Source organism: Mangrovibacterium sp. (assembly GCF_041596335.1).
Classification (GTDB): Bacteria; Bacteroidota; Bacteroidia; order Bacteroidales; family Prolixibacteraceae; genus Mangrovibacterium.
Genome location: NZ_JBFHIT010000034.1, coordinates 1 through 53,694, shown reverse-complemented (window position 1 = coordinate 53,694; position 53,694 = coordinate 1). Strand labels below are relative to the sequence as shown.

At 42.8% G+C, this 53,694-nt stretch carries 42 protein-coding genes and 1 tRNA gene; 17 read left to right on the top strand and 26 right to left on the bottom strand.

Going from position 1 to position 53,694, the window contains the following annotated elements; all coding sequences use genetic code 11:
- Positions 1–78 precede the first annotated feature (78 nt).
- The 12 genes from ABZD21_RS12740 to ABZD21_RS12685 form a co-directional block, all read right to left on the bottom strand.
- Positions 79–972, bottom strand: a complete 894-nt coding sequence (locus ABZD21_RS12740; protein WP_372775401.1) for an OadG family transporter subunit — start codon at positions 970–972, stop codon at positions 79–81.
- 9 nt (positions 973–981) lie between these two features.
- On the bottom strand, positions 982–2,541 hold the full coding sequence (locus ABZD21_RS12735; RefSeq protein WP_372775400.1) for an acyl-CoA carboxylase subunit beta: 1,560 nt from the start codon (positions 2,539–2,541) through the stop codon (positions 982–984).
- A gap of 33 nt (positions 2,542–2,574) precedes the next feature.
- A complete protein-coding gene (gene mce / locus ABZD21_RS12730) occupies positions 2,575–2,976 on the bottom strand; it encodes a methylmalonyl-CoA epimerase (protein WP_372775399.1) in 402 nt (133 codons plus the stop codon).
- 193 nt (positions 2,977–3,169) lie between these two features.
- Complete coding sequence (locus ABZD21_RS12725; RefSeq protein WP_372775398.1) at positions 3,170–4,480, bottom strand: acetyl-CoA hydrolase/transferase family protein; 1,311 nt, start codon at positions 4,478–4,480, stop codon at positions 3,170–3,172.
- Between the two features lie 283 nt (positions 4,481–4,763).
- Positions 4,764–5,420, bottom strand: a complete 657-nt coding sequence (elbB, locus tag ABZD21_RS12720; RefSeq protein WP_372775397.1) for an isoprenoid biosynthesis glyoxalase ElbB — start codon at positions 5,418–5,420, stop codon at positions 4,764–4,766.
- 118 nt (positions 5,421–5,538) lie between these two features.
- Positions 5,539–6,456: a homoserine O-succinyltransferase gene (metA, locus tag ABZD21_RS12715; RefSeq protein WP_372775396.1), complete on the bottom strand. Its 918-nt coding sequence runs from the start codon at positions 6,454–6,456 to the stop codon at positions 5,539–5,541.
- A gap of 59 nt (positions 6,457–6,515) precedes the next feature.
- The gene (locus tag ABZD21_RS12710; RefSeq protein ID WP_372775395.1) at positions 6,516–7,817 is read right to left on the bottom strand and encodes an O-acetylhomoserine aminocarboxypropyltransferase/cysteine synthase family protein; all 1,302 of its coding nucleotides are present in this window, start codon (positions 7,815–7,817) and stop codon (positions 6,516–6,518) included.
- A gap of 82 nt (positions 7,818–7,899) precedes the next feature.
- Positions 7,900–9,243, bottom strand: a complete 1,344-nt coding sequence (locus ABZD21_RS12705; protein ID WP_372775394.1) for an ACT domain-containing protein — start codon at positions 9,241–9,243, stop codon at positions 7,900–7,902.
- 373 nt (positions 9,244–9,616) lie between these two features.
- A complete protein-coding gene (locus ABZD21_RS12700; RefSeq protein WP_372775393.1) occupies positions 9,617–10,357 on the bottom strand; it encodes a hypothetical protein in 741 nt (246 codons plus the stop codon).
- 33 nt (positions 10,358–10,390) lie between these two features.
- Complete coding sequence (locus ABZD21_RS12695) at positions 10,391–11,122, bottom strand: ThiF family adenylyltransferase (protein ID WP_372775392.1); 732 nt, start codon at positions 11,120–11,122, stop codon at positions 10,391–10,393.
- Positions 11,119–11,793: a TatD family hydrolase gene (locus ABZD21_RS12690; RefSeq protein ID WP_372775391.1), complete on the bottom strand. Its 675-nt coding sequence runs from the start codon at positions 11,791–11,793 to the stop codon at positions 11,119–11,121. Before ABZD21_RS12690 ends, ABZD21_RS12695 begins: the two co-directional genes overlap by 4 nt.
- Positions 11,794–11,803: 10 nt before the next feature.
- A complete protein-coding gene (locus ABZD21_RS12685; protein WP_372775389.1) occupies positions 11,804–12,217 on the bottom strand; it encodes a threonyl-tRNA synthetase editing domain-containing protein in 414 nt (137 codons plus the stop codon).
- Positions 12,218–12,364: 147 nt separating this feature from the next.
- Between ABZD21_RS12685 and ABZD21_RS12680 the strand changes: the two genes are divergently transcribed.
- Positions 12,365–14,548: a T9SS type A sorting domain-containing protein gene (locus ABZD21_RS12680; RefSeq protein ID WP_372775388.1), complete on the top strand. Its 2,184-nt coding sequence runs from the start codon at positions 12,365–12,367 to the stop codon at positions 14,546–14,548.
- A gap of 92 nt (positions 14,549–14,640) precedes the next feature.
- Here ABZD21_RS12680 and ABZD21_RS12675 read toward each other — a convergent pair whose 3' ends face one another.
- The 5 genes from ABZD21_RS12675 to ABZD21_RS12655 form a co-directional block, all read right to left on the bottom strand.
- Positions 14,641–15,435, bottom strand: coding sequence for an SDR family NAD(P)-dependent oxidoreductase (locus ABZD21_RS12675; RefSeq protein ID WP_372775387.1), 795 nt, complete (start codon positions 15,433–15,435; stop codon positions 14,641–14,643).
- A 16-nt stretch (positions 15,436–15,451) separates the two neighbouring features.
- The gene (locus tag ABZD21_RS12670; protein WP_372775386.1) at positions 15,452–16,003 is read right to left on the bottom strand and encodes a nitroreductase family protein; all 552 of its coding nucleotides are present in this window, start codon (positions 16,001–16,003) and stop codon (positions 15,452–15,454) included.
- Positions 16,004–16,045: 42 nt separating this feature from the next.
- Positions 16,046–16,342 carry a putative quinol monooxygenase gene (locus tag ABZD21_RS12665; protein WP_372775385.1) on the bottom strand — a complete coding sequence of 99 codons (297 nt, stop codon included), beginning with the start codon at positions 16,340–16,342 and terminating at the stop codon, positions 16,046–16,048.
- Between the two features lie 77 nt (positions 16,343–16,419).
- Positions 16,420–17,436: a zinc-binding alcohol dehydrogenase family protein gene (locus ABZD21_RS12660; RefSeq protein ID WP_372775384.1), complete on the bottom strand. Its 1,017-nt coding sequence runs from the start codon at positions 17,434–17,436 to the stop codon at positions 16,420–16,422.
- A gap of 356 nt (positions 17,437–17,792) precedes the next feature.
- Positions 17,793–18,986: a M24 family metallopeptidase gene (locus ABZD21_RS12655; RefSeq protein ID WP_372775383.1), complete on the bottom strand. Its 1,194-nt coding sequence runs from the start codon at positions 18,984–18,986 to the stop codon at positions 17,793–17,795.
- A 691-nt stretch (positions 18,987–19,677) separates the two neighbouring features.
- Between ABZD21_RS12655 and ABZD21_RS12650 the strand changes: the two genes are divergently transcribed.
- The 6 genes from ABZD21_RS12650 to ABZD21_RS12625 all read left to right on the top strand — a co-directional run bounded on the left by ABZD21_RS12650 (position 19,678) and on the right by ABZD21_RS12625 (position 25,136).
- On the top strand, positions 19,678–19,743 hold the full coding sequence (locus ABZD21_RS12650; protein ID WP_372775402.1) for a zinc-ribbon domain-containing protein: 66 nt from the start codon (positions 19,678–19,680) through the stop codon (positions 19,741–19,743).
- Positions 19,744–19,784: 41 nt separating this feature from the next.
- A complete protein-coding gene (locus ABZD21_RS12645; protein WP_372775382.1) occupies positions 19,785–21,176 on the top strand; it encodes a hypothetical protein in 1,392 nt (463 codons plus the stop codon).
- 61 nt (positions 21,177–21,237) lie between these two features.
- Complete coding sequence (locus tag ABZD21_RS12640; protein ID WP_372775381.1) at positions 21,238–22,287, top strand: hypothetical protein; 1,050 nt, start codon at positions 21,238–21,240, stop codon at positions 22,285–22,287.
- A gap of 28 nt (positions 22,288–22,315) precedes the next feature.
- Positions 22,316–23,770 (top strand): hypothetical protein, encoded by a 1,455-nt coding sequence (locus ABZD21_RS12635; protein WP_372775380.1) that lies wholly within the window; start codon positions 22,316–22,318, stop codon positions 23,768–23,770.
- A 39-nt stretch (positions 23,771–23,809) separates the two neighbouring features.
- On the top strand, positions 23,810–24,370 hold the full coding sequence (locus tag ABZD21_RS12630; RefSeq protein WP_372775379.1) for a hypothetical protein: 561 nt from the start codon (positions 23,810–23,812) through the stop codon (positions 24,368–24,370).
- 22 nt (positions 24,371–24,392) lie between these two features.
- On the top strand, positions 24,393–25,136 hold the full coding sequence (locus ABZD21_RS12625) for a hypothetical protein (protein WP_372775378.1): 744 nt from the start codon (positions 24,393–24,395) through the stop codon (positions 25,134–25,136).
- Positions 25,137–25,169: 33 nt separating this feature from the next.
- Here the strand turns inward: ABZD21_RS12625 and ABZD21_RS12620 are convergent, their stop codons facing one another.
- Positions 25,170–25,589 (bottom strand): hypothetical protein, encoded by a 420-nt coding sequence (locus ABZD21_RS12620; RefSeq protein WP_372775377.1) that lies wholly within the window; start codon positions 25,587–25,589, stop codon positions 25,170–25,172.
- Between the two features lie 401 nt (positions 25,590–25,990).
- On the opposite strand from ABZD21_RS12620, the gene ABZD21_RS12615 reads away from it, so the two are divergent.
- From ABZD21_RS12615 to ABZD21_RS12605, 3 genes are all read left to right on the top strand, one after another.
- Positions 25,991–29,110 carry a DUF5060 domain-containing protein gene (locus ABZD21_RS12615; RefSeq protein ID WP_372775376.1) on the top strand — a complete coding sequence of 1,040 codons (3,120 nt, stop codon included), beginning with the start codon at positions 25,991–25,993 and terminating at the stop codon, positions 29,108–29,110.
- A gap of 20 nt (positions 29,111–29,130) precedes the next feature.
- Positions 29,131–30,714 carry a sulfatase gene (locus ABZD21_RS12610; protein ID WP_372775375.1) on the top strand — a complete coding sequence of 528 codons (1,584 nt, stop codon included), beginning with the start codon at positions 29,131–29,133 and terminating at the stop codon, positions 30,712–30,714.
- A 76-nt stretch (positions 30,715–30,790) separates the two neighbouring features.
- Positions 30,791–31,720, top strand: a complete 930-nt coding sequence (locus ABZD21_RS12605; protein ID WP_372775374.1) for a formylglycine-generating enzyme family protein — start codon at positions 30,791–30,793, stop codon at positions 31,718–31,720.
- Positions 31,721–31,855: 135 nt separating this feature from the next.
- On the opposite strand, the gene ABZD21_RS12600 is transcribed toward ABZD21_RS12605, so the two are convergent.
- From ABZD21_RS12600 to tpiA, 3 genes are all read right to left on the bottom strand, one after another.
- Positions 31,856–31,928 (bottom strand) — tRNA-Thr (locus ABZD21_RS12600).
- Positions 31,929–32,029: 101 nt separating this feature from the next.
- Positions 32,030–34,396 carry an endopeptidase La gene (lon, locus tag ABZD21_RS12595; RefSeq protein ID WP_372775373.1) on the bottom strand — a complete coding sequence of 789 codons (2,367 nt, stop codon included), beginning with the start codon at positions 34,394–34,396 and terminating at the stop codon, positions 32,030–32,032.
- Positions 34,397–34,726: 330 nt separating this feature from the next.
- Positions 34,727–35,485 (bottom strand): triose-phosphate isomerase, encoded by a 759-nt coding sequence (gene tpiA / locus ABZD21_RS12590; RefSeq protein WP_372775372.1) that lies wholly within the window; start codon positions 35,483–35,485, stop codon positions 34,727–34,729.
- Between the two features lie 409 nt (positions 35,486–35,894).
- Here tpiA and ABZD21_RS12585 point away from each other — a divergent pair, with 409 nt between their 5' ends.
- A complete protein-coding gene (locus tag ABZD21_RS12585; protein ID WP_372775371.1) occupies positions 35,895–38,972 on the top strand; it encodes a PAS domain-containing protein in 3,078 nt (1,025 codons plus the stop codon).
- Between the two features lie 36 nt (positions 38,973–39,008).
- Here the strand turns inward: ABZD21_RS12585 and ABZD21_RS12580 are convergent, their stop codons facing one another.
- Both ABZD21_RS12580 and ABZD21_RS12575 read right to left on the bottom strand, forming a co-directional pair.
- Positions 39,009–39,428 carry a DsrE family protein gene (locus ABZD21_RS12580; protein ID WP_372775370.1) on the bottom strand — a complete coding sequence of 140 codons (420 nt, stop codon included), beginning with the start codon at positions 39,426–39,428 and terminating at the stop codon, positions 39,009–39,011.
- A 99-nt stretch (positions 39,429–39,527) separates the two neighbouring features.
- A complete protein-coding gene (locus tag ABZD21_RS12575; protein ID WP_372775369.1) occupies positions 39,528–40,028 on the bottom strand; it encodes a YkgJ family cysteine cluster protein in 501 nt (166 codons plus the stop codon).
- A 298-nt stretch (positions 40,029–40,326) separates the two neighbouring features.
- Between ABZD21_RS12575 and purL the strand changes: the two genes are divergently transcribed.
- Together purL and ABZD21_RS12565 are read left to right on the top strand one after the other, a co-directional pair.
- Positions 40,327–44,016, top strand: coding sequence for a phosphoribosylformylglycinamidine synthase (gene purL / locus ABZD21_RS12570; RefSeq protein ID WP_372775368.1), 3,690 nt, complete (start codon positions 40,327–40,329; stop codon positions 44,014–44,016).
- A 151-nt stretch (positions 44,017–44,167) separates the two neighbouring features.
- Positions 44,168–46,195 carry a tetratricopeptide repeat protein gene (locus ABZD21_RS12565; RefSeq protein ID WP_372775367.1) on the top strand — a complete coding sequence of 676 codons (2,028 nt, stop codon included), beginning with the start codon at positions 44,168–44,170 and terminating at the stop codon, positions 46,193–46,195.
- Here the strand turns inward: ABZD21_RS12565 and ABZD21_RS12560 are convergent.
- Together ABZD21_RS12560 and ABZD21_RS12555 are read right to left on the bottom strand one after the other, a co-directional pair.
- Entirely contained in the window at positions 46,192–46,749 is a 558-nt protein-coding gene (locus ABZD21_RS12560) for a DJ-1 family glyoxalase III (RefSeq protein ID WP_372775366.1), read from the bottom strand. The genes ABZD21_RS12565 and ABZD21_RS12560 overlap by 4 nt on opposite strands.
- Before the next feature lie 108 nt (positions 46,750–46,857).
- Complete coding sequence (locus tag ABZD21_RS12555) at positions 46,858–47,364, bottom strand: RNA polymerase sigma factor (protein ID WP_372775365.1); 507 nt, start codon at positions 47,362–47,364, stop codon at positions 46,858–46,860.
- Positions 47,365–47,683: 319 nt separating this feature from the next.
- On the opposite strand from ABZD21_RS12555, the gene ABZD21_RS12550 reads away from it, so the two are divergent.
- Both ABZD21_RS12550 and ABZD21_RS12545 read left to right on the top strand, forming a co-directional pair.
- Complete coding sequence (locus ABZD21_RS12550) at positions 47,684–49,741, top strand: TonB-dependent receptor (RefSeq protein ID WP_372775364.1); 2,058 nt, start codon at positions 47,684–47,686, stop codon at positions 49,739–49,741.
- Between the two features lie 107 nt (positions 49,742–49,848).
- A complete protein-coding gene (locus ABZD21_RS12545) occupies positions 49,849–50,265 on the top strand; it encodes a DUF5606 domain-containing protein (RefSeq protein ID WP_372775363.1) in 417 nt (138 codons plus the stop codon).
- Between the two features lie 31 nt (positions 50,266–50,296).
- Here ABZD21_RS12545 and ABZD21_RS12540 read toward each other — a convergent pair whose 3' ends face one another.
- Positions 50,297–50,836, bottom strand: a complete 540-nt coding sequence (locus tag ABZD21_RS12540; protein ID WP_372775362.1) for a PolC-type DNA polymerase III — start codon at positions 50,834–50,836, stop codon at positions 50,297–50,299.
- A 428-nt stretch (positions 50,837–51,264) separates the two neighbouring features.
- Between ABZD21_RS12540 and argS the strand changes: the two genes are divergently transcribed.
- A complete protein-coding gene (gene argS / locus ABZD21_RS12535) occupies positions 51,265–53,058 on the top strand; it encodes an arginine--tRNA ligase (protein WP_372775361.1) in 1,794 nt (597 codons plus the stop codon).
- Positions 53,059–53,460: 402 nt separating this feature from the next.
- Positions 53,461–53,694, top strand: a 234-nt coding sequence (locus tag ABZD21_RS12530; protein WP_372775360.1) for a signal recognition particle receptor subunit alpha, incomplete at its 3' end; no start/stop codon positions are given.

Sequence of the window (53,694 nt, the reverse complement as noted above, 5' to 3'; positions counted from 1 at the left end):
TTGTCTTCGATATTGATAATCTCAGTCGAATATTCGTTGCCGTTTATGGTAAATTTAAATTTTTTCATTGCTGTAAATTTATATGCGGGGATTTTTTCTTAACGTATAGATTTTCGAATTCCACGGAGAATAGGTTCTGGCTACTTTTTTAATTGTCAGCACGGTATTTTCTTCATCGTGTAATTCTGCTTGGTAGAGGTATAGAGACATTGCGATAGCTGCGTTGATCTCACCTGAGAGTTGGCCTTCTTCTTTGGCTGGTTTTGCTCCGGCTTCGGCTGTCTGGGGTTTAGATTTAGCACGGGTGGTAAAACGTTTTCCAACAAATAAGTAGAAAAGAAAAAGAATCGCTAATGCAGAAAATACAACTGACATAGCGACGATTACCATTCCAATTCCTGACGGATCGTGTTCAACAAATTGGTCACCAGCTGATTTTTTTCGACTGTGATCATTTTCAGAACGCGGGGTGGTGTGAGTCATTTTTGTCCATTCTTCCTCGTCGATATGCGTTCGGGCATAGGAAATATCTACCTCCTGACTCATTGGAATGTTCAATTCATCGATCAAACTACGCCCGTTTGTATCGAACAGGTATAAAGTTTGCCCCTGGTCGATCACAAAGTTTAAGTGAAAGATTCCACGAGTTGGTTTATTGTCTGCGAAAAACAACACAAAGCCGCGCGGAGGGATCATTGTTTCAGGTGAATCATTCGGAATCCAGTATTTCGTTGGATTTGCCTTATCGTCGGTCAAGTAGCAGCCACCAATGTTTACAGTGCTGTAGGAAGAGTTGACAATTTCAATCCAGGAATTGTGCTGACCGTATTCGTCGACAAAGTTGGATTCATTGAGTACCAAGATCTCATTAAACTTTAAATCGCTGGCTCCCTGCGCTATAAGCGACTGGGAGCTAGCGATTAGCAATAAAATAATGAGCCCGGAAAATAGTTGATTAAATTTTCTGTGCATGATCATATTTTATAATGGGATATTGGTGTGTTTTTTCGGTGGCATGACGTCTTTTTTAGTCGCCAATGACTGCAATGCGCGAATAATCCGGAATCGGGTATTGCGTGGTTCAATTACATCATCAATGTAGCCGTATCTAGCCGCATTATATGGGTTTGCAAATTTATCCTTGTATTCAGCTTCAGCTTCAGCAATGAAGTTTGCACGTTCCTGATCGTCTTCAATCGTTCTGATTTTTTTGTTTTGAAGAACTTCGATCGCACCTTTTGGTCCCATAACTGCAATTTCACCGGTTGGCCATGAGTAGTTGATATCGCCGCGAAGGTGTTTTGAACTCATTACGCAATATGCACCACCGTATGATTTACGCAGGATAATTGTAACTTTTGGCACAGTCGCTTCACCATAAGCAAACAGCAGTTTTGCACCATGTGAAATGATACCACCGTATTCCTGAGCAGTACCAGGCAAGAATCCTGGAACGTCAACCAAGGTGACCAAAGGAATATTGAAGGCATCGCAGAAACGAACAAAACGCGCTGCTTTGCGGGAAGCGTTGATGTCGAGTACACCAGCCAGGTAGTTTGGTTGGTTCGCTACAACACCAACAGAAATTCCGTTGAAACGGGCAAATCCAACAACAATGTTTTGTGCATAGTTCCGGTGAACTTCCAAAAATTCGCTATTGTCAACAATTGAATGGATGACGTCTTTTACATCGTAAGGTTTATTCGGATTGTCCGGAATAACGTCGTTCAACGAATCTTCCAGACGATCGATTGGGTCGTCGCATGGCATCAATGGTGCATCTTCAAGATTATTTTGAGGTAAGAAGCTCAGCAACTTACGAACGATAGAAATTCCTTCCTGCTCATCCTCTGCAATAAAGTGCGATACACCTGATTTAGAGCCGTGAACAGTTGCACCACCCAGTTGTTCGTCGGTAACAACTTCACCAGTTACTGTTTTAACCACTTTAGGGCCGGTAACGAACATGTAGCTGGTGTCTTTACTCATTAAAATAAAGTCAGTAAGAGCAGGAGAGTATACAGCACCACCGGCGCAAGGACCGAAAATAGCTGAAATCTGAGGGATAACACCAGATGCCATGATGTTGCGTTGGAAAATCTCCGTGTATCCGGCCAAAGCTGTTACACCTTCCTGAATACGTGCGCCACCCGAGTCGTTGATACCGATCAATGGGGCACCCATTTTCATGGCCATATCCATTACTTTGCAAATTTTCAGTGCGAAAGTTTCTGATAATGAACCGCCAAATACAGTAAAGTCTTGAGAGAATACATAAACCAGGCGACCATCAATTGTTCCCTGTCCGGTTACAACTCCGTCACCTAAAAATTTGGTTTTTTCCAACCCAAAGTTTGTACAACGGTGAGTGACAAACATGTCAAATTCTTCGAAACTGCCTTCGTCCAATAGCAAATCAACCCGTTCGCGGGCAGTCAATTTGCCTTTTCCGTGTTGCGCTTCAATTCTTTTCTCACCACCACCCAATTTGGCTTGGTTTCTAAGGTCTATAAGATGTTTAATTTTATCGTGATTGTTCATTTTAATACATTGAAAAGTTGGTACTCAAATAAATTATTCGGCACAAAGTTCGGTTAGTACGCCCAAGGTTGATTTTGGATGAAGGAAGCCAATGTTAAGTCCTTCAGCTCCTTTGCGTGCCGACTTGTCAATCAGGGCAACACCTTTCGACTCTACATCGGTCAAGGCTTCATTTACGTTATCAACCGCGAAAGCCAAATGGTGTACTCCGGGGCCTTTCTTTTCAATGAATTTTCCGATTGGTCCTGCTGGATCAGTTGATTCTAAAAGTTCAATTTTAGTGTCTCCAACTTTAAAGAAAGCTGTTTTAACTTTTTGATCTGCAACTTCTTCAACTGCATAGCATTTCAATCCTAATACGCCTTCATAGTAAGGGATAGCTTCTTCCAAACTTTTTACAGCGATTCCAATGTGTTCAATGTGAGATATTTTCATTTTTAATGAATGATTTATGTGATGATTAAAAGAATGTTTCTGGTTGTAGCTCGTCGAACTTCCAAATTGCTCTGGAAAATGTGAAAATGAATGAATCGAACCTTTGTACTGAGTTTATTTGCATTACTATAAAGGTTCGAACGAAAGCTAATACAAGCAAGCATGATTGTTAGATCATGCTTGCTGAATTATATTAGTAGGTTTTTTTTACGAAATGGAAATGAGATCCAAACCGTTCAAAAGCTGCCTGGTCGAGTGAATCGCGATGATCTGGGTGAGAAACAGAGATCAGCAATTTAGCACGTTCCTGTAATGTTTTACCATAAAGGTTTACAGCGCCATATTCTGTTACAACCCAGTGCATGTTCGAGCGGGTACTTACAACTCCTGATCCTGGAATTAAGATCGGGCTGATTTTCGAAACTCCTTTGGCTGTTACCGAAGGAAGAGCGATAATAGGCTTTCCACCATTTGAGTATCCGGCACCACGAATGAAATCGATTTGACCACCGACACCTGAATAGTGTTTGATACCGATGGAGTCGGCACAAACCTGACCTGTCAGGTCGATGGCTAAGGCTGAGTTAATTGCGGTAAGTTTGTCCAACTGGCGAATTACACTTACACTATTTGTGTAACCTACATCCATCATGGCAACGCGGGGGTTATCGTCGATGAAATCGTAAAGTGCCTTGGTTCCCATTAAGAATGAGGCAACCATTTTACCTTTGTCTAGTTTTTTGTGTTTTCCGGTCACAACTCCTTTTTCAACCAACGGAAGAATACCGTCTGCGAACATCTCGGTATGCACACCTAAATCTTTGTGGTTACCCAGTTGAGCCAACACAGCGTTTGGAATACCACCGATACCCATTTGCAAACATGCACCGTCTTCAACCAATTCAGCTACGTTTTTACCGATTTGAATTTCAGTATCGGTAAGTTCGGCCATATCGTGGGCATACAACGGAATGTTACATTCCACAAAAATATCGATTTCGTCAATATTGACCATCGCATCACCGAATGCACGAGGTACATTTGGGTTAACAGCTGCAATTACAACATCAGCGGTTTCTATAGCCGCCAAAGTTGAATCAACCGACGTACCGAGTGAAACATAGCCATGCTTGTCCGGAACCGAACACATGATTAGGGCAACATTAACTTTTAAGTAGCCGTCGCGAATCAGCTTTTGTGTTTCGCTCAGGAAAACAGGGATATAGTCGGCATAACCAGCCTGTGTTTGTTTTCGCAGGTTTCCGCCAACAAAAAATTGTTCTGCAACGAAAACACCTTCAAACTCAGGATCAGCATAGTCGAGCTTTCCCTCCACGTGAATGTGTTGGATTTTTACATCGTATAGTTCTCCGTTCCGACCACGTTCAACCATTGGCTTAATTAAAGTATGTGGTGTGACAGCCACGCTACTTAGGTGAACACGATCTCCGGATTTTATAACTTTTACAGCCTCTTCGGGCGTAACGTATTTGATTTGTTTCATAATAGGGAAATAGTATAATTTGCTCTGAAAATTGTGGTGGTAAAGATAAAAATTTACGATGGTGAGGGCACAATTAGTGCCTTATTTAAAGCCGTTTTAAGGAAAGCCATCGTATTTCTAAATTTAATGTTAAGAAAGCCCGTTAATATTTGCATTATTGTGATATAGGGAATATAAAGATATATAAATCTTATTTCTAGTGGCCTAGAATAGAAACATTAAGTTTCTTTCTACATTAAACGTAAATGTTTTGTTTAATCGAGCAAATGTTTATAATGAAAGGTCAGATCATCGACAAAATTGTCTCAATTACTTTGTTGGCTCCGGCTTCAATTTGGTCGATCGTTGCATCCAGCATATAGCAGGGAGTGGTTACGACTTTGTGATTACGATCAATTACAATTTCGCCATGTGTTGTCTGAGTATGCTTGCCTCCCATGTTTTCAATAGCGCCGGCAGTACCCGAATCATTTCCAATCGTAACTTCAACATTGCCTAGTACCCGTGTGATGACGGCCGGAGAGATGCACAGCGCGCCAATAGGTTTACGGGCGGATGCGGTTGATTGAATTGCGGTGGCAACATCTTGGTTGACAGAGCATTTGTGTCCGTCGAACGCGAACGTGCTCAGGTTTTTAGCAGCTCCAAATCCACCCGGAAAAACAAGCGCGTCGAAATCTGCTGCATTGTATTCTTTAAGGTCACTTACGTTTCCCCGAGCAATGCGGGCTGACTCAACCAGTACGTTGCGGCTTTCATTCATTACCTCGCCCGTGAGATGGTTAATTACATGAAACTGGTCGACATTTGGGGCAAATAGGGTATAGGACGCACCTGATTTTGCTATGGCCAGCATTGTAAGGGTAGCTTCGTGAATTTCGGCTCCGTCATAAACACCACAACCAGAAAGGACAACTGCGATTTTTTTTTGTTCACTCATGACTTGTCAAATTTTAGTTCTTAAAATTAGCGAATTTCTGAAAGAACAAAAAAGCCAATGAAGGGCGATATCCGTTCAGTGGCTTTTTTTGAGTTGATCATCGGAAATCCCGACAAGTTTATTTTATTTCGTCTAAGTCGTAGGGGGTTTCCTGATAGACGTAGTAGTTCAGCCAGTTTGTAAAAAGTAAGTCAGCTGCCGAACGCCAACGGAGGATTGGTTTTTCGTTCGGATCATCATTTGGGTAATAATTTGCGGGGATCTCGATCGGCAGATCTTTTGATACATCTCGCTTGTATTCACCATCAAGCGTCATGCGTGAGTATTCTGCATGGCCGGTGATAAATATCTGACGTCCATTGCGGGCCATCACCATATTTACGCCCGAATGGTCGGAATAGGAGATGATATCTAATCCGTCAACTTTTTTGATGTCCTCCGCACGAATTTCAGTGTGGCGAGAATGAGGTACAAAATATTCATCGTCAAACCCTCTGAAAATCGGGATTTTTCGATCTGAAATCCGATGCTTGAAAACACCGAACATTTTCTTTTCAAGCGGATATTTGGGGATGCCGTAGAAATGAAACAAAGCAGCTTGAGAGGCCCAGCAGATAAAAAGCGACGAGGTGACATTTGTGAGTGACCAGTCCATGATTTTCCTCATTTCGTCCCAGTATGTGACTTCTTCGAAAGCCAGAAGTTCAACTGGTGCTCCGGTAATAATCATACCATCAAACTTCTTGTTCTTTACCTGATCGAAAGTTTTATAAAAAGCAGCCATGTGTTCGGCAGAGGTATGTTTGTGCTCATGGTCTTTGATTTTCAGAAAATCAATTTCGATCTGCAGGGGCGAATTGGATAGCACCCGCAGTAAATCAGTCTCGGTTGTGATTTTTAGCGGCATCAGGTTGAGTATGATGATCTTTAAGGGGCGAATATCCTGGTGAGAGGCGCGCGTTTGATCGATCACGAAAATATTTTCCTGAAGCAGCAATTCAATTGCTGGCAGTTTATCCGGAATATTTAATGGCATAATTGACTCCTTTTTTTTACAGTGCCCGGAACCAACGGTTCCGGGCTATTGAATTCGGTTTAAATCTTATTTAAAGCCTGTTCAAAATCGCCGATAATATCGTCGATATGTTCCAGACCTACAGATACGCGTAATTGAGCAGGGTATACACCGGCTGCTAATTGTGCTTCGGCCGAAAGTTGCTGGTGTGTGGTTGCCGCTGGCTGAATAATCAGGGTTTTGGCATCTCCAACATTGGCCAGGTGACTCACCAATTCCAGGCTTTCAACTACCTTTTTAGCTTCTTCAACACCGCCTTTTACAATCACCGAAAGCATGCTTCCGGCTCCTTTTGGCAGGTATTTCTTCGCCAGTTCGTAGGATGGGCTGCTTTTCAGTCCCGGGTAATTCACGCTTTCCACTTTCGGGTGGTTTTCCAACCATTCGGCAAGTTTTTGTGCGTTTTCAACATGGCGATCCATTCTTAGCGACAGCGTTTCCAAACCTTGTAACAACAGGAATGAGTTGAACGGGCTGATTGCTGGGCCAAAATCGCGCAAACCTTCAACACGGGCTTTAATAATAAAAGCAATGTTTCCAAATGGGCCGTCAAAGTTAAAAATATCCCAGAATTTTAAACCATGATATCCTTCGGAAGGCTCAGTGAAGCCCGGAAACTTGCCATTTCCCCAGTTGTAGTTTCCGGCATCGACAATTACACCACCGATGCTGGTTCCATGGCCGCCAATCCATTTGGTAGCCGATTCGACGACAATATTCGCACCATGATCAATCGGGCGGAACAGGTAGCCACCACCAGCAAAGGTATTGTCAACCACCAATGGGATGTCATATTTTTTTGCTACCGCTGCAATCGCGTCAAAATCAGGAACAACAAAGCCCGGGTTGCCAATTGTTTCGAGGTAAATAATTTTTGTTTTCTCGTCGATCAGCGCTTCAAACGATTCCGGTTTCAGGTCTTTGGTTAACCGGGCTTCCAGGTTGTGTTTTTTGAACGAAACTTTGAATTGGTTGTAGGTTCCACCATAAAGGTAGGGTGAACTCACAAAGTTATCTCCTGGTTCGAGTAGCGTATTAAATACCAGAAATTGAGCCGCATGGCCCGAGGCTACCGACAGTGCTGCAACTCCACCTTCCAGCGCTGCAATCCGTTGTTCGAAAACATCGGAAGTTGGGTTCATGATTCGCGTGTAGATGTTTCCAAATTCCTTCAACCCAAAGAGGTTTGCCGCATGATCGGCATCTTTGAATACGTACGAACTGGTTTGGTAAATTGGTACTGCCCGAGAGCCTGTAGTTGGATCGGCTTGTTGACCTGCATGTAATTGCAGCGTCTCGAATTTTAAATTTTTGTTTGTCATTGTTTTTATTTTAGATATCTGTAATTTTTTTATTTCCTGATATTGATAACCTAAAAGAAGACTTAAGGTTCTATGGATTCGTCTATTTGAAAAAGATTTTGTGAATTTCCTGAATTGCTTTGATTTTGTCGTTTTCATCCACAATTAAGTAGCTTACTAAATCTGATGCACCGGAGCCACTGATTATGACATTAATTTTGTTATGGGCAACGGCTGAAAAAAGCGAGGCGGAGATACCATGATTCTGCTGCATACCGTGTCCCACAATGGCGATTAGCGACACTCTTTGGTCGAGTGTGACTTGGCTAACCGAAGGAAGGTGTAAGTCAGAAGTGAGTTTTTTAGCCCGTTCTGCTGAATCTTTATCAATAATGATGTTTATGCTGGTTTGAGCCGTAATTACCGAACGAATATTGATGTTGTTTTTATTGAATAGCCCGGTCACTTTTGCCAAAATTCCGGGCTTGAAACCGACCCCGGGGCCATTAAGTTTTAAAATGGCAATATCATCGGTATAGGCAACGCTTTTAACTACTTGTTTGGCAACGATGCTTTTCGAGTTGATTTTTGTTCGAAGGATTTTTTTTCCGTCGTTCAATTCGTAGACAAGGATCGGGATGCGTTTCTCGATTAAAGGCTCAACAATTCGAGGGTGGATGCCTGAATAATTGAAATAAGTCAGTTCCGATGCTTCGGCATAAGTCAGGTCGGAGATGTAGTCTGCCTGATCAACGAATTGTTGGTCGGCTGTTTTAAATGGTGTTCCGATTTGCCATAATTCAAGACCATCGGCATTCCGGATTGATGCCAGTGTTGCCGCGGTATAATCCGCAGCCCGGTAGCCTATTCGGGCAATTTTGCCGGCGCTGGTAATACCGTATGATCCCGGAATAAGTGTAATTTTACCCAAGGTGAGCCCGGCAATTTGTGTCGAAGATTCTTCCATTTTGATACTGGCATTGCCAAATTCCTCACTCACGATGAGTCCCATCGTTTCCGGAAATACAACATCAGCCTGTATGTGATTGTGCTTCAGAATTCCAAAAAGCAAAATGGTCGCTATTTTTTCGGAAAACGAAAGCACCTGGTCTTGCAATGATGGAGAGAAATCGCCGGTGTAGTAAATACCTTTCAGCAGAATTTCCAGTTTTTCAAACCAATTGTCTAATTCGGCAACTTCGCATAGTTCGAACACTGTTTTTATCTGATCCACTTCAGCATGGATCTGCCGGATCAGTAATTCCGGGTTGCCGTTTGAACTGATGAGGTTCTTAATTCCTCTCGAAAGCAGATTCTGAATCTCTTTAGGTGATGAAACAACAAGTACGTGTTTTGTGCTGGTTTGGTTGAGCAAATTCACCAAACTTTTTATGATAAGCGGCTCTTTTAGGTTGTTGCCGCTAAACCGGACAATACATTCGGGCATAGCCTAATATTTTTATGGAAAATAGTGGAAATCTTAAAATCGGATTCTATACGCCTTCAATCCATATCCCAGGGGAATACCGAATGAAGGCTATCGCATGCACATAGACATGGAAGGCATGAAAACAGCAGTAAGCATCGTAGAGCTGATGCTTGCAGAATTTGAATATGTGTTGCTGTTAATCATCCGTGTGTGTAAATAAACTGTCACAAACCTAGGAAATAGTTTTAAAACTAGCAATAACTTATTTAGAAAAACTTTAAATAAACAACTTGTGCAGACACCATGCTTTCGAATCATTTTGGATAGGAGCTGTGGTTAAAAGACTAGTAGATAGGGATTTGGTGCGTCTTTCGGAGTGTTTTGTTTTCTTTTAGTTTGCCGGAAACTGAACTTGTTTGAAGTCGAACTCAAGCGTATGATCATCAATAGGAATAAAAATCCGAAGATAAGAAGCATCTGGTGTGGCCGGGAAAAACACTTTCCCGTGCATGGAGAAGTTGGTGTCGAGCGTTGTTTTTCGGATCGTTCCGTTTTCCCAGGCATCTTTTAGTTCGTTCAGGTTTTGGACTTCAAACCGAGCTTCGTGTCCGGCAGCGAAGGATGCTTCCATAATACCATCGGTAACTGCATGGCGCAGGTTGTTGTTGCGAGGGTTTTCGGTTCCAATAATGGCATTTGCCACAACGCTTGCCCCAATTCCCATAATCACGAGTCCAACCCGATTTTTGCTGACCGCTTGATTTCTGGCAATATCCTTATCGAATTGCTGAATTTTTATTTCCGGATCGATTGCTGTTATTGGTTGCTGACTTTTGGGGTTCATCAATGGATCAAAAGCTTGGTAGCTGAATTGTGCCGGATCGACCAATAAAGGCATGTTTGAGCGATTGGTAATGTGAAAATCGAACCAATATTGGTCGTCTTGCAGGCGGTCGAAGCCTATTTCGTAAGCTACGCCGTAAATTGAATCGGTCAAGATTGGCTGGCCATACAACCATTTGCTGGTTTCCTCCTTCGGCAATAGCTTGACGATGTTTTTGGGGGAAGAACAAGATTGAACGATTAGTGCAACTAGAATAATTACAAACAAGAGGGGGTGTTTTGTTTTCATGATTCCGGATTTTTTCGATCTTTTGCACAAGTTTTATACCAGTTCAGGTTTTTCTGCCAACAAATTTCGAATAACAACAGATGCTACGTGGCAGCCAAATAGCGGAGGCATATACGAAATGGTACCGACAGCTGATTTCTTATTGCGACCTTCTTCAATCCGAACACGTTCTTTTTCAACTTCCTCGGGCGAGAACACCACTTGTACGCCTTTTCGAACGCCTAATTTGTAGAGACGTTTGCGGAGCATGCGTGCCAGTTTGCAATTGTACGATTTGGATATATCGCAGTTTTCAATCAAGGTTGGATCGAATTTGCCACCTGCTCCCATGGAGCTTACAATGGGCAGATTGCGCTGTACACTGTGGTATATCAAAAATGTTTTTGGAGCAAGTGTGTCGATGGCATCCACTACATAGTCGTAGTTATCTGCTTCCAAAATTTCAATCATCCGTTCATCTTTCAGGTACTCGTTAATAACGTTCACCTCAATGTCGGGGTTGATATCACGGAAACGAGCTCCCATAATTTCAGCTTTGGGCTTTCCGTCGTTGCTAATTAGCGCCGGTAGCTGACGATTGCGGTTGGTGGTTTCTACCTCGTCGCCGTCGACAATGGTCATTTTTCCGACACCAGCCCGACAGATTTGCTCGGCTGCGTAGGCACCAACGCCTCCCAGTCCAACAATCAATACATGCGCGTTGACCAGTTTTTTCAATCCCTCCTCACCCAACATTAAAAGGGTACGCTCCTGCCAATTCTTCATTTTAAAAATACTTGGTTAAAATTCTGCGATAGTTGTTCTTTCAGCTCATTTGAAGAAAGATCCAGCTTTCGGGCCGCAAAAATATAAATACTTTCAACAATCTCAGTGCTTTCGTCGGTTTCAAAAAACAGGTGTGTGAGGGGGATTTCCCGGAGCGATTGGTTGAGTTTCTGACGATCGTTCAATAGGGTAGTGCCGATTGAAAAATAGAATCCTTGATGGACCAACTGTTTCGTGGTTTCGGCGTTCCCCTGGTAGCCATGCAAAATCCAGGGAATTTTACTGCGGGTTTTTTTCTTTAATTGAAGGAGGTCGGAATAGCTTCGAACGGCGTGCAGGACGATCGGTTTGTTTCCTTCCTCGGCCAATTGCAATTGGGGCATGAAAAACTCAGTTTGTATGTCAACGGAGGTTTCCAACGTACGGTCGATGCCGCACTCGCCTACAGCTAAAACCTGCGGATGCTTCAGTGCTTCTTCCAAGTGGTTAATCCACCGGCTGCCTTTAGCCTGATCCAAATTCCAGGGGTGCAATCCCACCGAATAAAGTTGATCGGCTTTTGGCGCAAAGGGGAGTAACACCGAATGGTTTACCAACCCAAGTTCGTTGTTGGGTAAGCTAAAGTGTGTATGTAAATTTATAAACTTCAAGGTTCCGTTTCTTGGGGTCAAATTTTTGGGTTTACAAATCGGCCCATATCCGGGCCAGCGAAAATCCGGGAGCATCTATTTGAAGATCCAGAAAGTAGCCAAAAGGTGTTTGAGCGGTTTCGTAGTCGGCATTTTGCAGCCTTTTTTCAGCCCGGTTGAAAAGCTCGTGAGTGAAAGCCACCGAAGCTTTTGATTCCGACAAGTGCGCGAACGAATGCAAGATAATTCGGTTTGCCTGATTCTTGCGGGCAGTCCATTTCAGATGGTTCACCAATTTCTTTTCCCGGCTGCCAACATCCTTTTCTTCGTCTTTCTCTTCAACCTGAATGAACGCTAAAATCGCGTCGGTGAATTCACGCTGCTCATTGAGATCGTCAACATGATCCAGATTTTTCTCCGCAGTTTGGTAACTAAAGCGGTTAACATACATGACCAGTACCTTCATTTTTCAAAAATAATGAAAAGTTGGAAGGTTGTGTGATCCATTTGGAATGGAAAAGGACTGGATTGTTAATTTGTCCGGAGTCATCAATTTCGTCTGCTTTGTATTACGGCTTATTTTCATAAATTTGGTTTAGCTCGAAAGTACCCTATGCGATTTAAAATTATTCTTTTTCTGTTCCTATGTTTCGCGACTTTGCCCGTGTTGGCACAACTGTCGCAAGGAGGCAGCCCGATTGCCATTCAGCAGTTGAAAGTTGCTGGTGGAAATGAGTATGTTGAACTCCACATTCCGGATTCGGAAATCGAATTGGTTGAAAAGCTCAAAACCGGAAAAATGTTGGAAAAAGCTTTTCGATTTGCCTACGCCATTCCTGTTGACTTTTCGACTCAAAATTCGGGAACATGGATTGAAAGCGGCGATTACAAAGTTTGGCAGCTTAAACTGGAGTCGCCGGGCGCGTTATCGTTGAATGTTATTTTTAATCGCTATTATTTACCCGAGGGTGCCCGATTATTTCTGTATTCAGAAGATCAAAATGATGTGTTGGGGGCATTTACATCGCAAAATAATAAAGCCGATGGTATTTTGGCGACAATGCCGGTTGAAGGGGATAAACTTATCATTCAGTACGAAGAACCACTTGACGCGGATTTTTCGGGAGAGCTGGAGTTGCAATCAGTTAATCACGACTTTGCCGGGTTGAAAGCCTATTCCGGCGGACGTCGACCTTTAGGCGAATCCGGCACATGCAACGTGAATGTAAAATGCGATTACCTGGATCAGTATCGGGATGCAGCCGATGCGGTTTGTCGGATCTTGATTGCCGGAACAGAGCTGTGCACGGGAACTTTGTTGAATAATACTCAAGAAGACGGAACACCTTATTTATACACCGCAAATCATTGTATTCAGAACTCGAGTGATGCGTCGAAGAGTGTGTTTTTGTTTAATTATGAGTCGCCCTATTGTCAGAATATTGATGGAGAGGTGTTGAACTCAATTAGTAGCAGCAGCTTAAAGGCGACTTCCACAGAGCTGGATTTTTCGCTTGTTGAGTTGAGCGTGGAACCACCAAAGAGTTTTCAACCTTATTTCCTTGGATGGGATCGTTCGTCGACAGTCCCCGATTCAACTGTTTCAATCCATCATCCGCTAGGTGACATCAAGAAAGTGGCGATCGATCGCGATTCGCCTGTCATCAGTTCTTATTCCTCCGATTATTTGTCAGGCGCTTTTTGGAAAGTGCGTCAATGGGAAGAAGGAACCACCGAGTCCGGCTCGTCGGGAGCTGGTTTGATTGACCCGGATTTGCGGGTACGCGGTTCTTTGGTGGGAGGCGAGGCTAGTTGTGATAATCCGGTTAATGACTATTTTTCTCAGTTCCGTTATGCCTGGGACAATTTTTCGTCGTCCGATATGCAATTGAAAAGCTGGCTCGATCCGAATAATACTGGCGCGACCTCCCTCAATGGGATGGATCCGTTTGCTGAGGAAGAACAATGTACCGTTGTAACCAATCTGAAAGACAATGATTTGCATGTCGACGGATTAATCGATCAGAACAATGAAGGTGATGGCTATTATAGCGGAACCAATAGTTTTGGCTTTTCCGAATTTGCTGAGTCTTTTCAATTTGATACCTCGTGTAAAATTCAAGGGTTGACGCTTGGTGTTTCGCGCAAATCGATAACCGGAAGCGGGGCATTTTTAACTATTTCGGTATACGAAGGCGGAGATCTTCCGGGGAGTTTAATTTATAGTCAGGATTTTAGCTTGAGCGGCGTGGTCGAGGGAGTTATGAATTACTTTTCTTTTGATGAGGAAGTTAGTACCGACGGCAGTTTTTACCTTGCATGGTCGATCGAAAATATGAATTCGAACGATATTTTTGCCGTTTATCTGGCCGAACGAAGTAACGATAGCTCAAATACTTACTTTATTTTCGATGGTGGTGAGTGGTACAGTTTTCAGGACAAAAGTAACACGCAAAGCGGAACGGCTGCAGTGATAGAGGCTTTGGTTTGCTACCAACAAACCGAAGCGGAAGTGGACCCGTTTGGGGAGGAAGATCTGGAATTTGTTGCCTATCCCAATCCATTGCGTTTTAATGAAGAACTAGTGATCCGATTTCAGGACGAGGTTGAACCTGTTGATCCTGAGATATTCGACTTGTTGGGACGTTCTTGTGCGGTGAACACAACAAGTACAGAGCCAGACCGGATCGCGATAAGTTTCAATGCTTTTCGGCCGGGAATATACTTCGTTCGGTTGACCAGCGCTACCAACGGAACCGTTTATAGCCAAAAGGTACTTTATCTGGGAGGCGAATAATTTGTATTTGGGAGTGGCTCAACCCGATGTAACAAACGATCAGCCTTTTATGGAGGTTTGTAAAATGGCACTGTGAAATTCATCTCTCTGTTTTAGTCAATTAATTTTTGGGTGAAGTCGATCAGTTCATCGATTGCAGCTTCGTTGTAGGCAAGTTGGTGTGCATTTGCCCAAGCGCCCCTGTCGTTGTCGAAATATTTTCCGGTAATTCCTTCGTGTTCTTTCGATTGTGCCAAATCACATAGAATATCAGCCCCTTTTTCTGCGGGAGACCAATGCTGCCCGTAGGCTTCGTTGGCCATTTTAGTATTCAACAGAGAGCCCGGGTTAACAGCTATAACTGAGGTTTCATGCAGTTCTGTTGCCAGGCGGAAACTCCACATGGTTAGTGCCAGTTTGCTTTGAGCATAAGATTCGTTTACTGATATGGGGGATTTACCGAGCATGGCATCGTACGAAATAGCAGCCTGTGCGGCCGAACTTAAATTGATGATGCGTGAGCCTTTGGTTTTTTCCAGTAAAGGGAGAATCATAGTTGTTAGGAGGTATGGAGCCAGATAGTTCACTACGAACCTCAGATCGACACCTTGTTTGTTGAGGATATTTGAACTTTTAAAAACACCTGCATTGTTGATCAGTACATCAATGCCGGGGAGTTCACGGTTGATCTTGTCGGCCATTTGTTTAACGGCATTCAAGTCTGACATATCGGCCACTAAACCGGAAATATTTTGGTTGTTTGTATCAGCTTTTATCTCCGCTATAGTAGCGGAGACCTTTACTTCATTTCGGCCGTGAACGAAAATTGAATGACCTTCTTTGGCCAGTTGGATTGCAGCCAGTTTTCCAATTCCGTCGGTGGCACCTGTTATCACTATATTTTTCATGGCGGTATCTTCTTTATTAAGCTTCAACAAAACGTAAGATTTCATCTACATTTTTGCGCGGTGTCGGGTTGGCGTGTTCACCGTCTTCGTATCCATAAACAATCAGTGCAGCAACTGTTTCATCGTCGGGTAGTCCCACGATCCCAGCGATTGATGTATCGTTAATCACACCCATAATGCAGGTTCCAACACCTTTGGCATGAGCGGCCAGACAAAATGTTTGGCAGGCAATCCCGGCATCAAAAACTTCCCAAACATTCGCTTTAGAGGTGGCATAATCATCACCTTCGAGTTTCCCGCTTTTGCCTTTTACAAAACTCAATACGGCAACGCCTTTCGCTTCTTTGAGGGTGTTAACGTTGTAAATAAAACCATCCACTCCGTCGGTCGCGAGTTTCCGGATCAGCGTTCTGTCGTCGACCAGTGTATAGCGTGCCACCTGAAAATTACCCCAGGAAGGTGCCCATCGACTAATCGATACAATTTCCGTCATGGTTTCACGATCTACTTTTTCGTTCTTGAATTTGCGAACGCTTCTGCGCTCTTTAATCATTTTTATTGCATCCATTGGGTTTTAATTTTTTCGTTTAAAATGAAGTCAAAAAGTTCTTTATGCGATCTGGGTCATTTCATTAACAATGAATTCGTCAACGGCACCTTCAGTTGCTTTTTTGTATTCAGCGAGGTTGGCGTTGTTTATGTGTTTCAGCCATAAAAGCCGATTCTCCCAGTTCTCAAAAAACAGAAAAAGGTTTTCATTCTCGTTGTCCTGATGCAAATCGTAATAGATGCATCCTTCTTCCTCGCGGGTAACGTCAATTAGTTTCAATAATTCTGTTTTTACCAATTCCCGTTTACCCGGTTTGGCTAAAATTCGTGCTGTAATTGTAAGTTTCGTGTTACTCATGATTTTTTGTGTTTCAATTGGTAAATCTTTTATAGTAGATGTGAGGTTGACAACCGATCAACCTCACACTGGACGATTTACAACAAGCCATTCAATACATTTTTGCCGATAACCCGGCCACTTTCTTGTTGAATGTGGGCTTCTTTGAGTGTTTTGGCGCCCATGCTGCCCAACGTTTTGGTAACCGTTGAAATCAGTTTCCCTTCGTCGATAAGTGCTGATACCCGGTTTAGCAATTCATGTTGCTTTTCCATGTCGGCGGTTTGAAACAAGGAGCGGGCAAACATGAATTCCCAGCTAAAACTTAGCGCTTTCAGCTTTATTGACGCAATATCCAATGTCTGTGGGTCGTCGATTAGTGCGATATGACCACGGGGTTTGATTAATTCAACAATTCCCGGAAAGTGCTCTTCTGTTCCGTTGAGAGAAGCAACATAGCGCGGTTCCAGTCCTAGTTTTTTAACCTGATCAACCAGTGATTCGCGGTGATTGATAACATAGTCAGCACCCATCTTTTTTACCCAGTCGATGGTGTCGGGGCGCGATGCAGTTGCAATTACAGTAAGGCCGGTCAGCTTTTTTGCCAGTTGAATTAAGATTGAACCAACACCACCGGCAGCCCCGACAATTAGCAGGCTGTCGCCTTTTCCGTCGCCTTCGTTCAAAGCGAACGAGTCGAATAAAATTTCCCAGGCAGTAATTGAGGTCAGCGGGAACCCGGCTGCTTCAGCAAATCCGAGAGATTTTGGCTTCAACCCAACAATCCGTTCGTCAACAGCCTGAAACTGCGCGTTCGATCCGGCACGGGTGAATTCACCGGCATAAAAAACTTCGTCGCCAGCTTTAAATTTACTCACCTTGTTTCCAACTTCGCGCACAATGCCGGCAGCATCCCACCCGATAATTTTTGTTTGTCCTTCTTCGGGCTCGAACTGAGGCATGGCCCGAATTTTTACATCCACCGGATTAACCGATATGCCTTTAACTTCAACCAAAAGGTCGCGCTCGCCAATTTGCGGAGTCGCTGTTTCAAACTCGATCAGTGCGTTTGGCGCAGTAATCGGTCCGGCTTGTTTGTATCCAATTGCTTTCATCTTTTTGTATTTGTAATTTTTATATTCTGTTTCTGAATTTTTGATAGTACAAATGTACGATGTTCAAGATGAAGGAGGATTGTATTCGAATTGGGTTAAGTTGTATTTATATTGGAGATTTTATTGCGTTAGAGTGCATATTGCCTTTGTGTTAGCTTTTGTTTCCATCTAATTCCTATTATAGGTTAGGGTGAGCCAATATTGGTACAATGAAGGGCGGGAGGCAGGCAATGTACCCGATAGATACATTTAAAAAGAAGGCTCGTGGAAGAAGAGGCATCAACATGCACTGCTTATTTATAATAGCGCATGTTGATGAATGTGCAGATTGCACATGAGAGATTTTACGTTCGCGCTTAGTCGACAACGATTAAGCCCGGATTACTGCCGGAAATACTTTGGCCTCCATCAGCAGTTACCAAAAAGCTGTTTTCGATGCCGACCATACCAAACCCTTTAATACCTTTCTTTGGTTCGACGGCAAAAACCATGTTTTCCTGAAGCGGCATTTTAAAGCCTTTGGCCAAAACCGGTAATTCATCAACCGTTAAGCCAATTCCATGGCCCAAAAATTTTACTTGCCGTTTGCCAAAGCCCATAAAGTTTTGTTTGAATTCGGGCGATAGTTCCGACATAATGCTTTCGTAGATCGCTTCGGGCGTGTTGCCGGGGCGAAGCCTATCGGCTACCCGGTATTGAATGTCGACACATTGGTTGTGAATTTGTTGTACTTCGGCTGATGGTTTGGCGCCGAATAAGTAAGTCATGGTTTTATCCGAGTGATAGCCGTTCACTCCCAGTCCCATATCAATAAAAACCAAATCGCCTTTACTGAGTTTGCGGTCTCGGTTTCCAAGGCTCGGAACAGCAGCGTTCAACCCTTGGTTTCCACCCGGGCCATCAAAATTGGTTGGAACCAGCGAGTTTTCGCCAAAGCCCAACTGAGCCACAACAATATCAGTGTCATGCATAGCAAAACGGGCTGTTCCCTGATGGCCTTCTTTTACCATAAGTGCATACAGCTCGGTTGCCAGCTCTGTTTCGCTCATGCCCTCGCGCAACAGTAGTGGAACTTGCTCCTCCAATACACGCTGATGAATGCGTCCGGCTTGTTTCAAAAACTTCAGCTCCCAGTCGCTTTTCACCGCGCGGGTCATCGAAATTTGAAAATCAAGTGCTTTGAATGATTGAAAAGGGAAATGTTTTTGCACCCTTTGAAACATAGCCAGCGGCACAAATTCAGTTTCGAGATAAACCGTTGCAGGTAAATGGTGGTAACCCGCGGCTGCATCCCGATAGCTTTCCATTGGCCTGAGATCCGAAAATTCTGACTCGGCCAGGGCTCGTTCGTAACTGCGGCGTACCCAGTAGGTGGCTCCGTTGTCGCGTTCAACAATCAACATCCCTTCCGACATGCTTCCTGTAAAATATAGCAGGTTGATTTTGCTGAAAATCATTGCCATTTTCCACTCCGGATTGCTCTCATTCATCAGCCGACAAAAAGTCGCCATTCTTGCAAGCAATTCCGAAGCCGGTGTTTTCTCGCTCATAAATTCTATTTTGAATGCAAATATAAACTTTCCTGATTGGAGTGGGGCGTTCGGATAGCGGGTGCTTGCAAGCTAAGGTTTTCGGTTTTTTGTTGAAGTGCCAAGCCTTTTGATTTGGTCGAGCTGTCAATTGCTTTTCTGTTTTAGAGCCTATTAGGGATTGAGGAAGTTGAGGCTTCCATCTGCCGACTAGGGACTTAACCGGATAAGTTTTGCCTCTTCATGCCAGGTAAATGATGGGAAATATAGAACGAGTCTAATTAAGACATGTTTTTGGGCTTTGGATAAAAAAAATATTGGCAAATATCGCTATCTTTAATTTAGAACGATTCATAACCAGCCAATGAATCTGATTTAAAGCCATGGATTAGAGCGTATTGCAGAAAGGTGCTGTTCGAATTATGGCGATACCTTCAAGATAAGAACCCCCAATTTAATTGCCTTTTGAAGTTTTAGGCTGGAGAATCAACCCAGTGTGTCATTTTTGCGGAAGGCCGCATGGAGATCCGCTCGAATAGGCGCAAAGATCAAACAGAGTAAAAGTTCCAAACTGCCATGTTTCCCGAAGGAAGCTAACACGGAGCATTGGAATCTGGCAAAACTACGAGGGCGGACAAAAGTGGAGTTGTTTGTAGCTGACATGATGGGGGAGAGTGATGTTGTTGATTTTAAGGCATAGAAACCAACATTGGTGATATGCAAACATTGTGGAAATGAAAATTTAGCGGGTGCGCGTTTCTGTGATATTGAGTTTTAGTTACTGTTAGATAGAATGTGAAACCAATAAAAGTAAACGCTATGAAACCGATATTCTATTTGTTCTTATTCTTTGTTGTCTCCTTACAGTCTCAATCTCAGAGTATAACGCTTAATAAATCAGAATTTAAGCCGGGAGAATCAATCAACGTTACTTTTTATGCCTCTGCATTGTATTTTGAAAATGCTTGGATCGGAATCGTCCCGTCAAGCGTACAACATGGCAGCGAAGCAATAAACGATAAATACGACCTGAGCTATCAGTTTTTAAGGAAGAAAAAAGCTGGAATTTTTCAATTTGTTGCACCTCAGAAAGAAGGGGAATATGATTTCCGGATGAATGATTCTGACAACAATGGGAGAGAAGTCGCCTCAGCAAGTTTTATTGTACGCTCCAATGATTCGGATCAGAGTTCTTCCACAGGCAATAATAATGATCGTGATTCTCACAGTCACAAGATTACAGGAACTTATACAACCGATTTTCAGGACATGACGCTGAGCATTTCCGGTAATCATGTAACCGGCACATACAAATTCAAGGATGGCAAAATTGATGGCATATTGCAAGGAAACCAACTTGTTGGTACGTGGAGGCAAAGCAACGGACGCGGGAAGTTGGTTTTTGTTTTCTCTGACGATTTTTCTTCGTTCACCGGCAAATGGGGATACAACGAAAGTACGCCTACTTCAAAATGGAACGGTAAAAAGATTGGATCGTCAAGCTCAGCAGGAACAACTTCATCATCACAGACTAAAGTGCCGAGTTCACCCAAAAGTGATTCTCACAGTCACAAGATTACAGGAACTTATACAACCGATTTTCAGGACATGACGTTGAGCATTTCCGGTAATCATGTAACCGGCACATACAAATTCAAGGACGGCAAAATTGATGGCATATTGCAAGGAAACCAACTTGTTGGTACGTGGAGCCAAAGCAACGGACGCGGAAAGTTGGTTTTTGTTTTCTCGGACGATTTTTCTTCGTTCACCGGCAAATGGGGATACAACGAAAGTACGCCTACTTCAAAATGGAACGGTAGAAAGATTGGATCGTCAAGCTCAGCAGCTTCCGCTGGTTCAGTCGAAAGTAGTGTACCGGTTAATATTGCAGGAAGCTGGAGTACCTCCGGGAGTAAGGACCATCGGGGTCGAATTCATTTTTGGCAAAACGGAAGTGATTTTATTGCCATTGCTGCCTGGCCCGATGAAGCTACCGGTATGTGGAAAAGTTACAAAGGTGAGGGGCAAATCGAAGGCAGACAAATGAATTTCAATGTATTACCGTCAACCACCGATGGCACAAGTGCTGATCAGGGCTATACTTATCGCATGACGATCTCTGAAGACAACAGTACAATTACAGGACACTATACCCGACATGGAAAACGAACCGTTGATACCAATTTTTATTACAAGTTGGTTAAATAAACGATCGTGCAACAAAGCTAAATCTCGTTGTTCCAGTAGAAAATACTAATAAAGCGAAAGAATGAAATTAAAATACCTGTTAACCACATTCGTAATTTTATCCATCGTTTTGCTGTTTAACAAACAAGGTTCTGCACAGAAGATGCTTAACGAATCGGAAACGGCATGGGTAAACGAAGCAAAGTCTGAAATGGAGAAGGCTCTGAACGATCCTTCGTTGAGCGATCAGCAACGGCTCGAAATGGTGGAACACAGCACCAGAGTTTTAAAAGAGTATGGGCAGCCTCCCGCTTTTCCGGAGGATGCCATTCCGCTAAAAAAGCAAACCGATGCACGTTTTGAACAGCTAAAATCGAATATTTCAGAACTATCAAACTGGTCGTTAGAGCTTGAGTTTCAAACTTTGGAGCAAAAAAACAAAATCATCAATTCCATGCAGATTTCGGTGGTTGAAGAACAAATCAAATTTCTTATTCCCGGTGTTACACCCATTCAACTTTCGAAAGATGTGGTGAATACGGTTTTCGACTGGAACATAACCGATGGTGTAAACGAAGGTGCCCGCGGCGATGCCAAAGGGCTGGCTGCCCGGTTTAAGCAACTTGCCGAATCGAAGGAGCTGATAAAAAAAATAAATGAGTTGGTTGAAAGCCAGAAGGAAGAGCTCAGGGAAGCGTATGATGAAAAGCAAAAATACGATGAGCTGGATGATAAACTGCGCCGGAAATTTGAATACACGCAGGCATCAACCATTACCCAGCGCGGATACGAATGTGCACAACTTGCAAGTGCTGTAAATATGGCATTTAAAGCCAACGTTTTGGTGGGGACCTGGAGATTCGGATTTGAAAAGACCGGCTATTTCTACTGGACGTTTTACAACGATGGCACCTGGAAATTTGAAGATAAAATGAATGACGGGGAAGAACCGTTGAAAGGCAAATATTCGCTTGCGGGAAATGTGTTAAAACTCTCGGGCCCGAAAAGTCAGTGTGAGGAGGTTGAGGGGAGTTACAATGTTATAATCGAACCCGAGGAATTTCGAATTCGGGCAACTCAGGATCCCTGCATGAGCAGGAGATTTACCTTAAGCCATTTATGGAGGAAATAGAATTACATTACTATTAATTGAATCAGATATGAAAAAGATGATGCTTAGTATTTTGCTGGCAACAATGATGTTGATTGTCGGAAGAAGCGATGCTTTTGCAGCCCGTTTCGCTCAATCGGGAACAGTTGAGGGGGTTTACAAAACTAACTTTAAGAATCTGACCTTAAGTGCAAACTACAATTTTGTATCGGGGACATATGAGAGTGGAAATGGAAAGCTACAGGGAACTTTAAACGGTAACATACTTACCGGCACATGGACCAACAGCGGAAGCAATAAAAGTGGAAAATTTGAATTTATCTTTTCGTCTGATTTTTCATCATTCACCGGAAAATATGGCTACAATAATAGTTCTCCCTCTTCAAAGTGGAGCGGAACCAAAATTTCCAGCCCACCAAGTTCTGCAAATACAAGCACTCCCCAAACTTCTATATCCACAAAGCCATCTGTTTTACCATCTGGGCAATTTTCTTCAAATAGCCAAATTGTGGGAAGGTACAGTACTAATTTTAACGAACTGTCTTTAAATACAGATGGTAATTCTGTATCGGGGACATATGAGAGTGGAAATGGAAAGCTACAGGGAACTTTAAACGGTAACATACTTACCGGCACATGGACCAACAGCGGAAGCAATAAAAGTGGAAAATTTGAATTTATCTTTTCATCTGATTTTTCTTCATTCGTCGGAAAATATGGATATAACAACAGTGCTCCAAATAGTAAATGGAATGGCAAAAAAATTTCCGGCATACAAGTAGAATCTTCAAAATTATCAGGAAGTGGTGCCCAGGTGTTCTCGCCGGACACTCATGGCTATGAGGGAATTCTTGGCGTTTTCAAAACCGATTTTGATAAAATGATACTTTATGCAAATGGAGATGAGCTTTTTGGTGAGTTCCTTTATAATGGGGGAAGAATTAGAGGCACAATTAAAAATCGTATATATACTGGTAATTGGTCTCAAACCAATGGAAAAGGGAAATTTGAATTTATATTCAATTCAGACCATAGCGCATTTGAAGGGAAACGGAGTTATGACGATGAGGCTCTAAACGAAAAATGGAACGGAGTGAGGACACGTGAGGATTATGATGGACGAATACACAAGCTGTCAGGTGGAGTGTATTCAAGTGGAACTGCAACAAAATCATCTTCACCTCAAACTCAAAGTTCAAGCAATAAAAATTCCAATGGAAATAATCAAGGAAACAGTAATAATATAGTAGGTACGTACAAGACTACTTTTGGAAACCTATCAATAATTAAAAGTGGGAATGGGGTTGTTGGCTCGTATGAAGGGGGAAATGGGAAACTAGAAGGAACTTTAGAAGATAACAAACTTACAGGAAACTGGAAAAATAGAGGGAGCGGAAAAAATGGGAAATTTGAATTTACCTTTACGTCTGACTTTTCTTCATTTACAGGAAAATTTGGTTATAACGAAGGTGTTCCTTTTAAGAAATGGAATGGTACAAAGTAGATTCGTTAGTTTAAGTAGTCAGTATTACTCCAATTAAAAATGGCCTATTCAAACAAAATACACGACCAGTCATTCGACCGATATCTGACAAGCAGTAAAAAATGGAAATTTCAGTTTTCGTTGATTATTGCTGTAATTGCAGTTGGTGGGTTTTTTCTCTATGGAGCATTAAGCGATGAAATGGATAATCCAGAGGCGCTGCAAATCGGACTGGTAATTGGCTTGATGTTTATCGCAATTGGCTTTTTTTCGGGGAAATCAAAATCGGCAACCCGCGACTGGGATGGAGTTGTGGTCGACAAAAAGATTAAAAAAACATACAAGGACATTGGAGAACTCGGTTCAAAAGCTGAGCGTTACGTGTTCACGGTATTCATAAAATGCGAAAATAGGAAAGTGCACGAAATTTGGTCTGAGAACGACGATACGGTTTATAACTACTATAAAATTGGCGACAAAGTGCGGTATCATGCAAAGCTAAATTCGTACGAAAAATTCGATAAATCGGGCGATACAATTATTTTTTGCAACGCCTGCGCATTTTTACATGAAATAGACGAGGAAGTCTGCCGTAATTGCGGGTGTCCTTTGTTAAAATAGCAAGTTAAAATTATCCTATAAAATGAACGATCGAATCTCAGGAATAAAAAACAAACAGCGCTCCGCTTCGCGCATTTTTATGGTGTGTACGCTCGTAGCTGCAGTTCTAATGCTTCTGCCGTTTTTCGAAGGGAATCCGCTTAGTGAAGTTTGGGCGTTGGCATTTTTGTGTTTCTTTTTAACCTTCAGTTTTTTGGTTGTAGCAATCATTTTTCGAAGCCGGGCTAAAAAAATGGATAAACTCCAAACCGGCAAAAAACTGTTGATTCATCTGGAACTGGATGATGAAATGCTAAAGCAATATGCTGTAACAATGAAAAGAGAGAGTAAGGATAAAAACAAAGCCATAATGTGGATCATCGCAATTTCGTTTTTGGTTATTACGGTCCCATTTTTGTTTTTTCTCGATACCGATGAACGAGGCGGTTTCTTACTTATCATTGCTTCCATTGTGGCGTTCATTTTTGCAGCCTCACGTTTTTTTCCGCTGTACTATTACCGTAAAAATATGAAAGGAGATAAGCAAATTTTAATCGGGGAGAAGTATGCATATTTCAACGGATATTTTCACAACTGGGATTACCCAATGTCGGGCTTAACAAAAATAAAAGCCATTAAAACTCCGTTTCATGGAATTCATCTGGCCTACTATTATACCGATCGTACCTGGAAACACGTGCACGAAATTAAGTTTCCGGTGCCGAATTATTTCGATCCAAAACCACTCGTAAATCAACTGAAAATGGCAAATAGTTTAAAAGAATAAGAAGGACGAATTTCCAGCGAAAATCAGGTTTACTTAGTTAATTCTTTTTGTGAAATAGCCCAATATAAAAGCAACTCCCCAATAGATTAAAACTTTATACCAAGGCTTAAAATCACTTGTCGGACAATTGATTGCCGGGCAGCAGCCTAAATAATGAACCGTTACAAAACTATTTCCCTGGGTTTTTAAAAATACGGGGCCTTGTACCTTTTTCGAATGGCCGTAGTATTGTTTTCCTGAAGCGGTAAATTCGTAAGCATACGTGTAGGTGTATTTATTACGGATGGTTTCGTCTCGTTCTCCCAATTCCCGGCGAAAATCGGTTACTCTTGCCTGGGTTGGAGTTCCCGCCACCCACAAGGTACTCAGAAAAACGCCATAGAGAATAAATAGGGCGGCAGCACCACCAATGATAAGTTTACCAGCGAGCGATTTCTTTTCTTTCTTTTTCATGCATCGGCTTTTACGTTTGCAACAATAGTTCTGGTTTGGTTCGTCTATTCCATTTTAAACGAAAATTGGTGATATCGTTTTTGCTAAGATACTCCACAGATCTCTACTTGTTTACTAGCTTAGCCCAAAAACTCCGTATGTTTTTTGCTTTAAAAGCTAAAATCGTTCATCACAATTTCTCGCATGGTTAACCGTGGGAAGTGAATGTGGGGGTAATTATCTGTTTGCTAGTTGTTTAGTTTTGAAATTCATTTCCCTGATTATTTGACCAATATTGGCCGCTATTATTTTTCGCATTATGTATATTTGAACAAGCTAAATCATAGAGACAGGAGCTGTTGCCCAAAAAGAGCCGGCAAATCCTGTAATTTTAAAAGAAACTATATCAAACTAAATTAATAATGAAAAAGAATCTAACGATCTTGCTACTGCTGTATTGCACTTTTTTTAATGGTTGGGCGCAGGAAGCTAAAACAAACATGTATCTGGTAAATGATCAGTTGGTGTTCGACGAGGCCAATGGAATGGTGGCCGTTGAGGCTGAGTTTTTTTACCAGCAAACAAATACCGAAAAACGGCAATGGTATGTAACGCATAAAAAGAGTATTCCGGCAGTTCAGCCCGATGCTGACGAGGCTCATATTGCCGGGGCAAGTAATAATGCTTACATCGAAATCCTTCCGGATACCCGTGCTACTCATAGCGATCAGTTGATTGCCGCGGAAAATTTCTCAAACGAACCGGGAATGATGGCTGTTGTTCATTACAAGGTGAACATCAATAAGCCGGGGCGTTATTATGTTTGGGTCCGCAGTCATTCAACCGGATCGGAAGATAACGGACTCCATGTGGGGATTGACGGAACATGGCCAGAGCATGGCCAACGGATGCAGTGGTGCGATGGCAAGAACGACTGGACATGGGAAAGCAAGCAGCGAACGGACGCTGAACATTGTGGTGTTGCGAAGGAAATCTACCTCGATATCGACCGGGCTGGAATTCATGACATTCAATTTAGTATGCGCGAAGATGGCTTTGAACTGGATAAATTTTTGCTGACTGACGACGAGAATTACAGGCCTGAAGGAGAAGGTCCTCAGTTAAAAATAAAATCGGGTGAAGTGCCGGCGCGGTTTCCGAAAGTGGCACTTACTTATTTCGATCAGCTCTCGAAAATAGTTCCGGGAGTTGTGGCCATGAAAGCAACACGGTTTCCGGTGGAAGCAACAAATTTCTACCTCGATAATAACTGGCTGGCAGTTAATCCTGAGCGCAGTAAAGAAGCCCGAACTACAAGCTTGTTTACTGGGACTGATGGAGTTTACGACCTGGTATTTGTTGGGGTGGGCGAAAACGACGGACAATCGTCGTATGAGGTCTTAGTAAACGAAAAAGAGGTTGGCCGTTTGATAGTACCGCTAAGTAAAAGCTCGTTTGAAGAAGGTGTTCAGTATAACGATTTGTGGGAAAACATCAATCTAAAGAACGGCGACAAAATTACCGTGATCGCGAAAGTTGGTAGCAAAGATGGACAGGAATTCAGTCGCGGCCGTTGGGCAGGGCTTGTTTTTGCGCCCATGACCAAAGGAAAAGATGTGCTGGAGTTGGCGAAAAGCCTTTCGACTAGACAGGATGTCGGTCAGAACGCGGTAACCACAGGTGGTGTGGCTGAATCGGCTCCAAAGGAGGAAAAGCCAGAAGTGGTTAGTAAAAATGGGAACGGCGAAGTTGTTATCTCCGGAGAACTGAAACAATGGCATAAGGTGACGCTTACGCTCGATGGTCCGTTTGCTGCCGAAACCGATCAACGTCCGAATCCATTCACCGATTACCGCATGACGGTCACTTTTACGCACGAATCGGGCTCACCTTCCTATCGGGTGCCTGCTTATTTTGCGGCCGATGGAAACGCGTCGGAAACCAGTGCTTCGGAAGGAATCAAATGGAGAGCGCACCTTTCTCCTGACAAAACCGGAACGTGGAACTATTCAATCTCCTTTTTGCAAGGTGCAATGGTTGCGGTTGCCGATATGCCATGGATGAAAACACTGGCTGCATACGATGGAATCAGTGGTTCGTTTGAAGTGGGGGAGACTGACAAAACAGGGTGCGACCTACGGGCCAAGGGACGATTGGAATACGTTGGAAAACACCATCTTCAGTTTAAAGGAACAGGCGAATTTTTCTATAAAGCCGGTAGCGATGCTCCTGAAACCTTGCTCGGTTACGAAGATTTTGATAATACAGTGGCAATGAAAGCTAAAGTGCCACTTAAAAAACTAGTCGCTCATCGTCAGGATTACAAGGAGGGCGATCCAAGCTGGAAAGGCGGAAAAGGAAAGGCTTTGATTGGTGCTGTCAATTATCTGGCGGATAAGGGATTGAATGCCTTCTCGTTTCTGACATACAACGCTGGTGGCGATGGCGACAATGTTTGGCCATTTGTTGGACGCGACGATAAAATGCATTACGATTGTTCAAAACTCGATCAATGGGGAATTGTGTTCGACTTTGCCCAAACCAAAGGAATGTATCTTCATTTTAAAACTCAGGAAACCGAAAACGACGACAATGTGCGTGGGCACGATAAAGAAGGACTTGTTCCGGAAGCGCTTGATGGTGGTGATTTGGGACCTGAACGCCGCTTGTATTACCGCGAATTGGTAGCTCGGTACGGCTATTTGTTGGCGCTCAACTGGAATTTGGGTGAAGAGAATACGCAGTCGGGAGAAAATCATATTGCCATGGCCGATTGGTTTGCAGAAAATGATCCTTACCGACATAATCTCGTCCTGCATACTTTTCCCAACGAGCAGGATAAAAGGTATGAGCCATTGCTTGGTAATAAATCGGAACTAACCGGCGTTTCGTTGCAGAACATGTGGGACGCGGTATTCAAACAAACACTGAAGTGGGTGGTTGAGTCGGATGTAGCCGGCAAACCTTGGGTTGTGGCAAACGACGAGCAAGGTTCGGCAGGCAAAGGTGTTCCCGCCGATCCGGGCTACAAGGGGTTTGATGCAACAACTGTTGGATATACCATCCACGACGTACGTAAACAAACCCTTTGGGGCAACATTATGGCAGGTGGTGCCGGTGTTGAGTATTACTTCGGATACCAGCTTCCTGAGAACGATTTGGTGATGGAAGATTTCCGCAGCCGCGATAAATCGTGGGATTATTGTCGCATTGCCATTAACTTTTTGTCGGACAACGGAATTCCGTTTCAGGACATGAAAAACGCTGATAAACTGATCGGGAATACCAACATGGATAAGGACAAACATTGCCTGGCCAAGCCGGGCGAAATCTATTTGGTTCAGCTCGCGTATGTGATTTCTTCTACACTCGATTTATCCGGTGTTGCGGGTGATTTTACAGTCGAATGGTTTAACCCGGCTACTGGCGGAAAGCTACAAGTTGGGAATGTAAAGAAAGTTAAAGGTGGAGGAGTAGTTGAACTGGGGAAAGCTCCTGTTGCCGGTGGAGACGACTGGCTGGTTCTGGTACGTAAAAAATAATTCCAAAAACTTAACTATAGATGAAAAACAACAATCTGAAGTTTCTCACGATAACGACAGTTGCTCTTTCCTTGGTGTCTTGCAATAAGGAAAAGGCGATTGAAAAGCCCAATGTATTGTTCATATTAGCCGACGACTTGGGCTATACCGATTTGAGCTGTATGGGGAGTAAATACTATGAAACTCCAAACATCGATCAGATCGCTGAAAATGGAATGGTTTTCACAAATGGATACGCAGCCTGCCAGGTATGCAGCCCATCGCGCGCCAGCATTCTGACCGGTAAATTTCCGGCCAGGCATGGAATCACGGATTGGATCGGTGAAAAATCGGGCGAGGAATGGCGGACGATGGGACGGTCTTCAAAATTGCTTCCTGCGGGCTACGAGCACCGTTTGTCGGCCGATTTTGTTACGCTGCCCGAAGCATTGAAATCGTCGGGATACAGAACTTTTTTTGCCGGCAAGTGGCATTTGGGCGACCAAGGCTCCTGGCCTGAAGATCATGGGTTTGATATCAATATTGGTGGCTGGGACTCCGGAAGTCCAAGAGGGGGTTATTTTTCACCTTACCAGAATCCCAATCTTACAAATGGACCGGATGGTGAAAACCTGGAAATGCGGCTGGCCAGCGAAACTGTTAAGTTCATGCGGGAAAACAAAGACAAGCCGTTTTTAGCTTATTTGTCGTTTTACGCGGTTCATGGCCCTTTGCAAACCACCCGCGAAAAATGGGAAAAGTACCGTGCTAAAGCTGAAGAAATGGGAATTGCTGAGTCTGGATTTGAAATGGAGCGAAGATTGCCTTATCGCTTGCACCAGGACAATCCGGTGTATGCCGGCCTGGTAGAGTCGATGGACGATGCGGTTGGCTTGGTTTTGAATGCCTTGAAGGAAATGGGGCTCGACAAAAATACAATTGTAATTTTTACCGGCGACAATGGTGGTGTTACTTCGGGTGATGCTTTTTCAACAAACAATGCGCCACTTCGGGGAGGAAAGGGGTACCAGTGGGAAGGTGGTATTCGCGAGCCGTATTTCATCGCTGTTCCCTGGTTGAATCTGGGCGGGGAGAAATGTGATGTTCCGGTTTCGGGAACCGATTTTTACCCTACAATCCTCGAATTGGCGGGACTACCACTTCAACCAATCCAGCACAATGATGGCGTTAGCTTGTTGCCCCTTTTGAAGGGAGGGCAAATTGCCGAACGTTCGCTAATTTGGCACTATCCGCACTATGGAAATCAAGGGGGTGACCCAAGTTCAATCATTCGGAAAGGTGATTGGAAATTGATTCACTATTATGAAGATGATCACGAAGAATTGTACAATCTAAGAAATGACCTGGCTGAAACGACCGATCTTTCTGAACAAAATCCGGAACTGGTTTTCAGATTGCGGGAGGAATTGTTCGATTATTTGAATCAGGCGGGCGCAGAACTCCCGCTGAAAGACCCCGAGTATTCACCAGAGGACGAGCAACTATATCAACAGAAGATTATCGATAAAAACCTGCCTCGTTTGGAAAAGCAACGACTGGAAATGCTCTCAAAAGACTACCAGCCAAACAATGATTGGTGGGGAAGTATGGTGACTGTAGATTGAACGAGGTTTTAAAAACATCCGTATATTGGGCGTTTTTAGATTTCGCAGGTAGTAAAAGTTTTAATCATTTTAAATTATGAATATCAGAATCTTAATGTTGATTGTGTCGGTTGGTTTGTTTGCTTGTACTTCACGAACTGGTGGAAAAGCGGAACCGAACAGCGATACAACGGAAGAAAGTAAGGTCGAACCTCGGGAAGAAAGCTCCGGTCTAATGACTGATGCGGAAATGGTTTATTTTGAAGGAGGAACATTTATGATGGGCTCGTCAACCGGAACCGAGCAGGAACAGCCAGTTCATCAGGTTGAAGTAAAATCATTTAAAATAGATAAGAATCCGGTAACGGTGAAGGAGTTTCGTCGGTTTATTCAGGCAACCGGCTATCAAACCGATGCGGATAAGTTTGGCGACTCCGGAGTTTTCGATTTCGAAACGTCTGGTTGGACTCTTACTCCGGGGGCTAATTGGGAATATCCGTTGGGAGCCAATATTTCCCGTGCGGACGATAGCCACCCGGTAACCCATGTTAGTTGGAACGATGCTGTAGCCTTTGCCGCATGGGCAGGGAAGCGACTGCCAACCGAAGCCGAATGGGAATTTGCTGCACGTTGTAGTGGCAAAAGTGCAAGCCGGTTTAGTTGGGGCGACGAGCTCGTTGTCGACGGAAAATACAAAGCCAATGTTTGGCAGGGAAATGACCCGTCGGCCAAACAGAGTGCTGATGGTTTCACTTTAACATCGCCGGTTGGTTACTATGGTGAAACTCCTTGTGGACTGACTGATATGGGAGGGAACGTATGGAACTGGTGTTCGGATACTTTCAAACCCTATCTCGGAAGTAATTCTCCCGATCCGCAAAATGCTGAATTGAAGGTGATTCGTGGTGGCTCATTTTTCTTCGACCAAAACGGAGAGAATAGTTTCACAGCAACTGCAAGAGGATCGAACACGGCGGAAACAGCTTTGTTTAACACTGGTTTTAGGTGTGCGATGAATGCTGAATAACGGGCTCCTGCTTCGTTTAAGATGTGGTAATAAACTTGCCGGGTAGTTCGTTCCCTGACTTATTAAAAACGGTCAATCGAACTTTATAAGAAAACAAGAATGCCAGCCGAATTTCGGCTGGCATTCTTGTTTTCGAGCCTCTCATGGGACTCGAACCCACGACCTGCTCATTACGAATGAGCTGCTCTACCAGCTGAGCTAAAGAGGCAAAATCAATGCTTCAAAATTAATTGTTTGGAGCATTGATTCAACTTAAAATCAGGAGAAAAATAGGATCAAAACTTCTTTTTAAAAACAGCGGAGTTTCTACTATTTGGCAAAGGCAATTTTGATTACCTCGTCGAAATAGGATACAAAATGAGCTGTAATTCCTTCTTTTAAAAAGTCCGGTAGTTCCTCAAAGTCTTTCTTGTTTTCGTCCGGAAAAATCAACTCAAATACTTTTACCCGTCGGGCGGCAATTGTTTTTTCGCGCACACCACCGATTGGCAGCACTTTCCCGGTGAGAGTCAGTTCACCGGTCATGGCCAATCCTTTTTTGATGGGTTGATTTATTGCCAGCGAGTATATTGCCAGCGCCATCGTAACACCAGCCGAAGGGCCATCCTTTGGAGTTGCTCCGGCAGGAACATGGAGATGTACCAAATGGTTTTTAAAGAATTCGAAATTGTCGTCGGGCAAGATGCTTTGTATGTATGAGTAGGCTATCTCTGCAGATTCCTGCATCACGCTGCCCAGTTGTCCGGTTTGCTTCAATCCAGGGCTTCTACCTTTAATGCCTTGCGCTTCAATGTAAAGAGTCGCGCCCCCCATTGCTGTCCACGCCAACCCTAATGTTACGCCGGGGATCGACTTTTTGTACAGTCCTTCGGTGGTGAAGATGGGGTGACCGAGGAAGTCCTTCAAATTGTTTTGGCTTACATTGATTCTGCTGTTTCCGTTTTCCGCTTGCAGTAGGGTGGTCATTCGCATAATTTTCTTGATCTGATTCTCCAGACTGCGAACGCCGGCTTCACGCGAATAACCATCCACAATTTGAACCAACGCGGTATCGGTGATCTGAATCTCATTGGCTTTTAAGCCATGCTCCTTACGCTGTTTTGGGATTAGGAATCGCTTCGCTATTTCCACTTTTTCTTTCAGGATATACCCCGACAGTTTAATGATCTCCATGCGGTCGAGCAAGGGCTGTGGAATTGTATCGAGCTGATTAGCTGTGGTAACGAATAAGATGTTGGAAAGGTCGAATCGAACATCGATATAGTGGTCCAGAAAGTCGCTATTCTGCTCCGGATCGAGTACTTCGAGCAAAGCCGATGCCGGATCTCCCTGATAGCTGGCTCCGATTTTATCAATCTCATCGAGCATTATTACGGGATTGGAAACACCGGTTCGTTTTAAGCATTGAATGAGTTTGCCGGGCATGGCTCCGATGTAGGTGCGGCGATGTCCTTTAATTTCAGCTTCGTCGCGCATTCCGCCAACCGAGAACCTAAAAAACTGCCGTCCCAATGCATCGGCAATCGATTTTCCGATCGAGGTTTTTCCGACCCCAGGAGGACCAACCAAACAAATGATGGATCCTGAAACTTTCCGGCGTTTCACAATTGTACTCACAAATTCGAGAATACGCTGCTTGACATCGTTGAGGCCGTAATGTTGTTCATCCAAAATCTTTCTGGCTTTCGCCAAATCGTAATTATCGTCCGAAAAAACGCCCCACGGCAGGTCAGTCAACCAGTTCAGGTAGGTTCGTGAAACCTGGTATTCGGCAGAGCCATTTTCTAAAGTGCGAAGTTTGTTGAGCTCCTCTTCAATCGTTTTCGCAACTTCGTCGGTCAGTACCAGCTTTTTGATCTTCTTTTCTATCACTTCAATTTCACTGGTTTTGTCGTCTTTTTCCAGCCCTAATTCCTGCTTAATTATTTTGAGCTGTTCGCGCAGGAAAAACTCTCGCTGCTGAGTCGATATTTTTTCTTCAATCTGCTTTTCAATATGTTGCTGAAGTTCGTTGAGCTCAATTTCCTCTCGCAACAATTTTAGCAACAGGTCGCTTCGTTTGAAAAGATCCACCGCTTCGACCAGTGGCTGCAGTTTGTCTCCATCAGCCGTTAGAAACGAAGCTACCAAATCCATCAATAGGCCGGGCTTTTCCATACCAACTTGCGATAGTGCCAGTTTCATCTGTTCCTGGAACATGGGATTGAGCTTAATTAGCTGTTTCACTGAGTTGATGATGGCTAGTGTGTAAGCTTTTAGCTCGTTCGAAACGGGTTGTTTTTCATCATATTCAAACTCCACCTGCCAATGTGTAATCGCTTGTCTGGTTAATTCTTTTCGGTAGTAAAACCGGGTGATTGCTTGTGCAAAAAACTGGATGTTGTCGTCACTCTTATTAATGACTTTCAAAATTTTCAACAGCGTACCGGTTTTGTGCTTTTCCGATTTGAAAAAATCGGTCGAATTAGTCGTTTTGATGTACGATACACCGATGAATGCATTATTCTTTTCGATGGAATAGAGAACCGATTTTACAATTTCGCGGTTCACAAAGCTGAGTGGTAGTGCTAAACCGGGGAAAACGGGACGGTTTTCGAGAGGAAGGACAACAATATTATCCGGGTAAACCTCCGACACCAGCACGATTCCGGCATTTCCTGTGGTATTGTTTTCCATGGGAACAAATTTTGTTTTATTAATTACTTGCTTTTACTCTTCAATTTAGAACATGTTTTCTTTTTTCGAAAGAGCTTTCTCAATTCATTTTTCAAACGTAAAACCAAAACTGAAAAAACTTACGGAATGGCAGGAATGACTGTCAGTTTTGAATTGCGGAGGGAAAAAAGTGTCAGTTTTTTTGCGAGATTGAAGGGGATGAAAGAAGGAATGGTGCTTTACGAGCTTCAATAGGATGAGGTACTTCTTCCTCACGACTGGTTTGGAAATAAAAAATCCCGGAAGGAAGAACCAACCGGGATCGTATTTTGAATCGGAATAAATATTCGATTAGTAGGCGTTGATGATCGCCAGGAAGTCATCGGCTTTCAATGAAGCACCACCGATCAGACCGCCATCAACGTCCGGGTTAGCGAACAGTTCGTTGGCATTTTTAGGGTTACAGCTACCACCGTAAAGAATAGAGATTTCGTTGGCAACGTCCTGTCCAAATTTGGCAGCCATTGCATCGCGAAGGTCTTTGTGCATTTCCTGAGCTTGCTCAGTTGTTGCTGTTTTTCCGGTACCGATTGCCCAGATTGGTTCGTAAGCCACGATTACTTTTTTGAATTCATCAGCGCTTAGTTTGAAAATAGTTTCTTCCAATTGCTTGATAACGAATTCTTTTTGAGTACCTGCTTCGCGGATTTCAAGAGGCTCGCCACAGCAGAAAATCGGAGTCAAACCGTTTTCTAAAGTCAAAGCCAGTTTTTTGTTCAACGTTTCGCTGGTTTCACCGTAGTATTCACGTCTTTCAGAGTGACCTAAAATAACGTAGCCTGCTCCGGTTGATTTCACCATCGATGCAGAAATTTCGCCAGTAAAAGCACCTTTGGCCTCAGCTGCACAGTTTTGAGAAGCAACACCAACACGGCTGGCATCAACTGTTTCAACAACTTTGGTGATATGGGTAAATGGAGTTCCAAGCACGACAACTACATCTTTTGCTCCTTTTGTGGTAACCAGTTCGTTTACTGCTTTTGCTAATTCAACACCTTCCTGAAGGCTTGTGTTACATTTCCAGTTACCGGCAACAACTTTTTTTCTCATGTCTTATTTGATTTGTGGATAGAAATTTATGATATAGAATATTATCGCGCCAAATTTAATGAAAGGTAACGATACCGAAGCAATTTTTGATCAGTAGAAATTTAATTTAACCATTGTTTAAACCGGTTAGAGGAGAGGGGCATTCTGATTTTGTCCCGATCCGTAGAGCTTTCATCGGTATTGTTGATTTGCTCAGTCGGTTGTTTTCATTCGATTTAAAAGTTCGCTGCTTAAATCCGGATTCTGTAAGTTTTTTAACCAGAATCGATTGGAATTCATATTCTGTGTTGCTAAAAATATGATTTAGAACAGGTGTAAAGATCGCAAAATGTAACATTTGCTGACAATGGTTGCTCTTTGAGTTGAATATTTAGTTAATTTTGCACTTGCTAAATAAAACTGACTGCCAATGGAAAGCTTGTTTGTCTTTATGCAATCAGGGGAGAGTTGTGAAAAATTTATTCCCCTGACCGCAGAATTGTCGTGCGTGAGAACATTTTTCTTTCAAACAACCGAGGCTTTTCTGATGGCGTCCGCCCAAATTTCTCCTGATGCGGTTTTGGTTCACCAAGCCGATTTGAATCAATTCAGCAAAATATATGAAGACCTAGGGAACGGCGAAGATAAATTGCCGGTTGTGTTGGTTGTATCATCGGAATCAAATTCCCAAATTCAAATTCCACAGGCAATAATATTGTCCGAAAATTGTACTAAAGACGAATTGAAACAAGTTTTGGCGACAGTTTGTCGGAAAGCGATTATTTGTGAGAAGGCTGATCTTTTGGATAGTATTGTACAAAAGCTGCCAATCGCGATTTTTTGGAAGGATCTGGATTTTAAATTCATGGGGTGCAATCAGCTTTTTTGCGACTATGCCGGATTGTCAAGTCCTGAGGATATTGTCGGTCTGACCGATAGTGATCTTTATCCGGAAGAAACAGCAACTCGAAACCACCTGTCAGACCAGAAAGTGTTGACGACCGGCGAGGCGATTCTGAATTACGATGAAAAAGTCGTGCATTTCAATGACAGCTTTGATATTGTCCGAAAAAGCAAGATCCCGGTCAGAGATGACTCAGGAGAGATTATCGCAGTTTTAGGGATTTACGAACGAATAACCGAACAGGTGCAAGTTCAGGAGCATTTGAAAAAAGAAGAACACGATTTACAAGTGCTATTGGACAATATCCCGGATACAATTTATTATAAAGATAGAGACTCGAGGTTTACTCGAATAAACAAAGCACAGGCCCAAACCATCGGTATTGCGGATTGCAAAGAGGCGATTGGCAAAACTGATTTCGATTTCTTTGATCCGGTTCACGCTCAACAGGCGTTCCGTGACGAACAAGAGCTGATGACGAGCTGTGTGCCTGTAATTAACAAGTTGGAGCGGATTGAAACCGTTATGGGGTTCCGCTATGTGACATCGTCGAAAATTCCAATGATGGATGAATCGGGCGAGTGCGTTGGATTGGTCGGCGTAAGTCGTGATGTAACTTCTGAACAGCTTTTCAAAGAAGAATTGAAACGAGAGAAAGAGTTACTGTTTGCTTTAATGAACAATATTCCTGATCGAATCATTTTTAAAGATTCAAAACTGCGGTATGTTCGGGTGAACAAGGCTCATTGTATTGCCAACGGCATCGAAGATTATAAACAAGTTATTGGAAAAACATATGCTGATATCAGCACTCATGAAAATGCACAGGATTCGTTTAAGCACGAACAAGCGATTTTCTTAACCGGTGAACCGCTCATCAATCACATTGAGAAGAAATCCGGTAGCAACGGAGAAAGTGTCTGGTTATCTTCAACAAAAGTACCGATTAAGAATGATCGGAACGAGGTGGTTGGATTGGTGGGAATTTCCCGTGATGTGACGTTGCAGGAAATTGCAAAAATTGAATTACAAAAAGCGAAAGAAAAGGCTGAAGAAGCTAACAAAGCTAAAAGTATGTTTTTAGCTAATATGTCCCATGAAATCAGAACTCCGATGAATGGAGTCATTGGAATGGCTGATATTCTGAAAAGGACAAAGTTGGATGAAGTGCAGCGTGAATACCTCGATATAATCATGAAATCGGGTCAAACGTTGCTGGCAATAATCAATGATATTTTGGACTTCTCCAAGATAGAATCAGGAAGACTTGATCTTGAATCAGCTCCGGTTAATATTCGCACGATTGCGGAGGATGTAGCTGATATACAGGCAATACAGGCAGGTGATAAAGGAATCGATTTCCTTACTTATGTCGATCCGGAAATTCCCGAGTTTGTATTAGGTGATTATGTCCGGTTGAAGCAGGTGTTAACCAACCTGGTTAGTAATGCCGTGAAATTTACAGCCAAGGGTGAAGTTTGTTTGTCGGCTGAACTTATAAGCTCAACAGATAAGGAGGCCGAGATTCGATTCGAAGTGCGGGATACCGGAATTGGGATTCCGATTAGCCAACAGCAAAAGCTATTTCAGTCGTTTACTCAAGTCGACAGCTCCACAACTCGGAAATATGGAGGTACAGGACTCGGTCTGGCGATTAGCCAACGTCTGGTTTCAATAATGGGAAGTGAAATCACGCTGGAAAGTGAAGGGGGCAAGGGATCGAAATTTTCGTTCCAGCTAAAAATGACAGAGACGGAAGGAACAAGTCGTAATTTTTCTATTCGGAATATATCGTTTGAAAACCTTAATGTATTGGTTGTTGATGACAACAAGACTAATCGACTAATTTTCCGCGAATATCTCGAAAGCTGGTCGGTGAAAGTGTATGAGGCGTGTGATGGTGCGGATGCTCTGGCGCAGTTGGCTCAATTTGCTCAAAATGGAATTATGTTAGATCTGGCTGTGCTCGACTACCAGATGGCAGGGATGGATGGCATGGAGTTGGCGCTCCGTATTAAGCAGGTGCCACAGTATGCCGATTTGAAATTGATCCTGGCCTCGTCAGTCACCGATGCGATTGGTAGGGCTGAATTGTGTAAATCTGATTTCGACTTTTACTTGAACAAGCCTGTGAAACTGGAAAAACTATATCAGAGCGTTGCTACTGTTTTGGGTAGTTCCGGTAGGTATGAACTGGAGATCGATAAGCTTGGGGAGTTTAAGTCTGATTTTAAGAAGAAACGGATCATGATTGTTGAGGACAACAGAATCAATATGAAGGTTGCAGAGCATAGCTTAAAAGATTTCTGTCCGAACTTGACTTTAGCTTATAATGGAAAAGAAGCAATAGATTTGTTTGAGAAGGAACAATTCGATTATATTCTTATGGATATTCAAATGCCTGTTATGAACGGAGTTGAAGCTACCAAGTTAATCCGTGAAATGGAGCAGCAGCGTTCAACGGAGAAGGCGGTTCGGATAATTGCAATGACGGCCAATACCATGAAAGAAGATGTGGAGCACTGTATGCAGATTGGCATGGATGCATTTCTGGGAAAACCTTTTAAATTGGATGATCTCCTGAAAGTAATCGATCCGTCATAAACCGGACGGATTGATTTGAAGCGAGGGGCGGTGGAGCTAAAAATTCAAGGTATGCCAACCTTCTTTAAGGTAGGTTGTGAGAGGGACTCCCATTGGGCGAACGTCAATCTCTAAATCAGTCAGAACTTGGTCTACCCCGTAAAGCTTGGCACAGGCAATACACGCTTCAACAACCACCTCGGCTTCCATCATTTTATGGATTTCAGCCTGCAGCTCTTCGTCTTCAGCCAGTAGTTTTGCCGAAGGGCCCCAAACAATCAGAACAACTTCGTCGAACCAGCCTTGTTTTTTTGCATTTAGCGCATACATGAAGCAAACCTTTTCGGCAACTTCCGGATCTTGGCTCGACCAAATTATGGCCACCTTATTACTGTTGTCATTCATTTTATTGTCTTGAGCATAGGTGAAATTAGACAATCCTGTTGTCAATAAAAGTATAAATATGAGTTTTTTCATGGCGCAGTCTTCAATTCAGGCAACAAGTTATAGAGCATTTGACGGATATCAAAACCTGAAAACGATATTTAAACATTTATTATTACTTCTTTCGGGCTTTTAATCTCGGTGCAAGTCTTTCATTTCCAGCAGATCGAATTCCGAAAAGTTGAGTTTGTTATCGGCGATAAATTGTTTGTTTAGCAGGAATAGTTCGCTATTGAATTTGTCTTGAAGCAAGGTGTTTTCCTCCGAAAATTCCTCATCGTCGAACTCTGTAAAATTAAGTTCGCAAACCGAAAGTTCCCATTGTTCATCGTTCATAAAAAGAAGTGGCAGGCCGTGTGTGCGGCAAATGAACGGACGACTTTCGTAGATCTGACAATAGTGATTTTTTAGAAAGACACAACTTCCGTTTGTCGACTCCATGGTTTCTGCGGCTTTCACTTTTAAAGCCTGTTCGATGGCAAAATACTCAACCGGAAAAATCTGGTAATTCATACAACACAAATCGCAACCCTTTTTGCATTTCATGTGGGTTTTGTGCAATTCCTCCAGTGCCTCGGCGCGCCGATCAACATTGGCAATGAAAGCGTGGTAGTTTGAGAAGTTATAGGCCATAATTCTAAATTTTGAAGCAAAAGTAGTTAAAGATGAAATTATTCTGAAAAATCTTTTGTGCGATGAACATTTTTCTCCTTCTATTAGCTTGTTGTTAACATCAGGGCGTAATTATTCACAAAAGAGGCGTTTTACTCCGCTACTGCCCGATTCTTTTTAAGTAATTTCTATCTTTGCAGCGTTTTCTGAGAGGCCTTTGTGAGGGCCGCAAAACTCCGGAGGATCGCTCCGGTGCAAGATCAAATAAATGGTCGGATGACCAAAAAAACATGTCAATTTTATCTTAAACAGATTTAACATGATTTCATTCTTTAGAACTCCTCAAAACAGTGTAATTGCTGTACAATCAGTAGCTTCCTTTGCTGATGCTGACATCGAAAAACTGGGTTGGCTGTTTGGCGAAGCAACATTTGTTGCCAGTGAAAACCTGAACGGTTGGTTTGTCGGTCCGCGAAAGGAAATGATTACACCCTGGAGTACCAATGCTGTTGAAATTACCCAAAATATGGGGCTTTCAGGCATTATCCGTATTGAGGAATTTATGGCGGTGCCGGATTCTTCAGCAGGGTTCGACCCAATGTTGCAGCGGATGTACGATGGCTTAAAGCAAAGCATTTTTACAATTGAGAAAAAGCCAGATCCGATTATTGGCATAGATGATATTGCTGCCTACAACGAACAGGAAGGTTTGGCATTGAGTGAGGATGAAATTGATTACTTGAATTCTGTGTCAGAGAAAATGGGACGTAAACTCACAGACAGTGAAGTGTTTGGTTTCTCTCAGGTAAACTCGGAACACTGCCGGCACAAGATTTTCAATGGTGTTTTTGTAATCGATGGGGTAGAGCAGGAATCTTCTCTTTTTCAGATGATTAAAAAAACATCGAAAGAAAACCCAAACAAAATTGTTTCGGCGTACAAAGATAATTGCTCGTTTGTGGCTGGGCCTACAGTAGAGCAATTTGCTCCAAAAACGCAGGACAAGGCAGATTTTTTTGAAGTAAAAGACATTGAAACTGTGCTTTCACTGAAAGCTGAAACACATAACTTTCCGACTACAGTGGAGCCGTTTAACGGTGCCGCAACCGGAACCGGAGGTGAAATTCGCGACCGGATTGCCGGTGGTAAAGGTAGTTTGCCTATCGCGGGTACAGCAGTCTACATGACTTCTTATCCACGCACTGAAGATGCGCGCAGCTGGGAGCAAGCCACCGAAGAACGACCATGGTTATATCAAACACCCGAAGAAATTCTGATTAAAGCATCGAATGGTGCCAGCGACTTTGGGAATAAATTTGGCCAACCGCTAATCTGTGGTTCTGTTCTCACATTCGAACATTTCGAGAATTACAAGAAATACGGATTCGATAAAGTCATCATGATGGCCGGCGGTATTGGGTTTGGCCGCAAAAAGGATAGTTTGAAAGAATCGCCTAAAAAAGGTGATAAGGTGGTGCTTTTAGGAGGCGACAACTACCGTATTGGCATGGGCGGTGGCGCTGTATCGTCGGTTGCCACCGGTGAATTTAAGAATGCGATTGAGTTGAATGCGGTTCAGCGAGCAAACCCTGAGATGCAGAAAAGAGCATACAACGCGATTCGTGCGTTGGCCGAGTCGGATGTAAATCCAATTGTATCGATCCACGACCATGGCGCCGGTGGTCACCTAAACTGTTTGTCGGAATTGGTGGAAGACACCGGTGGCCTGATTGATACAGCTCAATTGCCTGTTGGTGACCCAACTTTGTCGCAGAAAGAAGTGATTGGAAACGAATCGCAAGAGCGAATGGGATTGGTGATGCACGAGAAGGACGTTGACTTGCTGAAGACAATCGCCGACCGTGAACGTGCACCAATGTATGTTATTGGTGAAGCAACCGGTGATATGCAGTTTACCTTTAAAAATTCGAAGACTGGAGAAACGCCAATCGACTGGCAGCTTTCGTATATGTTTGGTAATCCACCAAAAACGGTTTTGACAGATACCACTTCGACTGAAAAATTTGCTGAACTGGCTTACGAGCCTTCAAAAATAGAAACTTACCTGGAAGACGTTTTGCAGCTCGAAGGAGTAGCTTGTAAAGACTGGTTAACAAATAAGGTTGACCGCTCAGTTACCGGCCGAATTGCAAAACAACAGGGAGCAGGTAAATTGCACCTTCCATTAAACAACCTGGGCGTAATTACCCTCGACTATCAAGGTAAGAGTGGTTTAGCCACTTCAATCGGGCATGCACCGGTGGCGGCAATGGTTGATGCGGAAAAAGGCTCAGTCCTTTCAATTGCCGAATCGTTGACAAATATTATCTGGGCGCCTATGCCCGACAAAATAAAGAGCATTTCGTTGAGTGCAAACTGGATGTGGCCGGCTAAAAATGAGGGCGAAAACGCCCGTATTTATAAAGCGGTGAAAGCAGCCAGCGATTTCGCTTGTGCTTTGGGAGTAAACATCCCAACGGGTAAAGACTCAATGTCGATGACACAAAAGTACAAGGACGATGTTGTTTACTCTCCGGGAACGGTAATCATTTCAGCCTCGGGTGAAGTAACCGATGTGAAAAAAGTAGTTGAGCCTGTACTGGTAAACGATGCCACTAAGCCGCTGTATTACATCGATTTCTCCTCAACTGCGCTGGCATTGGGAGGAAGCGCATTTGGCCAGATCATCAATAAAATTGGTCAGGATGCACCAACTGTTGCCGATACCAAGTACTTTGTAACGGTCTTCAATACGATTCAGGATTTAATTGAAGAAGAATTGATCGTAGCCGGACACGATGTCGCTTCCGGAGGTTTAATTACCACATTGCTGGAATTGTGTTTTAGCGATAATGACAGCGGATTGAAGTTGGATTTGAGCGGTATTGGTGAAGTCGATAGCGTAAAAACATTCTTCAACGAAAACCCAGCTATTGTTATTCAGGCAGCTGATGCGGCAGCTTTGGAAAGCAAGTTGACTGGCGCCGGCGTTCGTTTTGTGAAAATTGGCGCTCCTGCCGAAGCCCGCGAATTTACTGTGGTGAACGGTAGCGATACCTTCAACCTGGATGTCGACTCACTGCGCGAATTGTGGTTCAAAACATCTTATCTAATGGATCGCAGACAAAGTGGTGAAGCGTTGGCTCTGGAGCGTTTTAAAAATTATAAGAAAAACGAGCTGGTATACGACTTTAAAGACTTTTCAGGAAAGGCTGCCGATTACGGAATTGATTTGAAACGACGCACAGCAAGTGGTGTGAACGCGGCGATTATTCGTGAAAAAGGAGTAAATGGTGACCGTGAAATGGCGTACATGCTTTATTTGGCTGGTTTTGATGTGAAGGATGTGCATATGACCGACTTGATTGCCGGCCGTGAAAATCTGGAAGATGTAAATTTGATTGTTTTTGTCGGAGGATTCTCAAATTCAGATGTAATGGGATCAGCCAAAGGATGGGCAGGTGCTTTCAAATACAACGAAAAAGCGCGTGTTGCGTTGGAAAACTTCTACAAGCGTGAAGATACACTTAGTTTGGGTGTTTGTAACGGTTGCCAGTTGGCTGTTGAATTGGGCTTAATTTACCCGGAACACGAGAAAATGCCAAAGATGTTGCATAACGAATCGCACAAATTCGAATCGGCTTTTCTGGGTGTTGAGATCGCTGAAAACAACTCGGTGATGCTAAAAACGATGGCTGGAATGAAGCTGGGAGTATGGATTGCTCACGGCGAAGGTAAGTTCAGTTTCCCTTATGCCGAGAATGAATATAACATACCGTTCAAATACAGCAATAAATTCTATCCCGGAAACCCCAACGGATCTGACTTTGATGCCGCAGCTATCTGTTCGAAGGATGGTCGCCATTTGGCGATGATGCCTCACCTGGAACGTGCCTTCCGCCCTTGGTTGTGGCCTTATTATCCTGCCAACCGAAAAAAGGACGAGCTGGCGCCCTGGATTGAAGCATTTGTAAATGCCCGCAATTGGATTATCGAAACAAAAGCATAGTCACAAGGCTCTCTTCGGAGAGCCTTTTTTGTTTCTTAGCCTATTTTATGTGCTGAATTGTTCCATTTTGTAGGTTAATTGGCCAAAATTCATAGGTTGATTTTATCAATAGTTCAATAAAATCGACATCTTTGTAATAAGGCCTACTGCTATGAGTCACCTTTTACTTTTACTCGTAATTCTGCAAATTAATCTGGTTTCTGCTAAAACCGATAGTCTGGAAAGCCTGCTTTCGGAGCAAGTTGGTGAGGAAAAGATATTGACGTTGTTACAACTTGCCAGTCAGACTGAACGAGTTGATACGGTTAAATGCTTTGACTATATCCGCGAGAGTATTGCAATAGCTACTGAAATGGACCGGGTTGATTTAATTGCTAAATCTAATTTGCACTATGCGGAGTGTTTGTACGATCTGGGTGAGTATTCGAACGCAGTCCCCATTTACGAAAAAGCGATAACACAATACGAGAAAGTCGACAGCATTGAAGTGATCGGTGAGATCTACAATTCAATCGGACTTTCTTTTTATTTTTTGGGAGAATTTGAGAACGCGTTGGAAAGCCAAATAGAGGCCGTGAAAAATTTTGAGCGTACTTCGGATTTGAACGATCTGGCTCGTATCTATTGTAATATGGGAATGGTGTATAGTCAGTTGGCCGATTATGACTCTTCAATTCAGTATTACCAAAAAGCCGGACAAATTGCGAAACTTCTGGGCGATAACGAACGGATAGGCAATAGTAATAATGGGGTAGGAAATGGGCACTATGATTCCGGTCGGTTAGATTCTGCAAAAATTTACTATTTGTTGGCACTGAAGAAATTCAAACAAGAAGGAAATGACGAGCGAGTTGCCGCTGTAATCAACAATCTGGGAAATATTTATACCGAAGAAGGAGACAGTCTGGATGTAGCACTTTCGTACTACGGGACGGCTTTAAAGATCTATGAGAAATACGGAAACCTGCGAAATCAGGTATACGTGATGGAAGGATTGGGCTGTTTGTACTGCGAACTTGGTCAATACGATAAAGCGCTGGAAATTTTTGAAACTGGAGTGAATATAGCGAAAAAGGAAAAATTTGGGTTTTATATCATTCAGCTTTACTATAAAGACATGGCTCAGGTATACGAAAAAACCGGGCAAATTGAAAAGGCCTACGCAACGTACAAAACCTATAAGACATATCTGGATAGTTTACACCAGGAAGAGCGTTCGTTTCAAGCTGCAGCCATTGAGAAAAAATACGAATTCTCCAAAAAAGAGGCGCTAATTTCAAAATTGAATACGGATAAAGAATTGGCGCAAATTCAATTGGAAAAAGATAAGGCGTTCCGAAATCTGGGGATTTTTGCCATTCTGATTTTGCTGGTCATTGTAACTTATGTTTCTTTTGGAAATTATAATAGGAGGAAAATAAATAAAGTTCTCACCCAGAAAAACATTCAAATTGAAGCCCAACGATATGAGTTGGAACAGTTAAATGCCTCGAAAAATAAGTTTTTCTCCATTATAGCCCATGACCTTAAAAATCCGCTACATACTGTTCTTGGCTATTCTTATTTATTACACCACGAATACGAACGTTTTGAGGATAAGGAAAAAAAGCGGTACGCTCGAGATATCTATCATTCCACGAACAATATCTTTCGGTTGTTGCAAAATCTTCTGGATTGGAGTCGGTCGCAAACCGGACGCCTGAAATACGAACCAATCGTTTTCGAGCTCAGTTCGCTGCATGAAAAGATCAGCAACTTATTGAGACCGGCTGCAGATCTAAAACGGATACAGTTGAACTACAGGGTGCCCGGTAACATTTATGTTTTTGCCACACCAATGATGATTGAAACGGTGATGCGTAATTTAGTAAGCAACGCCATAAAATTTACTCCCCCTGGCGGCTCCGTTTTTATTAGTTTTAGTTCTACTGATAACGAGGTGTCGTTTTGTGTTCGGGACACTGGTATTGGAATGACCAGCGAGGAATTAACGCAGTTATTTTCAATTGACTCGAAGATTAGGAAAAAAGGAACCAATAATGAAGATGGTTCAGGTCTGGGCTTGGTTTTATGCAAGGAATTTGTTCAGCTGAATAAAGGCAGGATCTGGGCGGAGAGCCAAAGCGGAGTGGGGAGTACCTTTTGTTTTACAATTCCGTTGGCTGCTGAAAAATCCTAATTACGCTCGTCCACGAGCATTGCTTTCGCTAGTTGGTCTGCTTTATTCTTTCCGACCAATATCTCAGTTATTTTAAGCGCAAAAGCAAGTGCAGCGCCAACTCCTTGTCCGGTTAAAATATGTTCATCAACGGCCAACAGGCTTTGTTGCACCTTTGCCCCCATTAATTCGGTTTCAAAGCCAGGATAGCACACAGCCATTCTGTTATTGAGAATATTTAGATGTCCAAAAACAATTGGTGCAGCACAGATGGCGCCTAAAGGCTTTTTTTGTGCGTGAAAATTCAGAATTTGTTCTTTAAGACCTGAATGCTCGTCCAAATTCCTCGCCCCCGGCATGCCCCCGGGAAGTACAATCATGTCAATGGTGTTATAGTCAGTTTCTTCAAATAAAACGTCTGCTTGAATAGAAATATGATGAGAGCCTGTAACTAATTTCTTACCTGTTACCGATACGGTTTCTACATCCAGACCAGCCCGTCTTAAAACATCAATTATTGTAATGGCCTCAATTTCTTCAAATCCTTCCGCTAAATGAACTGCTATTTTTTTCATGACATTTCCTTTAAGAAACTAAATGTAGTAAGGAAAGTATTAAATGCAAAAAAAATGACCCGAGAGTCGGGCCATTTCTAAAAATTGAAAGTGTTACTATGTCTAAAACTAATTTGCGTAATCTTTTAATGATTTCTCCAATTTCTTGCGAGTGAAGAATATGCGACTTTTAACTGTACCCAATGGTAAGTTCAAATATTCAGCAATTTCTTTGTATTTGTAGCCATCTAAAAACATGGTAAATGGAACCTTGTATTCATCTTCCAAAGCGTTGATGTTTTTCAGAATTTCTTTTGAACTGAAAAATGAATCGGGAGACGGATAAATTTTATCCTTTGAAAATTTCAAGTGGAAATCGTTGTTAGATCCATCGAACGTGTTTTTTGCTTTAACGTTTCTCCGATAGTTGTTAATGAATGTATTCTTCATAATCGTGTAAATCCATGCCTTAAAATTCGTGTTCTGAGCGAATTTATCACGATAGGTCAGCGCTTTCAAAAAAGTTTCTTGTAATAAGTCTTGCGCTTTCTCCTGATCAGAAGTCAAACTCAGTGCGTAGTACAATAATTTGTCTTGCAATCCGAGCAGCGCGTTGTTAAATTGAAGTTGTGTCATGGCAGCGTGATTTAACGTTATTGTTTAGAACAAATATAAATAACCTTCTGCGATAATAAAAGATTATTCAGTCTTTTATTATTCGATTTTATTTATTCACGATAAAAAAAATTGATGTTGAAAATGCTTAATCTTCACAATTAAGTGTTTACGATAGGAAATCATCTTTGTTAAAGGAGATGTAAGTGTTATTGAACAAATTTGTCTTTTATCAAGTTACGTTAAAAAAGAGAACAATCCTATTGAAATTCGCTGTTGTATAGTTCGCTCGGGTATTATTTAATTATTTTTGGGGCTTTCTGTAATGGAAAATTTATCAATGAAAAAGTTATTTAACAACCACAAGCGGGCTGATGTACTTCACTTCAGACGTTGGAATGGGCATGGCTATTCATTGTTTCAGGCTTTAAAAAAACAAGTTCACATTGCTGCTTTGGCAGTGGGGTATTTGTATGTAAGTCTGCCGCAAGAAGCGTATGCACAAACCGACAGTTTGAAATTGAATACAGATTACAACCTTGATGAGATCGAGGTTAGTGCCCAGCGAGCGCCTGTTACGTATTCGCAGGCCGCACGGATTATTTCCGTGATTGAGCGTGAGCAAATTGAGGCGGCACCCGTCTCCAGTATCCAGGACCTTTTAGAGTATGCCATGGGAGTCGACATCAGGCAGCGCGGTACATATGGTGTACAGGCTGATGTTTCTGTCCGGGGCGGGTCGTTCGACCAAACTCTTATTCTTCTCAACGGGATCAACATCTCCGATCCGCAAACCGGTCACCACAATCTGAATGTGCCGGTTAGTTTAAAAAGCATCAAACGTATCGAAATCTTAAATGGACCATCGGCCAGAGTTTATGGCCCGAATGCCTTTTCCGGTGCAATAAATATTGTAACCGAACCAGGAGCTGAAAATAACCTGGGGGTAGATGTGGCTTTGGGAGAACATGGATTGCGTGATTTAAATGCGTCGGCCAATGTAAAAACAGGGAAGCTGACAAACTTTATCGCAGCGAGTAACATGTCATCCAACGGATACATTAATAATACCGATTTCGATACCTACAACATTTTTTATCATGGGAAGCTGAAAACAGAACCGGGAGATCTGGATTTTCAAGCTGGCTACTCCGACAAGGCTTTTGGCGCGAACAGTTTTTATACGCCAAAGTATCCGAACCAGTTTGAAGCGACCAAAACAACTTTTGCATCGGTAAAAATGACTACCGGAGAGAAGTTGCATTTCACACCGGCAGCATATTGGCGACGCCACCAGGATCGGTTTGAGCTGTTTCGCGATAGCCCGGCAAGTTGGTATTCTGGCCACAACTACCACATGACCGATGTTTTTGGGTTGAATTTGAACAGTTGGTTTCAGTCGACCTTGGGGCGGACAGCTTTTGGCGCAGAATTTCGTTCCGAGAATATTTGGAGCAATGTGTTGGGAGAAACCTTAGGCGATTCTATAAAAGTTCCGGGAGAAAGTGGTCAGTATTTTTACAAAGGGCACTCAAGGACAATTATATCATACTTCGGCGAACATACGCTGTACCTGAATAAATTCACAGCCTCGTTTGGGGCTATGGCGAATTGGATTTCGGATCTGGACAATGAGTGGAACATCTATCCTGGCGTCGACCTGAGTTATAAACTCTCTGAACGGCTGAAGGCGTATGCATCGTTTAATAAATCGTTGCGGATGCCAACCTTCACCGATTTGTACTATTCCGGACCAACCAATGAGGGAAATGCAGATCTGAAACCTGAGCGTTCAACGACATATGAAGCAGGGGTGAAATATCGTAGCCCGGCCGTAAAAGCGGAGGCAGCCTATTACCATCGAATTGGGAAAGATATGATCGATTGGGTTCGCGAAAGCGAGGAGTTTCTGTGGGAAACACGAAACCTGACCGAGATTAAGTCGGATGGGCTGGAGTTGAGCGCCGATTTAAACTTTCGACCGCTCACCGGTGAGCATTTCTTTTTAAAACATATTGGTTTAAATTATGCGTTTAACAGTTTGAAAAAAGGTGAAAGCAATTACTTCTCGAACTATGTTCTGGATAATTTGAAACACAAACTGGTGCTGAGTTTGGATCATGCCATTTGGAAGAATTTACATGCTTCGTGGAAGGTCCGTTATCAGGAGCGTAACGGTAGCTATTCCCGGTTCGAAGATGCTGTTTATGTGGAAGAGGCTAGTTATGAGCCATTCTGGTTGACTGATTTGAAAGTTTACTACAAAACATCATCAACACAGGTTTACCTGACCATAGCGAACCTGTTCGATCAAGATTACGTCGATATGGGTAATCTGGAGCAACCCGGGAGATGGATGAATGTTGGTATTCGACATCAATTTGATTTCGGTAAGTAGTTAGTAATTAGTGTTTAATCATAAATTGAAGGCTTCCCGGACGGGAGGCCTTTTTTATACATCAGGAATGTATTATCTTCGCAGTCTTAAAATTTAGAAAACAGATTATGTTGAAAGGTATATTGTCAATTTCAGGTCAGCCAGGTTTGTTCAAGCTGGTTGCCGAAGCAAAAAACAGCATTATTGTGGAGTCGCTGGTTACCGGTAAGCGTATGCCGGCTTATTCAACCTCGAAAGTAAGTTCATTGGAAGATATTGCCATTTTTACGCAGACCGGCGAGGTTGCTTTGAAAGAAGTATTGAAAACAATTTCGGAAAAAGAAAATGGTGGCGAAGTCGCTAAATTGGATGGAAAAGCTCTGAAGGCGTATTTTGGCGAAGTGTTGCCGGAATATGATCAGGATCGGGTTTACACGTCCGATATGAAAAAGGTGATTCAATGGTACAACCTGCTTCAAAAAAGCAATTTGCTGAACCTGGAAGAAGAGGAAAGCGTAGAGGAAACAAGCGAAGAAGAAAAATAAGATAAGGCCATGCAATGCATGGCTTTTTTGTTTAGAAAAGCTTGGGTTGAAAACTGCTCCCGTTTGCCTCTCCAGCCTGATGCTTCTGCATAATCAGCTCAAATAACTTCACTGTTGCCAACGCATCGCCACTAGCGCGGTGGCGACCGTCGATCAAGATGTTTAAATCATCACAAATCTTCCCCAACGAATACGAAGCGTGTCCCGGAAAATATTTTCGACTTAGTTTTACGGTACACATGGTTTTACACTTATAATCGTACCCCAACCGCTTAAATTCTTCCTGAATGAATTTGTAGTCAAACGAAACGTTGTGGGCAACGAAAATAGCACTGGTGGTCATCTCGACTATTTTTTTAGCGATCTCAAAAAACTTGGGCGCCCGGGCGACCATTCGATTGTCTATTCCGGTCAGTTGGGTTATGAAATAAGGAATTTCGCATTCCGGATTAATGAGAGTGCTGAATGATTCAACGATTTCTACTCCATTGTGCCGGTAAAGCGCGATCTCTGTAATTTTGCCGTCTTTATAACTTTGCCCGGTGGTCTCTATGTCGATAATAGTATACAAATTCGATGGCTGTTTCGGACAAAAATAGGGATTAGCCTTCAAACTTTGTGATGGTCGATGGAAAAGTTTCGCTCTTTCATCAGCCGGCGAACGGATTGCAAGGTTAATAATTCAAGCTAGGAGATGCTGAATGTACAACTATTGGTTCAGGGAAGCCAATAAAAAGTCCTGTGTGCTTCGATGTAAATCGTCGATATGTAGTGGTGTTTTATTTTGAATTTGATACTGATAATTAGTTTGTTACATGCGTTTGTTTAGGCGCAGACCCGGATTTTGAACGAAACGGTTGATTTTTGAGATGCTGGTCGGCAGATTACGGGCATTTACACGATTCATGCTCCTTCAACCGCGAGGCTTTTTTTGGGGCATTCCGCAAGTGTTAAGGCAGAAACTATTATCTTTGCGCTTCCCTAAAAAAATAAACAAACATGCTTATTGAACAACTAATTAAAGCGAAAATCGCAGAGGCTGTCCTTCAACTTTACGGACAAGAATTTGATCCGAAAAATGTGCAGGTTAACAATACCCGTAAGGATGTGGATGGTGATCTCACAGTGGTGGTTTTCCCTTTCCTGAGAATATCAAAAAAGTCACCCGAGATAACAGCGACCGACTTGGGGCAGTTTCTGCTCAATCAAGTAGCGGAAGTTGCATCGTTCGATGTGGTTAAAGGATTTCTAAATATTACCATCGCTACTTCATACTGGATTAATCAACTAGCTGAGGCGTTTAACGACGACGATTTTGGTTTTACAAAACCGGGTCCCGATTCACCTCTTGTTATGGTCGAGTATTCATCGCCCAATACGAACAAGCCGCTTCACTTAGGCCATATTCGGAATAATTTACTCGGATTCTCACTCGGTGAGCTTCTGAAAGCCAATGGCAAACAGGTTGTAAAAACCAATATTGTAAACGACCGCGGAATTCATATTTGTAAGTCGATGTACGCCTGGCAAAAATGGGGTGAAGGAAAAACGCCGGAAAATACGGGAATAAAGGGAGACCATCTGGTTGGCGATTTTTATGTGCTGTTCGATAAGCATTATAAACAGGAAATTGAAGAACTAGTTGCAAAAGGAGTGTCGAAAGATGAGGCTGAGCAGCAAGCTCCATCAATAATAGCGGCTCGCGAGCTATTGCTAAAATGGGAGGCAAAAGACCCCGAAACCATTGCCCTGTGGAGCATGATGAACCAATGGGTATACGCTGGGTTCGATGTAACCTATCAGGAATTGGGGGTTGATTTTGATAAGATTTACTACGAGTCTGACACTTATTTGGTAGGGAAAGATGAAGTATTGCGGGGGCTGAAAGAAGGAGTTTTTGAGCAAAAAGAAGATAATTCTGTCTGGGCCGACCTTACCGAAGATGGCTTGGATCGTAAAATTTTGTTGCGCAGCGACGGTACATCGGTGTATATGACTCAGGATATTGGCACGGCCAAACTTCGCTTCGACGATTATACGATCGATAAGATGGTTTATGTAGTTGGAAATGAGCAAAACTATCATTTTCAGGTATTGTCTATTTTGCTCGATAAATTAGGATATAGTTGGGGAAAAGACTTACACCATTTCTCCTATGGTATGGTTGAATTACCGCATGGAAAAATGAAATCGCGTGAAGGAACGGTTGTCGATGCTGATGATTTAATGGCTGAAATGATTGAGGTAGCGCGCAAAACTTCGGAAGAACTCGGCAAACTTGAAGGCTACACGGAAGAAGAAGCCCTGGAAACCTATAAGACAATCGCTTTGGGGGCGTTGAAATATTTCATGCTGAAAGTTGATCCAAAGAAGAATATGTTGTTCAATCCTGAAGAGTCGATCGACTTTAACGGTAATACAGGCCCATTTATCCAATATACCTATGCGCGTATTCGATCTGTATTGCGCAAAGCTGAAGACAAGGGGATTGTCCCGTCCGTTGATTTTGGCTCTACTCTGCAAATTTCAGAGAAGGAAACCGAGCTGATTAAAACCATCTCGCTCTACCCGTCTGCAATTAAGGAAGCTGCCGAAGCATATAGTCCTGCGGTAATTGCGAACTACGTTTATAATTTGGTCAAAGAATACAATCAGTTCTATCACGATCATTCTATATTGAATGAGACGGACGAGAATGTTCGGGTATTCCGCCTCGTATTGTCAGCCAATGTGGCTAAGATTATAAAATCAGGTATGAGTTTGATGGGGATTCGCGTTCCGGAAAGAATGTAATAAATTAAAAAGAATATGGGGGTCCTCTGACCCCCAAATTCTAGAAAATTGCGATTCGTGAAAAAGGGACTTTTTAATCTAAATTAATAGATAATATTTTTCTATAGAGTATTATATGTTTACTTTCTGTTCGCGAAAGGTCAACCGATTAGATGATTGTTGAAATTTTCAAGTTTTCAAAAGTAGTCTTTCGTAACTTGAAGTGATCTTTTCAGTTATTGAATGTGAATGGATAGAATCAGGGATCACAAGTTTTTCACTTTCATTTTTCGCTCTCTTATCTTTTAATTCCGTTAAACAGGAAAAGGAAACCCGAAGAATTAAAATATTTTTTTTAAAATTCTTCTTCGTTTTATTTTTGTACTTTTGCACGAGCTTTAAAAAATCAATTGTACTTCTGCTATGTTTGAAAATCTTAATGAGAAGTTAGAACGGTCGTTTAAACTGCTGAAAGGGCAGGGGAAAATTACCGAAATCAATGTTGCTGAGACATTAAAAGAAGTCAGAAGAGCCTTATTGGATGCTGACGTTAACTTTAAAATAGCCAAATCATTTACCGAAACGGTTAAGGAAAAAGCCCTTGGCGAAAACGTTTTGAACGCCGTAAAACCCGGCGAAATGATGGTGAAAGTTGTG

What these genes read in the sequence shown, in the direction of transcription:
- ABZD21_RS12740 (WP_372775401.1), bottom strand. Translation starts at nt 972, where the DNA reads ATGCACAGAAAATTTAATCAACTATTTTCCGGGCTCATTATTTTATTG.
- ABZD21_RS12735 (WP_372775400.1), bottom strand. Translation starts at nt 2,541, where the DNA reads ATGAACAATCACGATAAAATTAAACATCTTATAGACCTTAGAAACCAA.
- mce (WP_372775399.1), bottom strand. Translation starts at nt 2,976, where the DNA reads ATGAAAATATCTCACATTGAACACATTGGAATCGCTGTAAAAAGTTTG.
- ABZD21_RS12725 (WP_372775398.1), bottom strand. Translation starts at nt 4,480, where the DNA reads ATGAAACAAATCAAATACGTTACGCCCGAAGAGGCTGTAAAAGTTATA.
- elbB (WP_372775397.1), bottom strand. Translation starts at nt 5,420, where the DNA reads ATGAGTGAACAAAAAAAAATCGCAGTTGTCCTTTCTGGTTGTGGTGTT.
- metA (WP_372775396.1), bottom strand. Translation starts at nt 6,456, where the DNA reads ATGCCATTAAATATTCCGGATAAACTGCCAGCAATTGAATTGCTGCTT.
- ABZD21_RS12710 (WP_372775395.1), bottom strand. Translation starts at nt 7,817, where the DNA reads ATGACAAACAAAAATTTAAAATTCGAGACGCTGCAATTACATGCAGGT.
- ABZD21_RS12705 (WP_372775394.1), bottom strand. Translation starts at nt 9,243, where the DNA reads ATGCCCGAATGTATTGTCCGGTTTAGCGGCAACAACCTAAAAGAGCCG.
- ABZD21_RS12700 (WP_372775393.1), bottom strand. Translation starts at nt 10,357, where the DNA reads ATGAAAACAAAACACCCCCTCTTGTTTGTAATTATTCTAGTTGCACTA.
- ABZD21_RS12695 (WP_372775392.1), bottom strand. Translation starts at nt 11,122, where the DNA reads ATGAAGAATTGGCAGGAGCGTACCCTTTTAATGTTGGGTGAGGAGGGA.
- ABZD21_RS12685 (WP_372775389.1), bottom strand. Translation starts at nt 12,217, where the DNA reads ATGAAGGTACTGGTCATGTATGTTAACCGCTTTAGTTACCAAACTGCG.
- ABZD21_RS12680 (WP_372775388.1), top strand. Translation starts at nt 12,365, where the DNA reads ATGCGATTTAAAATTATTCTTTTTCTGTTCCTATGTTTCGCGACTTTG.
- ABZD21_RS12675 (WP_372775387.1), bottom strand. Translation starts at nt 15,435, where the DNA reads ATGAAAAATATAGTGATAACAGGTGCCACCGACGGAATTGGAAAACTG.
- ABZD21_RS12670 (WP_372775386.1), bottom strand. Translation starts at nt 16,003, where the DNA reads ATGGATGCAATAAAAATGATTAAAGAGCGCAGAAGCGTTCGCAAATTC.
- ABZD21_RS12665 (WP_372775385.1), bottom strand. Translation starts at nt 16,342, where the DNA reads ATGAGTAACACGAAACTTACAATTACAGCACGAATTTTAGCCAAACCG.
- ABZD21_RS12660 (WP_372775384.1), bottom strand. Translation starts at nt 17,436, where the DNA reads ATGAAAGCAATTGGATACAAACAAGCCGGACCGATTACTGCGCCAAAC.
- ABZD21_RS12655 (WP_372775383.1), bottom strand. Translation starts at nt 18,986, where the DNA reads ATGAGCGAGAAAACACCGGCTTCGGAATTGCTTGCAAGAATGGCGACT.
- ABZD21_RS12645 (WP_372775382.1), top strand. Translation starts at nt 19,785, where the DNA reads ATGAAACCGATATTCTATTTGTTCTTATTCTTTGTTGTCTCCTTACAG.
- ABZD21_RS12640 (WP_372775381.1), top strand. Translation starts at nt 21,238, where the DNA reads ATGAAATTAAAATACCTGTTAACCACATTCGTAATTTTATCCATCGTT.
- ABZD21_RS12635 (WP_372775380.1), top strand. Translation starts at nt 22,316, where the DNA reads ATGAAAAAGATGATGCTTAGTATTTTGCTGGCAACAATGATGTTGATT.
- ABZD21_RS12630 (WP_372775379.1), top strand. Translation starts at nt 23,810, where the DNA reads ATGGCCTATTCAAACAAAATACACGACCAGTCATTCGACCGATATCTG.
- ABZD21_RS12625 (WP_372775378.1), top strand. Translation starts at nt 24,393, where the DNA reads ATGAACGATCGAATCTCAGGAATAAAAAACAAACAGCGCTCCGCTTCG.
- ABZD21_RS12620 (WP_372775377.1), bottom strand. Translation starts at nt 25,589, where the DNA reads ATGAAAAAGAAAGAAAAGAAATCGCTCGCTGGTAAACTTATCATTGGT.
- ABZD21_RS12615 (WP_372775376.1), top strand. Translation starts at nt 25,991, where the DNA reads ATGAAAAAGAATCTAACGATCTTGCTACTGCTGTATTGCACTTTTTTT.
- ABZD21_RS12610 (WP_372775375.1), top strand. Translation starts at nt 29,131, where the DNA reads ATGAAAAACAACAATCTGAAGTTTCTCACGATAACGACAGTTGCTCTT.
- ABZD21_RS12605 (WP_372775374.1), top strand. Translation starts at nt 30,791, where the DNA reads ATGAATATCAGAATCTTAATGTTGATTGTGTCGGTTGGTTTGTTTGCT.
- lon (WP_372775373.1), bottom strand. Translation starts at nt 34,396, where the DNA reads ATGGAAAACAATACCACAGGAAATGCCGGAATCGTGCTGGTGTCGGAG.
- tpiA (WP_372775372.1), bottom strand. Translation starts at nt 35,485, where the DNA reads ATGAGAAAAAAAGTTGTTGCCGGTAACTGGAAATGTAACACAAGCCTT.
- ABZD21_RS12585 (WP_372775371.1), top strand. Translation starts at nt 35,895, where the DNA reads ATGGAAAGCTTGTTTGTCTTTATGCAATCAGGGGAGAGTTGTGAAAAA.
- ABZD21_RS12580 (WP_372775370.1), bottom strand. Translation starts at nt 39,428, where the DNA reads ATGAAAAAACTCATATTTATACTTTTATTGACAACAGGATTGTCTAAT.
- ABZD21_RS12575 (WP_372775369.1), bottom strand. Translation starts at nt 40,028, where the DNA reads ATGGCCTATAACTTCTCAAACTACCACGCTTTCATTGCCAATGTTGAT.
- purL (WP_372775368.1), top strand. Translation starts at nt 40,327, where the DNA reads ATGATTTCATTCTTTAGAACTCCTCAAAACAGTGTAATTGCTGTACAA.
- ABZD21_RS12565 (WP_372775367.1), top strand. Translation starts at nt 44,168, where the DNA reads ATGAGTCACCTTTTACTTTTACTCGTAATTCTGCAAATTAATCTGGTT.
- ABZD21_RS12560 (WP_372775366.1), bottom strand. Translation starts at nt 46,749, where the DNA reads ATGAAAAAAATAGCAGTTCATTTAGCGGAAGGATTTGAAGAAATTGAG.
- ABZD21_RS12555 (WP_372775365.1), bottom strand. Translation starts at nt 47,364, where the DNA reads ATGACACAACTTCAATTTAACAACGCGCTGCTCGGATTGCAAGACAAA.
- ABZD21_RS12550 (WP_372775364.1), top strand. Translation starts at nt 47,684, where the DNA reads ATGAAAAAGTTATTTAACAACCACAAGCGGGCTGATGTACTTCACTTC.
- ABZD21_RS12545 (WP_372775363.1), top strand. Translation starts at nt 49,849, where the DNA reads ATGTTGAAAGGTATATTGTCAATTTCAGGTCAGCCAGGTTTGTTCAAG.
- argS (WP_372775361.1), top strand. Translation starts at nt 51,265, where the DNA reads ATGCTTATTGAACAACTAATTAAAGCGAAAATCGCAGAGGCTGTCCTT.